The organism is Streptomyces bugieae, from assembly GCF_036352915.1.
GTDB classification, from domain to species: Bacteria; Actinomycetota; Actinomycetes; order Streptomycetales; family Streptomycetaceae; genus Streptomyces; species Streptomyces endophytica.
Genome location: NZ_JAZBJP010000010.1, coordinates 114,558 through 172,228, shown reverse-complemented (window position 1 = coordinate 172,228; position 57,671 = coordinate 114,558). Strand labels below are relative to the sequence as shown.

Here is a 57,671-nt window from a genome sequence, read left to right as displayed (position 1 = left end):
ATGCCCCGCTCGACCGACCCGAGGTCGACCGCGCCGATCTGCGCGACCTGCTGCTGGATTCCCTGCCCGAAGGCGTGGTGCGCTGGGGGCACGCGTTCACCTCCGCCGGCGACGGCCGGCTGCACTTCGCCGACGGCGGCAGTGCCACGTATGACCTGCTGGTCGGCGCGGACGGCGCGAACTCCCGGGTCCGCCCGCTGCTCACCGACGCCCGTCCGGCGCACATCGGCCAGAACGTCGTCGAGGTCGGCATCCCCGACATCGACCGCACGCACCCCGACCTCGCGGCGATGGTCGGGCGCGGGACCTACTGGGTGCTCGGCGACGGGATATCCCTGGCGGCGCAGCGCAACGGCGACGGCCGCGTCCGCATCGGCATCAGCTTCCACCACACCGCCGAGGACTGGTTCGCCACCAGCGGGATCCCGTTCGACGACCCGGCCGCCGCCCGGGCGCGGCTGATCGAACTGCTCCCCGGCTGGGACGCACGGTTCACCGCGCTGATCGCCGCCTGTGACGACACGGTCGTACCGCGGTCGATCACCACTCTGCCGGTCGGCCTGACCTGGCCGTCGGCGCCGGACGTCACACTGCTCGGCGACGCCGCGCACCTGATGCCGCCGGTGGGAGAGGGCGCCAATATGGCGCTGCTCGACGGGGCCCTGCTCGGTCTCGCGCTGGCCGCGCACCCGGACGACTTTCCCGCCGCCGTCAAAGAATACGAACGCGAGATGTTCGAGCGCACCGGTGCCGCCGCCCGGATGTCCGCGGACATACACGCATTGCTGACGTCACCGGACGCCGCCCGGAAAATGCTCGCATTCTTCCAACCTCGCTGAACGCGGCCGAATACAACGGGGCGCGCCCCGGCGCGCTGCGGGTGTTCACGACCGCCTCCCTGAGGCGCTCGACGGCTCGCCGCCGTGTTGCGGCCGATGACGCCGGAGCAGTACGCGGCAGTCGACCGCCTTGGAGAAGTCGCCCGCCCGTTCCGCCGCTGCCGCCGCGCGGAGCAGCTCGGCGCAGGTGGCACAGCCGGCGGCCGGTCCGGTCTGCGGCGCGGTCACGTACGGTCCGCCCTTCCGTGCGGATGCCCGGCGATGACCGCGTTGCAGCTCCGGACGGCCAGGCGGTGCCCGTCCGCACGGGCCTTCTCCCGTTCCTGCGCGAGCGCCCGGCACACATCGCAGGCCGCCACGGGTACGGGTTCGAGCTCGGGCCCTGCCGGGGCCACGGGGGTGGGGACTGTGTACTCCGCCATCCGAATCCTCACTCTGTGTTGCCGTTCGGTCACCAGGATGGGGTGAAGGTGGGTACCGTGGAAGGGATTTCAGCGCCCAACCTGGGTGTTGGTCAGGGAGGGATATGTGCGCGTTAGTGAGCTGTGTGAAGGCCGATGAGCGGGCCATGACCAGGCCCGCGGTCAGGGGGACTCGTGGATGACGAGCAAGACCCCCGGCAGCGCTTCGCGGAGGAGTGCCGCAGTGCCCGTGATCTGTTTCCGGAACGGCGCCTGAACCAGACGGAGTTGGCCCGCATGGTCCGGGTGTCCAAGTCCACGATCAGCCGGGTGGAGATCTGCGAGGGCCCGATCCCGCCGGATCTGCCACCGCTGCTGGACCAGGTCTTCTCGACGGACGGCCTGTTCAAGCGGCTCTACGAGCAGATCGCCGCGGGATCGTTCCCGGCCCACTCACGGCGGCGGATGGTGCTGGAGCCGAGAGCTGTAGCGATTTCAGCCTGGTCGCCGACGGTGGTCCCCGGATTGCTGCAGACGGGAGCCTATGCGCGGGCGCTGTTCAGAGCCGGTGATCCCCGTGCCGGCGAACGAGAGCTGGTGCACAAGGTGGGGGCCCGGCTGGCACGCCAGGACATCCTGCGCGGCAGTTCCCCACCGGACTTCTCCGTCGTCATCTGCGAGTCGGTGCTCCGTCGCAACGTCGGAGGTCCGGAGATCATGCGCAATCAGCTCGCCGCTTTGCTGCTGGACGGCAGTCAGCCGACCACGGTCCTGCAGGTCCTTCCCTTCAGCGCCGAGACGCATGGCCTGATGGATGGCTCCCTGTCGATACTGACGATGCCGGACGGCGGAACTGTCCTCTACACGGAGGGCATCAGGTCGGGAGCCATCATCGAAGAAGCGGCCACAGTACGGCAGTTGTCGCGGGCCTACGATGTGCTCAGGGCGTCAGCGCTCTCCCGTGACGCGTCCGCCGACCTGATCCGCGAGCTAATGGAGGCATCGTGACCCTGCCCGGGCGACACCCATGGGTCAAGTCCAGCTACAGCAGCCAAGACGGCGGTGACTGTCTGGAGTGGTCGCCGGGGTATGCCAGGGCTCAGGGTGGCGTCCCTGTCCGGGACAGCAAGACCCCGGACGGTCCGTCGCTGATGTTCGGGACGGCCGCCTGGGCCGCATTCATCTCCCGTGTGCGGAAAGGGGAGTTGAGCACATGACCACCATCGCCGTCACCGGGCACATGGACCTCAGCGAGGGCACCGTGCCGCAAGTGCGGGAAGCCATCCGGGGGCTGCTGCGGGAGCACGCTCGTGGGGAGCTGGTCGGGGTTTCCTGTCTTGCGCGGGGGGCCGACACGGTGTTCGCCGAGGCGGTCGTCGAGGCCGGGGGGCGGCTGGTGGCCGTCGTTCCTTCGCTGGACTATCGGGAGGCGAAGGTCACGGCCGATCACGCGGCCGCGTTCGATCGGCTGGCGGCGGCCGCGGAGGTGGTGACCATGCCGTACGACGTGGCCGACCGGCAGGCGTACGAGGCGGCCAACGCGGAGTTGCTGAAGCGGGCCGAGCGGCTGGTGGCGGTGTGGGACGGTACGCCGCCCAGCGGCAAGGGGGGCGGCACCGCGGACACCGTGGAGCAGGCGCGGGCGCTCGGGCTGCCCGTGGATGTCGTCTGGCCGGAGGGGGCCGAGCGCGCGTAACGGACGGAACGGAGACGCAGGCCCCGCGGACCGCTGTCCGCGGGGCCTGCGTCGTGACGGGCCCGGCGTTCGTCCCTACGCCGTGCCCGCCTCCACCGGCTCGTTGGGAGCCGGGGTCGGTGCCGCGGCCGCGGCCGGTGCCGGGGTGCGGGACCGGAGCCAGCTGCGGGTGCCCAGGGCCGTGGCCAGGAGGACCAGGACGGCGCAGGCGAGGGTGACGGCGCGGACGTCGAAGGTGTCGATGACCCGGCCGCCGTACCAGGAGCCCAGCGTGGCGCCGACCTGGAGGGCGGAGACGTTCACCGTGACCGCCAGCGTGGGCGCCTCGGCGGCGGCGCTCAGGACGCGGCCCTGGAGGGCCGGCAGGATCGCGAAGGTGGCGACGGCGAAGAGGAAGAAGAACGCCCAGGCGAGGGCCGTCACGGGGGCGACGACCCAGAACAGCGCGCTGGTCACCGTGAGCGCGGCGAGGGTGCCGGCGAGCGTCGGCAGCAGCGCCCGGTCGGCCAGCCGGCCGCCGATCCAGTTGCCGAGGATCGAGCCGATGCCGTAGACGACCAGCATCACCGGGACGGAGGCCGCCGGGAATCCGCCGACCTGGGTGGCCAGCGGCACCATGTACGTCACCACGGTGAAGAAGCCGCCGGTGGCCAGCGCGGTGGTCAGGATGCCGATGCGGATCTCCTTCTTGGTGAAGACCCGCAGTTCGTCGCGGACGGAGGTGGGGGTGCCCTCCGCGCCGCCGGGGATGAGCACCGCGAGCAGCACGACGCAGACCAGGGACAGCGCCGCGGTCGTACGGAACGGGGCCTGCCAGCCGAACTGCTGGCCGATCAGGGTGCCCAGCGGGACGCCGAGGACCGAGGCGAGGTTGAAGCCGAGCAGCACCTTGGAGACGGCCGAACCGGCCTTCTCCGGCGGCACCAGGCTGGCCGCGACGACGAAGCTCGCGGCCGCGAACGTGCCGTGCGAGAGGGCGGCGACGATCCGGCCGACCACCAGCACGGCGTAGTTCGGGGCGAAGGCCGCGATCACGTTGCCGACCGTGGCGGTGACCATCAGGGCGAGCAGCAGGCTGCGGCGGGACATCCGGGTGGTCAGGCCGGTGACCAGGGGGCCACCGAAGACCACCGTCGCGGCATAGGCCGTGATGACCAGACCCGCGGTCGGGATGGACACGCCCAGCCCGGCGGAGAGGTCTTCGATCACCCCGCCGGGCAGCAGCTCGCCGGTGCCGATGACGAAGAGCGACATGGTGAGGGCGAAGAACTTCAGGAACATCAGGGTTCTCTCTCTGGGCGGGGCCCGTGAGGAAGGAGAGCGGGGGGCGGTCAGCCGGCGGGGACCGGCGGGGTGGGCAGGGCGTCGAGGTCGAAGCCGAAGTGCGTGCGGTAGGCGGCGAACACCGCCTCGTCGTCGGCGAGTTCCTCCTTGGTGCGGGTGCCGTCGACGACCTGGACGAGCTTGCGGCCGCTGAGGGTGACCCGGCCCCGCGACGTGGGGCGGGTGCAGAACAGCTGGGTGAGGAACGGGGAGTCGTCGGCGCTGCGGAACCACCACAGGGTGGGCCGGAAGTCGTCCACCGTGCGCGAGCGGGTCTCGAACCGGTACTGGTGGGAGCCGTTGCGGTAGACGTCGAGGTCGCCGTCGGCGGCCTCGCGGAGCTCGAAGGTGCCCTGCGGGTCCTCCTGCGGCGCACGGGAGTCGAGGCGGAGCGGGTGGCGGAAGCCGCGGCCGTAGCCGACGTCGACCAGCCACGGCTCGGGGGAGTCCTCGGCGATCACCCTGAGTATCAAGTGGCCCATGAGCGGGCCGAGTTCGCCGTCCTCCAGGACGCGGCCGGCCATGACGGTGACGTCGTAGCCGAGGGCGCGCAGGACCTCGGAGAACGCGCCGTTGAGCTCGTAGCAGCCGCCGCCGCGCCGCTGTTCGGTGATCTTGGGTAGGGCGTCCGCGCCCATGTTGATGGGCAGCCGGAGGTTGAAGTCGATGTTCTCGAAGGGGATGGAGAGGACGTGCCGCTCGTGCAGTTCGCGCAGGGCGGCGACGGTCGGGCGCTCGGGCCGCTTGGTGCCCATGCGGTGCAGATAGGCGTCGACCGCCTCGGGGGTCAGCATGACGGGGCTCCTCGGGATCGCGAAGGGAGGGGTGGGGCGGCCGGCGGTCCGGGGTGACCGGCCGGGTCGGGCGGATCGGCAGCGATCAGCAGCGGACCAGGGCCAGCCCCGCCGCCATGCCGCCGCCGAAGCCGGCCAGCAGCGCCAGGTCGCCGGGGCGTACCGCGCCGGAGGCGACGGCGGCGTCGAGGGTGACGGGGACGGAGGCGGCACCGGTGTTGCCGTAGTCGGCCACGGTCGTGTGCAGGCGGGCGTTGGGCAGCCCGAGGGCGTCCGTCAGCTCGTCGAGCATGATCGCGTTGGCCTGGTGGGGTACGAGGTGGTCGATCTCGTCCGGCCGGACGCCGGCCCGGCGCAGCATCTCGTGCACGGCCGGCGGGACGTGCTCGGCGACGAACTCGCGCACCGCACGCCCGTTCATCCGGAAGTAGTGGGAGCCGTCGGCGAGGGTCTCCTCCGAGGCCGGGCGGCGGCTGCCGCCGGCGGCCACCTCGATCAGGTCCCGGTAGGCGGGGAAGGTGGCGAGGTGGGTGGCGAGCACGCCGCGGCCGGCGTCGGTGGGTCCCAGCACCGCGGCGCCCGCCCCGTCGCCGAACAGCACCGTCGTCCGGCGGTCGGTGCGGTCCAGGATCCGCGAGTAGACGTCCGCGCCGATCACCAGCGCATGGCCGCCGGAGGCCAGCAGGGTGCGCTGCACCACGGACAGCGCGAAGACGAAACCGCTGCACACGGCGTTGAGGTCGAAGGCGGCGGTGGCCGGGGTCGCCCCGATCAGATCGGCGACGACGGCGGCGGTCGGCGGCTGGGGGGTGTCGGGGGTGGAGGTCGCCACGACGACCAGCGACAGATCGCGGGCGCTGATGCCGGCGTTCTTGAGCGCGGCCCGGCCGGCCGCCGCGGCCAGGTCGCTGGTCGCCTCGTCGGGCTTGGCCCAGCGCCGGGCGCGGATACCGGTCTTGCGCACGATCCAGGCGTCGTCCACGCCCGCGGGCTCGCCGGCCTCGTCGTTGCCGACCACATGGCCCGGGAGATACGAGCCGGTGCCCAGCACGCCGACCGGCGACTGCCCGCCGGGCGGGCGGCCGTGCGCTGTCGTTGCCAATGTCATCTCGCATCCTTCGTCGGGTGAGAAGAACGTGCGGTGATTTCCCGGTCAACGATGGCGAGGCCGCTGAATGAGCGTCAATTTGCGGCGTATTACTTTGTCAACTGGCCGACACTTTGTCATTACCCGGACCGGAAACGGACGCTGTGCGGCAGGACTCACTTGACTGAGTCCCGGAATCTGCATTGGTGTTCGACTATTACGCGCCACAGACTTCCCGGTGCGTGGCTATCTGCTGCCGCTGATTAATCGGGAGGAATGAAGTGCGTAGTCTGGAACGCCTGCATTCGTTGCCGGCGGAACAACAGCCGGATTGGCCGGACACCGGAGCGCTGGAGACCGTGCGCGAGGAACTCGCGCGGGCCGAACCGCTGGTGCGCGCCGCGGACGTGCGCGAACTGCGCGGGCTGCTCGCCCGGGCCGCGGCCGGTGAACTCCAGGTGATACAGACCGGCGACTGTGCCGAGGACCCGGCCGAGAGCACCCCCGGCGACGTCGCGCGCAAGACCGCGCTGCTGGACATGCTCGCCGGCACCATGAAGCTCAACACCGACAAGCCGGTCATCCGGGTCGGCCGGATCGCCGGGCAGTACGGCAAGCCCCGCTCCCGGCCCACCGAGGTCGTCGGCGGCGTCGAACTGCCCGTCTACCGCGGCCACATGGTCAACAGCCCCGAGCCCGACCCGGAGCTGCGCCGCCCGGACCCGGGCCGGATGCTCTCCGGGCTGAGCGCCGCCCGGCAGGTCACCGAGCAGCTCGGCTGGACCGGCGCGGCCCGCCGGCGCGGCGTCGAGGCACCGGTGTGGACCAGCCACGAGGCGCTGCTGCTCGACTACGAACTGGCCATGGTCCGCGCGCAGGAGGACGGCGGACTGCTGCTGACCTCGGCGCACTGGCCGTGGATCGGTGAGCGCACCCGCCAGGTGGACGGCGCCCACGTCGCACTGCTCGCCGCCGTCGAGAACCCGGTGGCCTGCAAGGTCGGCCCGAGCATGACGCCGGACGGGATCCGTCAGCTGTGCGAGCGCCTCGACCCGCACCGCGAGCCGGGCCGGCTCACCCTGATCGCCCGGATGGGCGCCGACGCGGTCCGCGCCGAACTGCCCGGGCTGGTCCGCGCGGTACGCGCGGCCGGACACCCGGTGATCTGGCTGACCGACCCGATGCACGGCAATACCGTCACCGGCCCGGTCGGGCTGAAGACCCGCTGCGTGGAAACCGTCATCCGCGAGGTGACGGAATTCCAGAGCGCGGTGTCCGAAGCGGGCGGAGTGGACGGCGGACTGCATCTGGAAACCACCCCGGACCAGGTCACCGAATGCGGTGTCGGGGCGGACGGGTTCCCCGGAATAGGGGAGAAGTACACGACGCTTTGCGACCCCCGGCTCAATCCGTCCCAGGCGGTCGCGGTGGCCGCTGCCTGGCGTGGCTGACCGGCCCCGGAATTTCGCGTCGCAGCACGCAATGGAGGTAGCGAGAACATGTCAGGTATGGAAGGCAAGGTCGCCCTCGTCACGGGGGCGGCCGGCGGGATAGGCGCGGCGGTCGTACGGTCCCTCGGCGAGCGCGGCGCGGCGGTGGCCGCCGTCGACCGCGACGCGGAGCGGCTGGCCGACGTGGTCGACAAGCTCCGGGCCGACGGCCTTCAGGCGGCGGCGTTCCCCGCGGACGTCACCTCCAGCGCCGAGGTCGAGGCGGTGGTGGACCGCGTCGAATACACCCTCGGCCCGCTGGACTTCCTCGTCAACGCCGCCGGTGTGCTGCGGCTCTCGGAGGCCCGCGCGCTCACCGACGAGGACTGGGCGGTCACCTTCGCGGTCAACACCACCGGCGTCTTCTTCGTCTCCCGCGCCGTGGTCAACCGCATGATCGGCCGCGGTGGCGGCGGCGCCCTGGTCACCGTCGCGTCCAACGCGGCCGGCACCGCGCGGGTGGAGATGGCCGCCTACGCCGCCTCCAAGGCCGCCGCCACCATGTTCACCAAGTGCCTGGGGCTGGAGGTGGCCAAGGAGGGCATCCGCTGCAACCTGGTCGCCCCCGGCTCCACCGAGACCCCGATGCTCAGCTCGATGTGGCACGACGAGTCCGGGCCGCGCGGCACCATCGACGGCCACCCCGACGCCTACCGGGTCGGCATCCCGCTGGGCAAGATCGCCCGCCCCGAGGACGTGGCGGACGCGGTGGCCTTCCTGCTCTCCGACCAGGCCGCCCACATCACCATGCACGACCTCACGGTCGACGGCGGCGCCACGCTCGGCGTCTGACCGTGGGCCCCAGAGCCCCTGGAGGAACCATGGCGGGGATCCCCCCGATCGAGCCCTACCCGATGCCCGGCCCGGGCGACCTGCCCGGCAACACCGTCGACTGGACCGCCGACCCGGACCGGGCCGTGCTGCTCGTCCACGACATGCAGCGCTACTTCCTGCGGCCGCTGCCCGCGACCGTACGCGACGCGCTGGTGAGCAACGCCGCGCTGCTCCGCGACCGCGCCGCCGAACTGGGCATACCGGTCGCCTACACCGCCCAGCCCGGCGGGATGACCGAGGAACAGCGCGGCCTGCTCAAGGACTTCTGGGGCCCGGGCATGACCCCCGGGCCCGAGGACCGCACCGTGGTCGCCCCGCTCGAACCCCGGCCCGGCGACTGGGTGTTCACCAAGTGGCGCTACAGCGCCTTCCACCAGTCCGACCTGCTCGCCCGGATCCGGGAGACGGGTCGCGACCAGCTCCTGATCTGCGGGGTGTACGCGCACGTCGGAGTCCTGATGAGCGCCGTCGAGGCGTTCACCCACGACATCCAGCCGTTCCTCGCCGCCGACGCGGTCGCCGACTTCTCGGCCGCCGACCACCGGATGGCCCTGGACTACGCGGCCCGGCGCTGCGCCGCCGTCGCCACCACCAAGGAACTCCTCACCCACCTCGACGGGGGGCACCGATGACCGACGACCTGCTGGCACGCGTACTGGCCTCGCCACCACCGGCGTTCGCGCTGCTGCACCGCCCCGAGGCGACCGGCCGCGGCCTGCTGGAGGTGATCCGCGGCACCGCGTCCACCGTGGACACCCTCGCCGGCATCCCGCTGCCGGACGGGCCCGCGGCCGGCGGCCGGGACGACGCCGGCGCCCGGCACGAGGTGCTCGCCCTCATCCCCTACCGCCAGCTCGCCGAGCGCGGCTTCGACGCCCCCGACGACGGCGCACCACTGATCACCCTCACCGTCGAGGAACAGGACACGGTGCCGGTCGCCGAGGCGCTGGCCCGCATCCCCGACGTCCCGATCACGCTGTCCGACGGGGCGTTCGACGTCGACGACGACGCCTACGCGGCCACCGTGCGCCGGATCATCGCCGAGGAGATCGGCACCGGCGAGGGCGCCAACTTCGTCATCAAGCGGTCCTTCGTCACCGACATCACCGACTACGGGCCGCACAGCGCGCTGACCTTCTTCCGGCGGCTGCTGGAGCGCGAGGCCGGGGCGTACTGGACGTTCCTGGTGCACACCGGCGGGCGGACGTTCGTCGGCGCCTCGCCGGAGCGGCACATCAGCGTGCACGGCGGCAAGGCCGTGATGAACCCGATCAGCGGCACCTACCGCTACCCGCCCGCCGGGCCCACCCTGCCCGAGGTCATGGACTTCCTCGCCGACCGCAAGGAGGCCGACGAGCTGTACATGGTCGTCGACGAAGAGCTGAAGATGATGGCCCGCATCTGCGAGTCCGGCGGCCGGGTCGTCGGGCCGTACCTGCGGGAGATGGCCCGGCTCGCGCACACCGAGTACTTCATCGAGGGCCACACCACCCGCGACGTGCGGGAGATCCTGCACGAGACGCTGTTCGCGCCCACCGTCACCGGCAGCCCCCTGGAGAGCGCGGCCCGGGTGGTGGCCCGCTACGAGCCGGCCGGCCGCGGCTACTACAGCGGCGTCGCCGCCCTGATCGGACGGGACGCGGCCGGCGGCCGCACGCTCGACTCGGCGATCCTCATCCGGACCGCGGAGCTCGACCCGCGCGGCCGGGTCCGGATCGGCGTCGGCGCCACCCTCGTACGCCACTCCGACCCGCTCTCCGAGGTCGCCGAGACCCGCGCCAAGGCCGCCGGGCTGCTGTCCGCACTGGCGGAACCGGGACGCGGGCGGTTCGGCGGACACGCCACCGTGCAGGCGGCGCTGGCCGAACGCAACGCCACCATCGCCGGGTTCTGGCTCGCCGCCGAGGAGGACCGGACCGGCCGGGCCGTCGCCGGGCTCAGCGGCCGGCGGGTGCTGGTCGTCGACGCCGAGGACACCTTCACCTCGATGATCGACCACCAGCTGCGCTCCATGGGCCTCACGGTGACCGTACGCCGCTTCGACGAGCCGTACTCCTTCGACGGGTACGACCTGGTGGTGATGGGGCCCGGCCCGGGCGATCCGCGGGAGACCGGCCACCCCAAGATCGCCCACCTGCGGACCGCGATCAGCCAACTCCTCGACGAGCGGCGGCCGTTCCTCGCGGTCTGCCTCAGCCACCAGGTGCTCAGCACCCTGCTCGGCCTCGACCTGGTCCGCCGCGCGGTCCCCAACCAGGGCGTCCAGCGGACCGTCGACCTCTTCGGCGACCGGGTGCGGGTCGGGTTCTACAACACCTTCGCCGCGCACAGCACCGAGGACAAGGCGGAGACCCCGGCCGGGGTGGTCGAGATCAGCCGGGACCCGGAATCCGGCGAGGTGCACGCGCTGCGCGGACCCGGATTCGCGTCGATGCAGTTCCATTCGGAATCCGTGCTGACCGAGGACGGCGTCCGCATCGTCAGCGGACTGCTCGCCGAAATCCTGGCGCAGAAGGAGGCGATCGCCCGGTGAAAGCGGTCATCGCCTGGTGGGACCTCGCGGAATCCGACCAGACCCCGCGAACGCTGAGGGAATTCCTGCGGGACGAGGCGGTCGAACGCTTTTCCCGGTGGCCCGGGCTCCGGATGAAATTCTGGATCTCGGACGCCGGGGGCGGCGGCTGGGGCGCGGTCTTCCTGTGGGAATCGGAGGCGGCCGCGAGCCGGCCGCTGCCCACCCGGGCCGCCGAACTCATCGGCTACCCACCCACCGTGGTGCACCGCTTCCACGTCGAGGCGGCCACCGAGGGGGAGCACACCATCCCCGACCTGACCGGGCTGGGACTCGCCTTCGCACGGTGACCGGCCGGGTACCGCCGGAAACCGGAACGCCCCGAATCCAGCACCCACGGAATATCAGCGATCCCGGAAAACCGCCGCGGCGCCGGGCCGGAAGAAACCCTTCCGGGCTGCGCGCCGCGGCCTTTCCGGCCCGGCCACCCGCGGCATCTGACGGAGTACCGGGCTTTTGACGGAGTGCCGTTGCCACCGTTGTCCGAAAAGGCGGCCGGCAACCAGAGTTCATGCCACGGCATCCCGCCGGCTGCCGCCGGCCCAGCGGAAACAGGAGAAGCACAATGCCCGCACGATTCGACGGCAAGGTCGCGCTCGTCGCCGGTGGCGACGACGCCATCGGCCGGGCCGGCGCGCTCGCCTTCGCCCGCCAGGGCGCGACCGTCGTGGTCGCCGGACCGGACGCCCGGACCCTGGACGCCACCGTCGCCACCATCCGCCGGGCCGGCGGCCGCGCCGAGCGGGTGGTGGCCGATGTGACCCGCGGCGGCCCCGAGGCCGCCGAGCGGATGGTCGCGGTCGCGGTGGAGCGCTGCGGCGGACTCGACATCGCCTTCAACAACGTCACCGTCACCGGCCCGGCCCGCCCGGTCGCCGAGACCTGCGAGACCGTCTGGACCGAACTGCTCGCCCACAACCTCACCGGCGTGTGGACGTCCATGAAGCACGAGATCGCCTACATGAAGGAGCACCGCGGCGGGGTCATCGTCAACACCGCCTGCAACCTCCTCAGCAACGGCCTCCGCCCCGGCCTCGGCGCCTACGCCGCCTCCAAGGCCGCCCTGACCACCCTGACCCGCGCGGCCGCCGGCGAGTACATCTCCGAGGGCATCCGCATCAACGCCATCAGCCCCGGCCCGGTCGACGGACCCGCCGCCGGGCCCCGCCCGGCCGGCCCCGGCCACGCCACCGCCGACGAGATCGCCGACTCCGTGGTCTGGCTCTGCTCGGACGAGTCCTCGTACGTCGTCGGCCACGACCTCGTCCTCGACCGGAAGCGAGCCGCCTGATGACCACCGCACCCACCGCCCCCGCCCCCGCGCCCGCCGGCACCACCGCCCCCCTGGAGTGGACCGCCCTCGACCGCCGCGCCGTGGACACCGCCCGCGCGCTCGCCGTCGACGCCGTCGAACGCGCCGGCCACGGCCACCCCGGCACCGCCATGAGCCTGGCCCCGGCCGCCCACCTGCTCTTCCAGCGGCTGCTGCGGCACGACCCCGCCGACCCGCGGTGGGCCGGCCGGGACCGCTTCGTCCTCTCCTGCGGCCACGCCAGCCTCACCCTCTACATCCAGCTCTACCTCTCCGGCTACGGGCTGACGCTGGACGACCTCAAGTCCCTGCGCACCGCCGGCAGTCTGACCCCCGCCCACCCCGAATTCGGTCACACCCCGGGCGTGGAGACCACCACCGGCCCGCTCGGCCAGGGCCTGGGCAACGCCGTCGGCATGGCCATGGCCGCCCGCCGCGAACGCGGCCTGTTCGACCCCGACGCCCCCGAGGGCACCAGCCCCTTCGACCACACCATCTGGGCGTTCGTCTCCGACGGTGACCTCGCCGAGGGCCTCAGCCACGAGGCCGGCTCGCTCGCCGGCCACCAGCGCCTCGGCAACCTCGTCGTCCTCTACGACGACAACCGCATCTCCATCGAGGACGACACCCGCATCGCCCAGTCCGAGGACGCCCTCGCCCGGTTCGCCGCCTACGGCTGGCACGTCCAGCACGTCGACTGGACCAGCGGCGACGGCTACTACGAGGACGTGCCCGCCCTCCACCGGGCGCTCGTCGCCGCCCGCGCGGAGACCGGCCGCCCCTCGCTCGTCGCGCTGCGCACCCTCATCGGCTGGCCCTCACCGGGCAAGCAGAACACCGGCAAAATCCACGGCGCCGCGCTCGGCGCCGACGAGGCGGCCGCCACCAAGGCCGCCATGGGGCTCGACCCCGCGCGCTCCTTCCACGTCCCCGCCGAGGTGCTCGAACGGACCCGCCAGGCCGGCGTCCGCGGCCGGGCCCTGCGCGCGGAGTGGGAACGGCGCCACCAGGACTGGCGGTCCGCATTCCCCCGGCGGGCCGCCGCTCACGACCGGATCGCCGCCCGCACCCTGCCCGACGACTGGCGGGCGGCGCTCCCGGAGTTCGCCCCCGGTCAGGAGATGGCCACCCGCAAGGCGTCCGGCGCGGTGCTCGCCGCGCTCGCCGACACCCTGCCGGAGCTGTGGGGCGGCTCGGCCGACCTCGCCGAGTCCAACAACACCACCATGCCCGGCCAACCCTCCTTCGTGCCCGAGGAGTTCGCCACCGACGCGTTCCCCGGCCACCGCTACGGCCGCACCCTGCACTTCGGCATCCGCGAACACGCCATGGGCGCGGTCCTCAACGGCATCGCCCTGCACGGCGGCACCCGCCCCTACGGCGGCACCTTCCTGGTGTTCTCCGACTACATGCGCCCCGCCGTCCGGCTCGCCGCCATGATGCGGCTGCCCGTCACCTACGTCTGGACCCACGACTCCATCGGGCTCGGCGAGGACGGGCCCACCCACCAGCCCGTGGAACACCTCTGGTCGCTGCGCGGCATCCCCGGCCTCGACGTCGTCCGCCCCGCCGACGCCAACGAGACCGCGATCGCCTGGCGTACCGTCCTCACGCACACCGACCGGCCCGCCGGCCTCTGCCTGACCCGGCAGAACCTGCCCGTCCTCGACCGCTCGCCCGGCACCGGCCTGGCCCCGGCCGACGGCGTGGCCCGGGGCGGCTACGTCCTCGCCGAGGCCCGCAGCCCCGAGGGCACCCCCACCACCCCGGACGTCGTCCTCCTCGGCACCGGCAGCGAGGTGCACATCGCCCTGGAGGCCCAGCGCCTGCTGCACGACGAGGGAATCGCCGCCCGTGTGGTCTCCCTGCCCTGCCTGGAGTGGTTCCGCGCGCAGAGCCAGGAGTACCGCGACCAGGTGCTGCCGCCGGACGTCCCGGCCCGGATCTCCGTCGAGGCCGGCTCGGTCCTCGGCTGGCACGCCCTGGTCGGCGACGCCGGAGCCGCCCTGGGCCTGGACCGGTTCGGTGCGTCGGCGCCCTACCAGGCGCTGTACGAGCAGTACGGACTGACCGCCACCCGGGTCGCCGCGGCCGCCCGCGCCTCGCTCGCCCGGGTCCGCGACCGCCACCGGGAGCACACCCGATGAAGGTCACCGTCCCCGGCTCCAAGAGCATCACCAACCGGGCCCTGCTGCTGGCCGCGGCCGCCGACGGCCGCTCCACCCTGCACGCCCCGCTGGTCAGCGACGACACGGTGGCCTTCCGCGACGCGCTGACCGGCCTCGGCACCACGATCACGGCCGGGCCCGGCGACGCTGCCTGGGAGGTCACCGGCACCGGCCGCGGCCCGGCCGGCGGCCACCGCGTCCGGTGCGCCGACGCCGGCACCGCCGCCCGCTTCCTGCCGCCGTTCGCCGCCACCGGCACCGGCAGTTACGCCTTCGACGGCAGCGACCGGCTGCGGGCCCGCCCGCTGCGCCCGCTGACCGACGCACTGCGCGCGCTCGGCGCCCGGATCACCACCGCGCCCGGCGGCGGCCTCCCGCTGACCGTGGACGCCGCCGGCCTGGACGGCGGCGAACTGACCCTGGACGGCTCGCTCAGCAGCCAGTACCTCAGCGGCCTGCTGCTCGCCGCGCCGCTGCTGCGCACCCCGCTGACGCTGCGCACGGCCGGGCTGGTCAGCCGCCCCTACCTCGACCTGACGCTGGCCCTGATGCGGCACTTCGGCGTCCCCGCCGAGACCGGCCCGGACGGCGCGCTGACCGTACGCCCCGGCCGCTACCGCGCCACCGGCCTGCACATCGAACCGGACGCCTCCACCGCCTCGTACTTCTTCGCGGCGGCCGCCGTCACCGGCAGCCGGATCACCGTCCCCGGCCTCGGCCGGCACAGCCTCCAGGGCGACCTGCGGTTCGTCACGGCGCTGCGCCGCACCGGCGCGGCGGTCGAGATCGGCGAGCACGCCACCACGGTCACCGGCACCGGCCCGCTGCGCGGCGGCTTCGCCCTCGACATGGGCGACATCTCCGACACGTTCATGACGCTGGCCGCGATCGCCCCGCTCGCCGACGCCCCGCTCACCCTGCACGGCATCGGCCACGCCCGGCTCAAGGAGTCCGACCGCATCGACGCGGTCGCCGGCAACCTCCGGGCGCTCGGCATCACCGTCGAGACCGGCCCGGACCGGATCACCGTGCACCCCGGCACCCCGCGCCCGGCCACCGTCGCCTGCCACCGCGACCACCGGATCGCCATGGCCTTCTCCGTGCTGGCCCTGCGCGCCCCCGGCATCACGCTCGACGACCCCGGCTGCGTCAGCAAGACCTTCCCCGGCTTCCACACCGCACTGCGGCGCTGCTTCCCGGCGCACGCGGCGCACGCACCCGCCGTGTGACCACCGCCGCGGCTCTGCAACGCGCGCACAACTACGCAACGAAAGGCATGACATGGCGAAGATACTCATCGCCGGCGGCGGCGTGGGCGGCCTCGCGGCGGCACTGGCCACCGCCCGGCACGGACACCGGGTGACCGTCCTGGAACGCCGGGACTCCTTCACCGAACTCGGCGCCGGCATCCAGCTCGGCCCCAACGCCTTCCACGCCCTGGACCGGCTCGGCGTCGGCGACGCGGTCCGCGAACGGGCCGTCTTCATCGACGAGTTGCGCTTCATGGACGGCACCACCGACCGCCAGGTCCAGTCGATGCCGCTCACCGGCGCCTACCGCACCCGCTTCCGCAACCCCTACGCCGTGGTCCACCGCACCTGCCTGTACGAGCCGCTGCTGGCCGCCTGCCGGGCCACCGAGGGCATCGAACTGCGCACCGACAGCCCGGTCGTCCGCTACGAGCAGGACGCCGGCTCGGTCACCGCCGTGCTCGCCGGCGGCGAACGGCTCACCGGGGACGCGCTCATCGGCGCCGACGGCATCCGCTCCACCGTCCGCGGCCAGCTCCTCGGCGACGGCGACCCCCGGGTCTCCGGCCACACCATCTACCGCTCCGTCATCCCCATGGCCAGGGTCCCCGAGGACCTGCGCTGGAACACCGTCACGCTGTGGGCCGGACCCAAGTGGCACTTCGTCCACTATCCCGTCGGCGGCGGTGAGTTCCTCAACCTCGCCGCGACCCGCGACGACGGCGCGACCGAGGCGGTGGCCGGTGTGCCCGCCGACCGCGACCGGGTGCTCGCCGAATTCCCGGACCTCGGCACCACCGCCCGCCGGCTGCTGGAGCTGGGCGAGAACTGGAAGGCCTGGGTGCTGTGCGACCGCGACCCGGCCGACCGCTGGACCGACGGCCGGGTGGCCCTCCTCGGCGACGCCGCGCACCCGATGCTCCAGTACGCCGCCCAGGGCGCCTGCCAGGCCCTGGAGGACGCGGTGGTGCTCGGCGCACTCCTCGACGGCCCGGCCGCCGACGTCGTCCAGCGCCTGGAGAAGTACCACGCGGTCCGGCACGAACGCACCGCCAGGACCCAGCTGGTGGCCCGGGAGATGGGCCGGCAGCTCTACCACCCGGCCGGCGAGGCGGCCCGCGAGCGCAACGCCATGCTCGCCGCGATGACCGTGGACGACCTGTACGACACCGTCCAATGGCTGCACGGCGAACGGGACTTCGGCGCCGGAGCGGACCGTTGAGCAGGCTGCGCTGGCTGACGGCGGGGGAGTCGCACGGCCCCGCGCTGGTGGCGACGCTGGAGGGCCTTCCGGCCGGCGTCCCGATCACCACCGACGTCGTGGCGGACGCCCTGGCGCGCCGCCGGCTGGGCTACGGCCGCGGCGCGCGCATGGCCTTCGAGCGGGACGAGGTCACGTTCCTGGGCGGCGTGTGGCACGGCCGCTCGCTGGGCTCGCCGGTGGCGATCATGGTCGGCAACACCGAGTGGCCCAAGTGGGAGCGGGTGATGGCGGCCGACCCGGTGGACGAGGCGGAGCTCGCGTCCCTGGCCCGCAACGCCCCGCTGACCCGTCCCCGCCCCGGTCACGCCGACCTGGCCGGCATGCAGAAGTACGGCTTCGACGAGGCCCGCCCGATCCTGGAGCGCGCCTCGGCCCGGGAGACCGCGGCCCGGGTGGCGCTGGGCGCGGTGGCGCGTTCCTTCCTGACGGAGACCGCCGGGATCGAGATCGTCTCGCACGTCGTCGAGCTGGCGGCGGCCATGGCGCCCCACGGCGTCCACCCCAAGCCCTCCGACGCCGGGAAGCTGGACGCGGACCCGGTGCGCTGCCTGGACGCGGACGCCTCGAAGGCGATGGTCGCGGAGATCGACCAGGCCCACAAGGACGGCGACACCCTGGGCGGTGTGGTCGAGGTGCTGGCCTACGGGGTGCCGGTGGGCCTGGGCTCGCACGTCCACTGGGACCGCCGTCTGGACGCCCGGCTCGCCGCCGCGCTCATGGGTATCCAGGCGATCAAGGGCGTGGAGGTCGGTGACGGCTTCGACCTGGCGCGGGTGCCGGGCTCAACGGCGCACGACGAGATCGTCAACACGCCCGAGGGCATCCGGCGCGTCTCCGGCCGTGCCGGCGGTACCGAGGGCGGCCTGACCACTGGTGAACTGCTGCGGGTGCGGGCGGCGATGAAGCCGATCGCGACCGTGCCGCGGGCGCTGGCGACGGTGGACCTGCGCACCGGCGAGGCGGCCCGGGCCCACCACCAGCGCTCCGACGTCTGCGCGGTGCCGGCCGCCGGGATCGTCGCCGAGGCCATGGTCGCCCTCGTCCTCGCCGACGCAATAGTGGAGAAATTCGGGGGCGACAGCGTGGCCGAGACCCGCCGCAACGTCCGGGGCTTCCTCGACGGTCTGGCGAGCACCTGACCCGTCCGCCGAGGTGGCCGGGGCGGTGGTGTCAACCGGCGGCCGCCCCCTGGGGGTGGCCGTGGGACCGGTCCGGGAAGCGTGCGCGGTGTGGCGTGCGTGACATCACGGCCCGGACCGGGCGGTGACCGCCCCGGGACGTCGTGCGCGCCGAGTAGGGTCGGCCAGCACGGGGCGTCAGAGGTGGGGCCTTCGCGGCCACGAACGGAACGGAAGTCCATATGTCGACTGTTCAGTCTGGGGTCAGGTCCGGCGCGCAGGCCGGGCCGGCATCCCTGTACGCCGAGCTGGTGCGGCGGAACCCGGGTGAGGCCGAGTTCCACCAGGCGGCCCTGGAGGTGCTGGAGACGCTGGCGCCCGTACTGGACGCCCGGCCGGAATTCGCCGAGGCGAAGATCCTGGAGCGGATCTGCGAGCCCGAGCGGCAGATCATGTTCCGGGTGCCCTGGCAGGACGACGCCGGCACGGTCCACGTCAACCGCGGCTTCCGGGTGGAGTTCAACAGCGCCCTCGGCCCCTACAAGGGCGGGCTGCGCTTCCACGCGTCGGTGAACCTCGGGATCGTGAAGTTCCTCGGCTTCGAGCAGATCTTCAAGAACGCCCTGACCGGCCTGAACATCGGCGGTGGCAAGGGCGGCAGCGACTTCGACCCGCACGGGAGGTCGGACGCCGAGGTGATGCGGTTCTGCCAGTCGTTCATGACCGAACTGCACCGCCACCTCGGCGAGCACACCGACGTACCGGCCGGTGACATCGGCGTCGGCGGCCGGGAGATCGGTTACCTCTTCGGCCAGTACCGGCGGATCACCAACCGCTGGGAGGCCGGGGTGCTCACCGGCAAGGGCCTGTCCTGGGGCGGCTCCAAGGCCCGTACGGAGGCCACCGGTTACGGCAACGTGCTGTTCACCCAGGAGATGCTCAAGCAGCGCGGGGAGGAGCTGGACGGCCAGCAGGTCGTGGTGTCCGGTTCCGGCAACGTCGCGGTGTACACCATCGAGAAGGCGCAGGCGCTGGGCGCCAACGTGGTGACCGCCTCGGACTCCGGCGGCTACATCGTCGACGAGAAGGGCATCGACCTGGCGCTGCTGCGGCAGATCAAGGAGGTCGAGCGCGGCCGGATCAGCGCGTACGCCGAGCGGCGCGGGGTGTCCGCCCGGTACGTGCCCGGCGGCCGGGTGTGGGACGTCGCCTGCGACGTCGCGCTGCCCTCGGCGACCCAGAACGAGCTGGACGCCGAGGCGGCCCGGATCCTGGTCCGCAACGGCGTCAAGGCGGTGTCCGAGGGCGCGAACATGCCGACCACTCCGGACGCGGTGGCGCTCTTCAAGGAGGCCGGGGTGGCCTTCGGCCCCGGCAAGGCCGCCAACGCGGGCGGCGTGGCGACCAGCGCGCTGGAGATGCGGCAGAACTCCGCGCGGGACACCTGGTCCTTCGAGCGGGCCGAGGGCGAGCTGGCGGCGATCATGCGCGGCATCCACCGCACCTGCTACGAGACCGCCGAACGGTTCGGGCGGCCCGGCGACTACGTCGCGGGCGCCAACATCGCGGGTTTCGAGCGGGTCGCGGACGCGATGCTCGACCAGGGCCTGATCTGACCGCGGGCGGCGGGGCGGGCGCCGGTGCGGCGGCCGCCCCGCCGCCCCCGGCTCGTAAGGTGGCCGGCATGAACATCTGCGTCTTCTGCTCCGCCGCCGACCTCGACGACCGCTACGTCACCCCGGCCCGCCGGTTCGCCGAACTGATCGGCAAGGGCGGGCACGCGCTGGTGTGGGGCGGTTCGGACACCGGGCTGATGAAGGTCATGGCCGACGGGGTGCAGGAGGCCGGCGGGAAGCTGATCGGGATCTCCGTGGAGTTCCTGGCGCACAAGGCGCGCGCGGGCGCCGACGAGATGGTCGTCACCAAGGACCTCGCCGAACGCAAGGCGGAGATGCTGGCCCGCGCCGACGCCATCGTCATCATGGTCGGCGGCACGGGCACCCTCGACGAGGCCACCGAGATCCTGGAGCTGCGCAAGCACGGGCTGCACAGCAAGCCCGTCGTGCTGCTGAACACCGCCGGTTTCTACGACGGCTTGCACCAGCAGTTCCGGCGCATGGAGGACGAGGGTTTCCTGCCGCTTCCCCTCACCGACCTGGTGTTCTTCGCGGCGGACGGGGTCGGCGCGCTGGCCTACCTGGAGGAGAAGGCGGGCTTCAGGGGCTGAGCCGCCGCGCCGCCGTCCCGTAGGAACGGCTCGTTAGGATCGGGCCCATGGGTACGCACTTGATCACGGGCGCAGGGTCGGGCATCGGAGCGGCGGTCGCACGGCGGCTGGCGGAGCGCGGCGAGGAGCTGTGGCTGCTGGCGCGCAACGCGGTCCGCGCGAAGGAGCTGGCCGCGCGGTTCCCCACGGCCCATGTGATCGTGGGCGACCTGGCCAACCCGGAGAAGCTGTCCTTCGCGCTCGGCCAGCAGCCGCTGCCGGACCGGATCGACTCCCTCCAGCACATCGCGGGCGTCATCGAGCTGGGCGCGGTCGGCGACCTGCCGGCCAAGGCGTGGCAGCGGCAGCTCGCCGCCAACCTGGTGGCGCCGGCCGAGCTGACCCGGCTGCTGCTGCCGCTGGTGCGGCTCGCCAAGGGCCATGTGGTCTTCGTCAACTCCGGTGCCGGGCTGAACGCGCACGCCAACTGGAGCGCGTACGCGGCGAGCAAGCACGGCCTGAAGGCGCTGGCCGACTCCCTGCGGGCGGAGGAGCACGGCAACGGTGTGCGGGTGACCTCGGTCTACCCGGGGCGCACGGCCACGCCGATGCAGGAGAGCACCCACCAGCAGGAGGGCAAGGCGTACGACCCGTCCCGGTGGATCGACCCGGAGTCGGTGGCCGCGACGGTCCTCGCCGCCATCGACCTGCCGCGGGACGCGGAGATCAACGACGTCACGGTGCGCCCGGGGCGCTGAGGACCGTGGCCCACGGGCCACCCGGAGGACCGCCGCGGCGACGTACGCTGCAAGAGTGACCACTGAAGCGAAGTCGACCGCGGCGGCGGGGTGCGGGTTCCGGGAGATCCGGGGGCTCGTGACCGAACTGAGCCGCCGGCTGGACGCCCATCAGCGCAGCCGGATCGCCGAGCTGGACCTGACCCCGACGCAGGCCAAGGCGCTGGAGGAGCTCGGCGAGCCGAAGACCGCGCGGGAGCTGGCCGGGGTGCTGTGCTGCGAACCGCCCAATGTCACCTATGTCATCTCCAAGCTGGAGAAACAGGGCATGGTGGTGCGGGAGCCGCATCCGCTGGACGGCCGGGCCAAGCAGCTCGTACTGACCGAGGCGGGGCGGGAGTTGCGGCTCGATCTGCTGCGCCGGATGGGCACGGAGTCGCCGCTGGACCACCTCACGCACGAGGAGCGGGCCGCGTTGCGCGACGACCTGCTGAAGGCCCTGGGGCGGGGCGACTGACACCTGCGCCGTCCGGCGTCGGCGGTTCCGTATGCCTTTCGTAAAGTTATAGCTGTAATCATTGCCTGGGCGACGGTTACAGCTTTAACTTCATTGCATGATCACTGAGAAGGCGACGGCGCGCGGCTCGGCGCGCGAGATGTCCGCGGCACCGGCGGCCCGTGGCGGGCTCCAACTCCTCGTCCTGGCGCTCGGGTTCGTGATGGCCAGCCTGGACACCGGCATCATGAACGTCGCGGCGCACGACCTGCGGGCCCGCCTCGGCCTGACCATGGCCGGCCTCACCTGGGTCGTCGACGGCTACGTCCTCGCCTTCGCCGCGCTGCTGCTGCTCGCCGGCTCGCTGGCCAAGCGGTTCGGCGCCCGCCGGATCTACCTCGTCGGGCTCGCCGCGTTCACCGCCGCCTCCCTGCTCGGCGCCGTGGCACCGGACGGCACCGTCCTGGTGGCGGCCCGCTTCGCCCAGGGTGTCGGCGCCGCGCTGTTCATGCCCAGCTCGCTGTCGCTGCTGATGAACGCGTTCCCCGAACCGGCCCGCCGGGCCAGGATCCTCGGCATCTGGTCGGCGATCGTCTCCACCTCCGTGGGGCTCGCCCCGACCATCGGCGGCCTCCTGGTCGGCACCCTGGGCTGGCGCTCCATCTTCCTGGTCAACCTCCCCATCGGCGCCGCGGGGCTGCTGCTCACCCGCCGGGTGATCGCGGCGACCCCGGCCCGCGGTTCGGCGCTCGGCGGCACCGGTCACGTCCTCGGGCTGCTCGCCCTGGGATCGCTCAGCTACGCCCTGATCGAAGGGCCGGACAAGGGCTGGTCCGCGCCGCTCGTGCTGGGCGCCTTCGCGGTCACCGTGGCCGCGGTGGCCGGGTTCGTCGTCCGGGAGCGGACCGCCCGCACGCCGGTCCTGCCGGTCGCGCTCTTCTCGGACAGCCGGTTCTCCGCGGCCAACGTGGTCGGCTTCCTCTTCAACTTCGCCTTCTACGGCGCCCTGTTCGTCCTCGGGCTGTTCCTCCAGACGGCCCGCGGCGCGAGCGCGGTGACCGCCGGCCTGCAGATGCTCCCGGCCGTGCTGATCCTCCCGTTCGGCAACATGCTCTACGCCCGGATCGGGCACCGCCTCGGCAACCGGACCGCGCTCACCGCCTCGCTGACCCTCTCGGCTGCCGGATATGTCGTGCTCTTCCTGATCGTCCATCCCGGACTGCCGTACTGGGTCCTCGCGGTGGTGCTCGCCGCCACCAACATCGGCAGCGGGATCAGCTCCCCGGCGCTGACCGGCGTCCTGATGGAGGCCGCCGGCCGCGAGCACGCCGACATCGGCAGCGCCACCCTCAACGCCAACCGCCAGATCGGCTCGTTGGTCGGCATCGCCGGGATGGGCGCGGTGCTCACCGCGGCCGGCGGCGGCTACCCGGGCGCGCGGGCCGTCTTCGCCCTCACGGCCGGGGCGCTGGCGGTGGCCGCGGTGACCGGCTGGCTGGGCGTGCGCGGCCGGCGGTGACGGGCCGCAGGTTCCGCGGGCGGGTGCGGCGGGCCCGGGGTACGCACCCCGGGCCCGCCGCCGCATACCCTTCCGGGGTGAGCGAGAACAGCACGTACGAGTGGGCAGCGGGCGCGGCGACCGGGATCGGGTCGATGCCCGGCGGGGACGCGCGGGAGGCGGCCAAGACCGTCACCGGGTCGCTGGAGACCTTCCCGTATCTGCCGGAGCTCCCGGCGCGGGGCCCCGGCGCCGACATGATCGGACGCACCCTGGGGATGCTCGTCGAGGTCTACGGCCATGTGGAGCCCAGTGGCTGGCGGATCAGCGACCGGCCCGGCCGGGACACCCGGCGGGCGCACTCCTGGCTCGGCGAGGATCTCGACGCCCTGGAGGAGTTCACCCAGGGCTACGAAGGCCCGCTGAAGGTCTCCGCGGTCGGGCCCTGGACGCTCGCCACCGCCCTGGAGCTGCGCAACGGCGAGGCCGCCCTCAGCGACCCCGGCGCCTGCCGGGACCTCGCGGCGTCGCTGGCGGAGGGGCTGCGCGGGCATCTCGCGGACGTCCGGCGCCGGGTCCCGGGCGCCGAGGTCGTCCTCCAGCTCGACGAGCCGTCGCTGACCGCGGTGCTCCAGGGGCGGGTGAAGACGGCGAGCGGGTACCGGACGCACCGGGCCGTGGACCGGGCCGTGGTCGAGGGCGCGCTGCGCGATCTCGTGGCGGTGGCGCAGGGCGGACCGGTGGTCGTCCACTCGTGCGCGCCCGGGGTGCCGTTCGGACTGCTGCGGCGGGCCGGCGTCACGGGCATCTCGTTCGATTTCGCACTGCTCACCGAGCGTGAGGAGGAGGCGATCGGAGAGGCGGTCGAGGGCGGTACGGCGCTGTTCGCGGGCGTGGTGCCGGGCGTGGACGGCCGATTGTCAGACCCTGCCGGTAGCGTCATGGGTGTCAGGACGCTCTGGCGCAGGCTGGGGCTGGCACCGGGGACTCTCAGCGGGTCCGTGGTCGTCACCCCGTCGTGCGGGCTCGCGGGTGCTTCGCCCGCTTATGCCCGTTCGGCGCTCGCCCATTGCGTCCGGGCGGCGAGGTCGCTCGCAGACAACCCTGAGTGACCGCACTCAAGGACCACGGGAGGACAAGACGGTGGCTGGCGAACAGCACGCAGCGCAATCCAAGGTGCCCGCAGCGGCGCGGGAGGAGCACGCGCAGCTCGCTGAGCAGATCGAGGAGCACCGCTTCCGCTACTACGTGAAGGACGCTCCGGTCATCAGCGACGCCGAGTTCGACCGGCTGCTGCGCTCCCTGGAGGCCCTGGAGAACGATCACCCCGAGCTGCGCACCCCGGATTCCCCGACCCAGAAGGTCGCCGGTGCGTACGCGACGGAATTCACCGAGGTCGAGCACCGCGAGCGGATGCTCTCGCTGGACAACGCCTTCGACCAGGAGGAGTTGGCGGCCTGGGCGGAGCGGCTCGCCGGCGAGCTGGGCGGCGCCCCCCAGGGCGCGGGCTACCACTTCCTGTGCGAGCTCAAGGTCGACGGCCTCGCCGTCAACCTCACCTACGAGCACGGCCGGCTGACCCGCGCCGCCACCCGTGGCGACGGCCGCACGGGCGAGGACATCACCCCCAATGTCCGGACGATCGCCGACATTCCCAACCGCCTGACGGGTGACCGGATTCCGGCCCTGGTCGAGGTGCGCGGCGAGGTCTACTTCCCCATGGAGAAGTTCCTCCAGCTCAACGAGCGCCTGGTGGCCGACGGCAAGCCGCCGTTCGCCAACCCCCGCAACGCCGCGGCCGGTTCGCTGCGCCAGAAGGACCCCAAGATCACGGCCAGCCGCCCGCTCCACATGGTCGTCCACGGCCTCGGCGCCCGCGACGGCCTGGAGATCGACCGGCTCTCGGAGGCGTACGACCTGCTCAAGGAGTGGGGCCTGCCGACGGCCACGCACAACAGGGTCGTCGACTCCCTCGACGCGGTGCGGGAGTTCATCGCCCACTACGGCGACCCCGAGACCCGCCGCACGGCCGTGGAGCACGAGATCGACGGCGTGGTCGTCAAGCTGGACGAGATCCGGCTCCAGGGGCGGCTGGGCTCGACCTCGCGCGCCCCGCGCTGGGCGATCGCCTGGAAGTACCCCCCGGAGGAGGTCAACACCAAGCTGGTGGACATCCGGGTCGGCGTCGGCCGCACCGGCCGGGTCACGCCGTACGCGGTCGTCGAGCCGGTCACGGTCGCCGGGTCCGAGGTGGAGTTCGCGACCCTGCACAACCAGGACGTGGTCAAGGCCAAGGGGGTGCTGATCGGGGACACCGTCGTGATCCGCAAGGCCGGCGACGTCATCCCCGAGATCCTCGGCCCGGTGGTCGATCTGCGGGACGGCGGCGAGCGGGAGTTCGTGATGCCGGCCGAGTGCCCCGAGTGCGGCACGGCCCTGCAGCCCGCCAAGGAAGGCGACATCGACCTCCGCTGCCCCAACACCCGCTCCTGCCCCGCGCAGATCCGTGAGCGGCTGTTCTATCTCGCCGGGCGCAAATGCCTGGACATCGAGAATTTCGGATATGTCGCGGCCACGGCCCTGAGCCAGCCGCTGGAGCCCGCCGAGGCGCCGCTGAAGGACGAGGGCGATCTGTTCGGCCTCTCCGTCGAGCAGCTGCTGCCCATCAAGTCGTACGTCCTCGACCCCGATTCCGGGCTGCCCAAGCGGGACCCGAAGACCGGCGAGGAGAAGATCGTCACGTTCTTCGCCAACCAGAAGGGCGAGCCGAAGAAGAACACCCTCGCGATGCTGGAGAACATCCAGGCCGCCAAGGAGCGCCCGCTGGCCCGCATCCTGACCGGTCTGTCGATCCGGCACGTGGGCCCGGTGGCGGCCGAGGCGCTGGCGCGGGAGTTCCGCTCGATCGACCGCATCCGGGACGCGGAAGAGGCCGAACTGGCCGCCGTGGACGGCGTCGGACCCACCATCGCCGCGTCGTTGAAGCAGTGGTTCGCCGAGGACTGGCACCGCGAGATCATCGAGAAGTGGCGGGCCGCCGGCGTCCGAATGGAGGAGGAGCAAACGGGTGACGAGGGCCCACGCCCCCTCGAAGGCGTCACCGTCGTCGTAACGGGCACACTTCAGTCACACACAAGAGATGGCGCGAAAGAGGCCCTCCAGAACCTCGGAGCGAAGGTGACCGGTTCCGTTTCGAAGAAGACCGGTTTCGTGGTGGTGGGCGACAACCCCGGTTCGAAGTACGACAAGGCGATGCAGTTGAAGGTCCCGGTCCTGGACGATGACGGCTTCGCGGTGCTGCTGGAACAGGGTCCCGAGGCGGCACGAGCGGTAGCCGTCACTCCGCCTGAGGAGGAGTGAGGTGTCACCCCATCGGCGCATACCAGATTGATCCAGGATGCCGGGTCGCATTCGGGCAACCGTCGCCGATCGCTGCCCGCGGCGGCCTTCCGCGGCCTACTGTTGAGGAGTGCGCCTGCCGTGGCGCGGGCACAGCCGGCTGTGAGAGGGATCGGAATGAAACCGACCGACAGCGCCGCTCCGGCGTCGCGGCTCCGGCAGCTCGTCGTGCCCGCGTTGCCCGCGGCCATCGTCACCGTGGCGAGCCTCGCGCTCGCCACGGGCGTGTTCCGGACTCTGGGCGTAGGTGACGCGCTGTTCCCCGGAGGCTCGGTGGGATGGTCGCTGGCGATCCTGACCGGCGTCATCGTCGGCCACCTCGTCGCCCTCGGCCGCGACCGCTGGTGGGGCGGCACGGGCTCCGGCGCGGCGCTCGCCCTCGCCGTCCTGCTGCTGTACGGCTGGGTCCCGGCCACCCTCGTCAGCCTCTCCGTCGTCGTGCTGGTCGGCGCCGCCCGCCGGAACCGCTGGCGGCAGGCCGTGGTGCACGGCGCCGTCGACGTCCTCGGCATCGGCGCCGCGGCGCTCGGCCTCGCCGCGTTCGGCGTGGTCTCCACCGTCCGCCAGCCGTGGACCCCGCTCGCCTGGGACCTCTCCGTCCTCCCCGAAGTCGTCGTCACCGCGGGCGGCTACCTCTTCGTCAGCCGCGGCCTGCTGTGGCTCAGCCTCACCCCGCGCAGCGGCCAGCTCCCCGCCATCCCGCGCACCGCGGTCGTCCGCCAGGCCCTGGTCGGCATCGCGCTGCTCGGCATCGCCCCGCTGATCGCCGTCTGCGCGGTCAACGCCCCGCTGCTGCTGCCGCTGTTCGCGGTCCCGCTGATCGCGCTGGACTCCACCCTCTGGATAGCCCGGGCCCGCGCCGAGGAGCAGCTGCGCGACCCGCTCACCGGCCTGCCCAACCGCCAGTGGCTGCTGGAGCGCACCTGGACCGCGCTGGACGAGGCCGAGCGGATCGGCGCCCGCTCGGCCCTGGTCCTCATCGACCTGGACCGCTTCCGCTCCGTCAACGACACCCTCGGCCACCTCGCCGGCGACCGCCTGCTGCTGCAGATCGCCGACCGGCTGCGGCACGCCCTCCCGCGCGGCGCCGAGGCGGCCCGGCTCGGCGGCGACGAGTTCGCCGTCCTGCTGCCCACCACCGACTCCCTCACCAGCTCCCAGCGAGTGGCCCGCAATCTCGTCGCCGCCCTCAGTTCGCCGCTCGACCTCGACGGACTGACCCTCGTGCTCGAAGCCAGCGCGGGGGTCGCCGTCTTTCCCGACCACGCCCTGGACGCCGAAGGGCTGCTGCGCCGCGCCGATGTGGCGATGTACCAGGCCAAGCGGGACCGCAGCGGCGTCGAGCTCTACGAGGCCAAGCGCGACGGCAACACCCCCGACCGGCTCGGCCTGCTGGGCGATCTGCGGCGCGCCCTGGACGCCGGCGACGTCGAGCTGCACTACCAGCCCAAGGTGGGATTCGACGGACATGTCGCAGGGCTGGAGGCGCTGGTCCGCTGGGTGCACCCCGACCGCGGCCGGGTGCCGCCCGACGAATTCATCGCGATCGCCGAGTCCTCCGGCCTGATGCCCCGGCTCACCGAATACGTCCTCGAGACCGCGCTCGCCCAGGTGGCGCGCTGGCGCGCGATGGGCCTGGAGGTCCCGGTCGCGGTCAATGTCTCCCCCCGCGACGTGCACTCCCCGGGCTTCGCCGGCGCCGTCGCGGCCCGGCTCGCCCGACATCGCGTCCCACCGGGCGCCCTCCAGCTGGAGATAACCGAGCACGTCCTGCTGGAGGATCCACAGCGGGCCGCCGACACGCTCGCCGGGCTGACCGCCCACGGCGTGAAGATGTCGCTGGACGACTTCGGCACCGGCTACTCCTCCCTCGTCCACCTCCGCCGCCTCCCGGTCAGCGAGCTGAAGATCGACCGCTCGTTCGTGGCCCGGCTGGCCGTCGACACGGAGGACGCCGAGATCGTCCGCTGCACCCTCGACCTGGCCCATTCGCTCGGCCTGCTGGTCGTCGCCGAGGGCGTGGAGGACGACGAGACCTGGGAACGGCTGCGCGACCTCGGCTGCGACGCCGTCCAGGGCTGGCTGGTGGCGGCCGCGATGCCGCCCGACGAGACCACGGCCTGGCTGAGGGCTCGCGGTGAGCACGGCTGGCACCGCGAATCGGAGACGGCCGCCCTGGCGGCGGAGAAGGCCGCCGAGCGCCCTTCGGGACAGGTCCTGAACTGACCCGGCCACCGGCCGTCCCATGTCCCCGCTCCGAACCCAGCGAAGCCGAGAACGAAGCCGAAGCCGAGAACGCCGGCGAAGCCGACGGCCAAGCCGAAGCCGACAGCCAAGCCGAAGCCGGCCCTGACAGCGAAGCCGAACCCGAAGCCGACCCTGACAGCGAAGCCGAAGCCGAAGCCGAACCCGAAGCCGACAGCGCAGCCGAGAACGCGAGCACACCGGAAGCCGACGGCGCGCCCGGACCCGCGGAAAGCGGCGCACCGGAAGCCGACGGCGACCCGTCCGACGGGCCCGATCAGGCCCCCGGGCCCCGCTGACCGGGGCGCGCCCGCCCGCACGGGCCGCGCCCCGGCGAAACGGTTTCGCGGCCGCTGACCCGTACGCCATAGGATTGGGCCGGAAAAGTTCACCGGAGTGCTCGTCGAGATCACTCCACCTGGAACACTCCGCCCAGAACACTCCGCCAAGAACACCAGAGGATCTCTGCATGCCTGGCATCACGCGCGAGGAGGTCGCCCACCTCGCCCGGCTGGCACGTCTGGAGCTGAAGGACGAAGAGCTCGACCACTTCGCCACCCAGCTCGACGACATCATCGGCGCGGTCGCCCGCGTCTCCGAGGTCGCCGACCAAGACGTTCCGCCGACCTCCCACCCGCTGCCCCTGACCAACGTCATGCGGCCGGACGAGGTCCGTCCGTCGCTGACCCCCGAGCAGGCGCTCTCCGGCGCCCCGGCCCAGGAGCAGCAGCGTTTCAAGGTGCCGCAGATCCTGGGGGAGGAGTGACCGACATGGCCGACCTGATCAAGCTCACCGCCGCCGAGATCGCGGACAAGATCGCCTCCGGCGAGCTCACCGCCGTCGAGGTGACCGAGGCCCACCTGGCCCGCATCGAGGCCGTCGACGAGAAGGTGCACGCCTTCCTCCACATCGACCGCGAGGGCGCGCTCGCGCAGGCCCGCGCCGTCGACGAGAAGCGCGCCCGCGGCGAGGAGCTCGGCCCGCTGGCCGGCGTCCCGCTCGCGCTCAAGGACATCTTCACCACCGAGGGCGTCCCGACCACGGTCGGTTCCAAGATCCTCGAAGGCTGGATCCCGCCGTACGACGCCACGGTCACCAAGAAGCTCAAGGCCGCCGACGTCGTCATCCTCGGCAAGACCAACATGGACGAGTTCGCCATGGGGTCCTCCACCGAGAACAGCGCCTACGGCCCGACCGGCAACCCCTGGGACCTGACCAAGATCCCCGGCGGCTCCGGTGGCGGCTCCTCCGCCGCCCTCGCCTCCTTCGAGGCCCCGCTCGCCATCGGCACGGACACCGGCGGCTCCATCCGCCAGCCCGCCGCCGTCACCGGCACGGTCGGCGTCAAGCCCACCTACGGCGGCGTCTCCCGCTACGGCATGGTCGCCTTCTCCTCCTCCCTCGACCAGGGCGGGCCCTGCGCCCGTACGGTCCTGGACGCCGCGCTGCTGCACGAGGTGATCGCCGGGCACGACCCGATGGACTCCACCTCCATCGACGCCCCCGTCCCGCCGGTCGTCGAGGCGGCCCGCAACGGCAGCGTCGAGGGCATGCGGGTCGGCGTCGTCAAGCAGTTCCGCGGCGAGGGCTACCAGGCCGGCGTGCTGCAGCGGTTCGACGAGTCGGTCGCGCTGATGAAGGAGCTGGGCGCCGAGATCGTCGAGCTGGACTGCCCGTCCTTCGACCTCGCGCTCGCCGCGTACTACCTGATCGCGCCGTCCGAGTGCTCCTCCAACCTGGCCCGCTTCGACGCCATGCGCTACGGCCTGCGGGTCGGCGACGACGGCACGAAGTCCGCCGAGGACGTCACCGCCCTGACCCGCGAGGCCGGCTTCGGCCCCGAGGTCAAGCGCCGGATCATGCTCGGCACCTACGCGCTGAGCTCCGGCTACTACGACGCGTACTACGGCTCCGCCCAGAAGGTGCGGACGCTGATCACCCGCGACTTCGAGAAGGCCTTCGAGCAGGTCGACGTGATCGTCTCGCCGACGACGCCGACCACCGCCTTCCCGATCGGCGAGCGTGCCGACGACCCGATGGCGATGTACCTCGCCGACGTGTGCACGCTCCCCGTCAACCTGGCAGGCAACGCAGCCATGTCGCTGCCCTGTGGTCTGGCGCCCGAGGACGGGCTGCCGGTGGGCCTGCAGATCGTCGCCCCCGCCATGAAGGACGACCGGCTCTACAAGGTCGGCGCCGCGGTCGAGGCCGCGTTCACCGCCAAGTGGGGTCACCCGCTGCTTGAGGAGGCACCGTCACTGTGAGTGGAAAGCTCGCCAAGGCCAAGGGCTTCAAGAAGTCCAAGCCCGGTACGTACCTGTCCATCGGCACCACGCTGTTCGGCGCGGTGAGCGTCGTCAAGCAGGCGAAGAAGGCGCGGGTGGAGCAGGACACGCTCCAGCTGGTCGACGCCGTCGTCTCCGCCGCCGCCATCGTCACCGGCGTCGCCCTGCTCATCCGCGAACTGCGCCGTCTGGGCGACGACGACGTCCTCGCGGACTGACCGGCGCCGGACCCTGAGAGGTTAGTTTCACCGTGACTGTCACCGACCTGGTGTCGTACGAGGACGCGCTGGCCGCCTACGACCCCGTCATGGGGCTCGAGGTCCACGTCGAACTCGGCACCAAGACCAAGATGTTCTGCGGGTGTTCCACCGCCCTCGGCGCCGACGCCAACGCGCAGACCTGCCCCACCTGCCTCGGCCTGCCCGGCTCGCTCCCGGTCGTCAACGCGACCGGCGTCGAGTCGGCCATCAAGATCGGCCTGGCGCTCAACTGCACGATCGCGGACTGGTGCCGCTTCGCCCGGAAGAACTACTTCTATCCGGACATGCCGAAGAACTTCCAGACCTCCCAGTACGACGAGCCGATCGCCTTCGACGGCTACCTCGACGTACAGCTGGAGGACGGCGAGGTCTTCCGGGTGCACATCGAGCGCGCCCACATGGAGGAGGACACCGGCAAGTCGACGCACGTCGGCGGTGCCACCGGCCGCATCCACGGCGCCCGGCACTCCCTCCTGGACTACAACCGCGCCGGCATCCCGCTCATTGAGATCGTCACCAAGCCCATCGAGGGCGCGGGCGAGCGGGCCCCCGAGGTCGCCAAGGCGTACGTCGCCGAACTCCGCGAGCTCATCAAGGCGCTCGGCGTCTCCGAGGCCCGCATGGAGCAGGGCCAGATGCGCTGCGACGTGAACCTCTCGCTGCGCCCCAACGGCACCGAGAAGTTCGGCACGCGTTCGGAGACCAAGAACGTCAACTCCCTGCGCTCCGTGGAGCGGGCGGCCCGCTTCGAGATCCAGCGGCACGCCGCGGTGCTCTCCTCCGGCGGCAAGATCGTCCAGGAGACCCGTCACTTCCACGAGGAGGACGGCTCCACGACGCCCGGCCGGATCAAGGAGGAGGCGGAGGACTACCGCTACTTCCCCGAGCCGGACCTGGTCCCGGTGGCCCCCTCCCGCGAGTGGGTCGAGGAACTGCGCGCGACCCTGCCCGAGCTGCCGCGCGTGCGCCGCAACCGCCTGCGCGAGGAGTGGGGCGTCAGCGAGCACGACATGCAGTCGATCCTCAACGCGGGTGCGGTCGACCTGATCGTCGCCACCGTCGAGGCGGGTGCGGACGCCGCCGCGGCCCGTAAGTGGTGGATGGGCGAACTGGCCCGCCGCGCCAACGAGGACGGCGTGGAGCTCGCGGCCCTGCCGATCACTCCCGTGCAGGTCGCCCGGGTCGCCGAGCTGGTCGCCAAGGGAGACCTGAACGACAAGCTGGCCCGTCAGGTCATCGAGGGCGTGCTCGCGGGCGAGGGTGACCCGGACACCGTCGTCGAGAAGCGCGGCCTGAAGGTCGTCTCCGACGAGGGCGCCCTGGGCACCGCCGTCGACGAGGCGATCGCCGCCAACGCCGCCATCGCCGACAAGATCCGCGGCGGCAAGGTGGCCGCGGCGGGCGCCCTGGTCGGCGCGGTCATGAAGGCCACCCGCGGCCAGGCCGACGCGGCGCGCGTGCGCGAGCTGATCCTGGAGAAGCTGGGCGTCGAGGGCTGATCCCGCTCTCCGTGGTTGCCTGCTTCAGCGGCCGTCCTTCTACGGAGGGGCGGCCGCTTCGCGTACCTACCACCGGGGCGTGCGGGCCAAGGAAGCGTTCAGCCACGCCGGACGGCTCCTTGCCGCCACCGACCGCCTCACCGTCGCCACCCGTACTTCGCGCCCACGGAGCACACCGCCCGCGCCCCGGCCCGCGAGATCCTCGGCGATGGCCCGCTGCTCGCCCCCGAACAGGCCGTCCTGCGGGAAACCGACCCGGCCAAGGCTCGCGCCCCGGCCCGCGAGCAGCACCACACCCGCTGCTACCTGGAACTCCCCAACTACGTGCGGATTTCCGCCGGTTCGGCTTCGACGGCGACGACTTCGCGGACGGCGGCAGCGACCGCCTGGTCGACGCGATCGTGGCCCGGGGCGACGAGGACGCCGTACGGCGCCGGGGCCGGGACCACCTCGCCGCGGGCGCCGACCACGTCGCCGTCCAGCCCGGCGCCGCCAACCGCGGCCCGGGCCCGGACCAACTCCGGGAACTGGCCCCGGCGTTGATCGAGGACTGAGCACGGGAGGGCGGTCGGCACCCGTCGCGCCAGGGCAGGGGCAGGGCCAGGGGCAGGGGCCGGACGCGGCTCGTACCCCCCGTCAGACGGCGTGGCGTGCGCCGCTCTGCTCGGGCGGCGTGTCCTTGTGGCTGATCGCCAGGTAGCCCACGAGCAGCACGATCGGCACCGTGAGCGCGAGCGTGGCCGGCCCCGTGCCCCAGCCGAGGCCACCGCGAGCGGTGGAGACGCCCATCCAGTCGGCGAAGGAGGCCCCGAGCGGGCGGGTCAGCACATACGCCCCCCAGAAGGCGGCGACGGCGTTCAGCCCGAGGAACCGCCCGGACAGCGCGGGCCCCGCGATGAGCGCGGCGAACAGCACGCCGGAGGGGAGGTATCCCAGGTGGAAGGTGCCCGCGGTGAGGTCGCCCACCGCGGTACCGAGCGCGAAGGTGGCGAGCACCGTCGCCCAGTAGAACGTTTCACGGCGGCGGGTGCGGACGCTGTGGATCGAGAGCGTCCCCTCGGCCCGGTACCAGGCCGCGAGGAGGGCCGCCAGCGCGACGGTGAAGGCGACCGCCGAGACCGTGTAGGGGATGCCGGCCACGACGTGCACGACGTCGGCGGCCATCGTGCCGAACACGCTGACCATGACGATCGCGGACCAGTACGTCCACGGCCGGTAGCGGGTGGCCCGGAACTGGAGAACCAGGAACAGCAGGAAACCGGCCAGTCCGAGGCAGCCCGCCGGTATCGGCCCGAGCGTCCGGCCGAGGTAGTCCGAAGCCGTCTCGCCCATGCCGGTGGTGAGGACCTTCACTCCCCAGAACAGGGCCGTGACCTGCGGCACCTTGCTCCAGCCGGGGCTCTCTCCCGTGTGGGGCAGGGGCTCATGACCCCGCCCTCCCCCCGTGGTGGGCAGGGTCGTTGCCCCACCGGTCGACTGCGCCATCGTCCGTCCGCCCTCCCGGCGCGGTACGTCGCGCCTCGGCAACCAACTGCATTTCGGGCGCTGTTCAGCGAACCACGCGCGGTCGGTGGTCGCTGCCCAGCGGTCTATCGTCTACAGGACTGTAGACGATAGCCGGTGCACGTCACGCACGGCGGTGGCGGGTGGGCTGCCACGTACCCGGCCCACCGGCCCGGGCGCTTGGTGCCCGGGCCGGCGATGGGTGCGATGGCGGGGCCGAGGCCGGTGGTGGGCTGCCGCTCGTGGCCGCGCTCGACGACGCGTGGGGCGCCGGCGAGCGCGTACCCGGGAAGGGCGTGTGGTGCGAGTTCCGTGGCGAGGGCGAGGGCGAGGGTGAGTGCCGGATCCCGCGCTACGGCAGGCCGTGAACGTGCGGCCCGACCGCGTTCGACCACGCATTACCGCTCGCCGCGTCCCAGTTCGTGGACCAGGTCATGGCGCCCCGTACGCCCGGATACGTCCGGGACGGCCTGAACGATCCGCAGCTCGTCCCCTTGGCGAGGCAGTCGAGGGCGGCGTTCACGACGCTCGGGGCGACGTAACCGCTGCCCGCGCCCCGGGTGGAGGCGGGCAGGCCCAGGCCCACCTGGGACGGGTCGAGGCCGCCTTCGAGCTGGATGCAGGCCAGCGCGGTGAGGAAATCGACGCTGCCCTGGGAGTAGACCTTCCCGTCGCATCCCAGCATCGAACCGCTGTTGTAGTACTGCATGTTGACGACGGTGAGGATGTCCTTCACGTTCAGCGCCGTCTGGAAGTAGCCGCCGGACGTCGACTGCATGTCGATGGTCTGCGGCGCCATGGTGAGCACCAGTTTCCCGCCCGCCTTCTGGGAGAGCGAGCGCAACGCCTGCGTCATGTACGTCGGATTGAGGCCGTTTTCGAGGTCGATGTCGACGCCGTTGAAGCCGTACTGCTGCATCAGCGCGTACACGCTGTTGGCGAAGTTGGCCGCCGAGGCGGAGTCGCTGACGGAGACCGTCCCCTTCTCGCCGCCGACGGAGATGATGACGGACTTGCCGGCCGCCTGCTTGGCCTTGATGTCGGCCTTGAACTGGTCGACGGTGTAGCCGCCGAGGCCCGCCGAGTCCAGGTTGAAGGTGACCGCGCCGGGCGTGGTCGTCGCGTCGGCGAAGGCGACCGCGATGATGTCGTACTGGTTCGGCACATCGCTGATCTTCTGGACCGTCGCGCCGTTGTTGAAGTTCTGCCAGTAGCCGGTGACCGCGTGCTTGGGGACGGACGGGTCGGTGCCGCCACCGGAGGGGGAGGTCGTGGCGGTGACCTCGGCCGAACGGGGCGACTCACCGGCGGCGTTGGTGGCCGTGACCTGGAACCGGTAGGTGGTGGAGGGGGAGAGGCCGGTCACCGTCGCCGAACTGCCGCCTGTAGTCGTCGACTTCACTCCGTCGCGATAAACGGTGTAGCCCGTGGCACCGGAGACCGGGTTCCAGGAGAGCGTGACCGAGGAGGACGTCACGGAGCCTGCCGTCAGACCACCGGGCGCCGCCGGAACCTGGGGCCCGGGATCGGTACCGCCCCCGCCGTCCGGCCCCAGCACGCTGAAGTCATCGGCGTAGTAGGCCGGTTGCCCGTACCACCCATGGGTGTACACGGTGACGGAGGTGGTACTGGGCCCCGTGGTGAAGCTGGTCGCGAGCTGCTGCCACCCGGTGGCCGACGGTGTCCAGGTGGAGACGTCCGTCGTTCCGGTGCCGGACGCGCCCAGGTAGACGTACGAACCCTGGACGTACGCGCTCAGCCGGTACGTCGCGTTGGGCTTGACGGCCACGGTCTGGGAGCAGGTCGCGTTGTCCGAGGCGGTGGGGGTCGCCTTGAGCGCCGCGCCGCCGCCGTGCACGGGCGAGCTGACGGAGACCCCGCTCCCCGCCGAGCAACTCCAATTGCTCAGCCCGGACTCGTAGCCGGCGTTCTTGGCGACGTTGACGTCGGCGGCGGAAGCGGGGGCAGTGGCGGTCAGGGCGGCTGCCGCGGTGGCGAAGACCGTCAGTACGGACGCGATCGGGCGTCTGTGGCGGGAGGGTCTGGTGCGGGCGCGTGCTGCGATGCGGGGCATACCTGTCTCCTGTGCCGAAGGGGGAAACCCGAGGACTGCACGAGACGGTGGCCACCGCTGACGAGGGGCCGTTCCCGGCCCTCGCCCAGAATGGTTCAGACCAATGCGCCGGTCAAGGGGTGTGGCACGGACGAACGGGCCCGCGCGGCGCAGCCACAGCCGGCGCGGAGGGGGCGGAGTGGAGTGCGAGGCGGCCGCCAGTTATGCGGGTCGAATCCCCTCCCCGCCCAAACGGCCAGGTAATTGAAGCTGAAAAGAACCGCGGTCCGGTTTCCTCGGCCCGGCCTTTCACTCGCCCTGCCGCCCCCGTGTCCAACACCCCGTTGTCAGTGCCGTATGCCAAAGTATGTTCGGCAGTTGAGCAGGGAATCGGGGGAGGGGCTCGGTCCGTTATGTCTTTGATCGATGAGGTGGCAGCGATTCATGCCGGTCAACCAGATCCGGCCGCGCTCGTGGGCGAATTCCGGCGCACGCATGTCTTGATTCCGACGGTCAATGACACGCTTCTCTCCACTGAGTTGGACGGCATCCGCTGGCTGTACGCCTTCACCGACGAGGAGGCGCTGTGCCGCTTCGCGCTGGGTCGCGGCACGGAGCCCGGCACGGAGTGGCGGTACCTGACCGTGTCCGGCGCTCGCGTCCTTGACGTGCTGATTCCCGCCATCGAGGGCCCTACGGGGGTGGCCCTGGACGCGGGCAGCGAGCAGGGTGCGCTCTTCCCGCCGGTGGCCGGAATCGTGCCCGACCAGGCAGCCATCGATATCCCGGCCACATCGGATAGCGACATACCTGACGGCATATCTGACGGTATATCGGACGTTTCGCGCGAGGGGGAGCGTAAATGGGCCTGATGAGCGGAGATGGCTATCAGCTGGAGCCCGAGGCATTCGAGCAACTCACCAAGGGCATCAGGGCCGCAACAGCCGAGCTCAAAGAACTCGGCTTCGACGTGGAGGCCCAACTGGGCCGCGGTTTCGACCGATTGTCCCTGGACAACATGGAATGCGGCGATGACGGCCTGGCTGCGGCCCTGGACTCCTTCTGCGACCGCTGGGGCTGGGGCGTACGCACCCTGATGCAGGACGCCAACGAATTCTCCAAGAAGCTGGGTATCACGGCTGGTCTTTACTACGAGCAGGAGCAGTACTTCTCGGACGCCCTGAAGCAGACCGTGAACGCCGCGATGGGCGATCCGAACCTGACCGCGGAGCAGCTGCACAAGAGGTCCTGGGACAAGGTCATCGGGGACAACCCGATCTCCCAGGTGGCCAACGCCGACTTCGACCCGAACTCCAAGGCGTCGCGGGACTCGCGCGAACAGATGCTGGAAGCGGGCGACCGGTTGCTTCAGGACGCGCAGTCGGTCCCGGACCGCATCAAGTACGGCGGGGAGGACGTGGAGGTCACGACGGACTTCCACGAGGCGGAGAAGCCGCAGGGCCAGCAGGGACACGGGGGGAACGGCAAGTGAGCATCTTCGGTGATGCCATCGACGCGGTCGGCGAGGGCGCGAGCAAGATCACGGGTGCCATTGAGCGCGGGGCGGGGGAGGTGGTCGAGAAGGGCGCTGAGCTGACCGGTGACGCGCTGGAGACGGTCGGCCTGGACGGCGCGGCGCATGCGGTCCGTAGTGGCGGCGCGAAGGTGGCCGGCGCCCTCGGGGCACACGTCGACGAACGCGAGCTCGGCGAGACCGAGGATCCCAAGGAACTCATCCACGGCGACCCGGGCAAGATCGCCGAGACCGCGTCCCACCTCAAGGACTTCTCCGCCGCGTTCGACCGGGTGGCGAACGGCATGCGCAAGCTGGGTTCGGGCCAGCACTGGAGCGGCAAGGCGGCCGATGCCTTCCGCGAGGCCTTCGACATGCATCCCAAGCAGTGGATGCACGCCGCCGACGCTTGCGACGACGCCTCCAAGGCACTGACGTCGTACGTGGAGACGGTGATCTGGGCCCAGCACAAGGCCGCCGAGGCGATCGAGAAGTACCACAACGCCCAGGAAGCCACCCGCCGTTCCTTCGAGGCGTACAAGGCGAAGGTCGACAGGTACAACTCCCAGGCCGACGCCTACAACGCCGCCGTCGAGCAGGGCCAGGACCCCGGTCCCATGCCGCAGGAGCCGACCGTCGAGGTCGACCCGGGCGCCGAGGGCCGCGAGGCGGCCCAGGACCTGCTCAAGGAGGCCCGCAGCCAGCGCAACGAGGCCGCCGAACACGCCCGCAACGCCATCAAGGCCGCCTTGGCGCACGCGCCCGAGAAGCCCGCCCTCACCCAACTCGCGGGCGCTGCCCTCAAGGACGGCAGCCAGGCGGTCGTCCTCGAGCACCTGCACATAGCCGGCGGTGCCCTGAAGGCCGGTGCCGACACCCTCAAGCTGGGCCGCAAGATCAATCCGCTGGACCCGTACAACGTCACGCACCCCTTCCAGTTCGCCGACAACACCGCCATGACCCTCATGGGCCTGGCCCAGGCACCGCTCCACCCGGTGGAGACGGCCAAGGGGATGCTGGGGTCGGGCTGGGGCAGCGATCCGGGCGACGCTTGGGGTTCCATGTGGGTGAACATCCTGGGAGGGAAGGGCGGGGGCGGCCTGGCCAAGGGAGCGGCTCGGGCCGGTGCCAAGGACATCGCCGAGAGCTGGGCGCGGCATGCTGCCCGCAACGGCGGCAAGATCACCGTTCGCGACCGGGCCCGGATCGCCGCCTGCAAGATCTTCGGCAGCGACCCCATCGACATGGCCACCGGCCGCATGCACCTGCCGCAAACGGACATCACCCTCCCCGGCAGCCTCCCCCTCACCTTCACCCGCACCTTCGAGTCGTCCTACCGCACCGGCCGCTGGTTCGGCCCGACCTGGATGTCCACGGTCGATCAGCGCCTGGAGATCGACTCCGAGGGCGTCATCCTCATCGGCGAAGAGGGCAACTTCCTCCTCTACCCGCACCCGGCCGTCGGCGTCCCCAGCCGCCCGATAGAGGGCGACGGCGCCCCCCTGGAACTCACCCCCGACGGCGACTACGTCCTGACCGACCCGGTGACGGGCCTACGCCGCTACTTCACCACCTACACCGACCACCTCGCCGTCCTCGACGAGATCGCCGACCGCCACGGCAACCACCACACCTTCGACTACACCGAAGACGGCACACCGCTCGCCATCACCCACAGCGCCGGCTACCGCCTCCTCCTCACCACGGAGGAGCGCCGCATCACCGCCCTCCACCTGGCCGGCGCCGCCCCCGACGGCAGCGACCAACTCCTGGTCACCTACGGCTACGACGAACTCGGCAACCTCACCACCGTCACCAACTCCTCCAACCTCCCCCTCCGCTTCACCTACGACGACGCCGGCCGCATCACCTCCTGGACCGACACCAACAGCAGCAGCTACCACTACGTCTACGACGACCAGGACCGCTGCATCACCCAGGGCGGCATCGAAGGCCACCTCCGCGGCGACTTCACCTGGGGCGACCCCGACCCGAAAACCGGCCTGCGCACCAATTACCACCGCAACTCCCTCGGCCAGGTCACGACTTACCAGGTCAACGAGCACCACCACATCGTCGCCACCACCGACCCGACGGGCGCCACCACCCGGACGGTGCGGGATGCCGGGCACCGAATCCTGTCCACCACCGACCCGCTGGGCCGCACCACCACCATCGACTACGACGCCGCCGGCCGCCCGGTGACCGTCACCCTCCCCGACGGCTCCACGTCCACCACCACGTACGACGCCAACGGCAATCCGCTGACGATCACCGGTCCCGACGGCGCCACCTGGACCCACACCTACGACGCCACCGGCAACCGAATAGCGTCCACGGACCCCACCGGCGCCACGACCACCTACACCCACGACGCCCGCGGCCACGTGGCTTCCATTACCGATGCCCTTGGTAACACCACCCACCTCTACTGCAACGCTGCCGGCCTCCCGCTCTCCGTCACCGACCCCCTCGGCGCGGTGACCCACTACCGCCGCGACGCCTTCGGCCGCACCACCTCCATCACGGACCCGCTGGGCGAAACCACCCACATGTTGTGGTCCGTCGAAGGAAAGTTGCTGGCCCGGATAGACCCCACCGGCGCCACCGAGGAATGGACCTACGACGGCGAAGGCAACCGCACTTCCCACACCGACGCCATCGGCCAGACGACCCACTTCGAATACGGCCACTTCGACCTCCTCACGGCCCGCACCGACCCCGACGGCGTCCGCTACAACTTCCTCCACGACACCGAACTACGCCTCACGCAGGTCACCAATCCCCAGGGCCTGACCTGGAATTACGCGTATGACCCCGCCGGTCGCCTCGCCTCCGAAACGGACTTCGACGACCGCACCCTCACCTACACCCACGACCCCGCCGGCCAGCTCACCACCCGCACCAACGCCCTCGGCGAGGTCACCACCTACACCCGCGACACCCTCGGCCGCATCACGCACAAGGACGCCGCGGGTCTGCTGACGACCTACCTCCACGACGCCTCCGGCAACCTCCACCAGGCCGCCAACCCCGACGCGACAGTCACCTACACCCGCGACATCCTCGGCCGCATCACCGCCGAAACAGTCAACGGCCGCACCATGACGTTCACCTACGACGCCCTGGGCCGCCGCACCAGCCGCACCACCCCCACCGGCCACACCACCACCTACACCTACGACGCCGCCGGCAACCGCACCGCCATGGACATCGCCGGCCACGTCCTCACCTTCGACCACGACGCCGCCGGCCAAGAACTCACCCGCACCATCGGCGAGAACCTCACCCTCTCCCACACCTGGGACCCCACCGGCCGCCTCACCTCCCAGTCCCTCACCACCCTCGGAACCGGCACCGCCCAAGCCCCCCACACCGCCGCCGCAGAGATAGACCAGGTCCTCTCCCGCTCCTACACCTACCGCCCCGACGGCCACCTCACCGCGATCGACGACTCCCACACCGGCCGCCGCACCTTCGACCTCGACCGCGCCGGCCGCGTCACCGCCGTCCACGCCACCGACTGGACCGAGACCTACGCCTACGACGCCGCCGGCAACCAAACCCACGCCACCTGGCCCGACCGCCACCCCAACCCCTCAGCCCGAGGCGAAAGGACCTACGAGGGCACCAACATCACCCACGCCGGCCGCATCCGTTATGAACACGATGAGCTGGGTCGCGTCACCCTCCGCCAAAAAACTCGCGTCTCGCGTAAGCCGGACACCTGGCGCTACACCTGGAATGCCGAAGACCGCCTCACATCCGTGGTCACTCCGGAAGGCGCGACGTGGCGTTACCTCTACGATCCCTCCGGACGTCGAATAGCCAAACAACGGCTCGCAAATAACGCGATCACAGTCGTCGAGCAAGTAGATTTCACCTGGGACGGCCCCACGCTCACGGAACAAGCCACCCGCACGTCACACGGTCAGGAAGTTGTATCCGTTACCTGGGACCACCGCGATCATGCCCCCCTCACGCAGACCGAACGTAAAATGATCGCCCTGATAGACGCGCCTCAACAGGAAATAGATCAGCGCTTCTTTGTCATTGCCACCGACTTGGTCGGCAGCCCCGCCGAACTTTTTGACACGTGCGGCTCCATCGCCTGGCGCGCTCGCACCACTCTCTGGGGAACTACCACCTGGAACCGCGATGCTGCGGTCTACATGCCCCTAAGGTTCCCAGGCCAGTACTTCGACGTCGAAACGGGACTTCACTACAACTTCCATCGAATATACGACGCCGTCAACGCTCGATACCTCTCAGCGGATCCCCTCGGTCTAACGCCTGGCCCCAACCCCACCATCTATGTCCACAATCCGCACACTTGGGCAGATGTCCTGGGTCTGTCACCGTGCGAAATGAACCGTCTTCTGTATGGAGGGCGACCTGGGGAAGGACTGCCAGGAAGCGAGGGGATCGCGATCCCTCGGCGCCCGACAATTCAAGAGATGGAGAATCTTTCCGTGAAACACGGTGTTGAGTTTGCCGTGACCTACAAATATGGTCCCGGGGTAAGTGGTAGAGGTGGACAATACCACCTGTACTCGGGTGTGGAGGCGTCCGTTCAAATTCCTCTTGAGGCGGACCGCATGTTCATCTATCACACGCATCCCGGGGGGACGCCGCGTCCCAGCACGGCAGATAAAGCCCTGATGGGGCTTCTCGAAGACATGGGCTCGCCTCAGCGCATCTCGAAGGTGATTCCAGTTGGGGGAGGCAAGGCGATATCATACGGAAGTGGACCATTCTACGGAGATCTGCCAAATGAGCACTGATATGAAATCGTACGACTACCTTTGGACCACGGAACGTGCGGATTGGGTACTCGTCAAGACGCCTAGAGCGATAGCGCCTGTCATCTATAACCGTTCCAGTCGGCGGGTATTGCTCATCGAGGATAATGATTTGTACGCTGCTGTCGTGACTGAGATGAAAAATGCAGGAATTGAGGTATTTGACTCCATTCCTCAATGAAATGCGTGTGCCGGGAAAGGTCTCAGGGCGCACGGTCGTTCAAGCGCTGGTGACATTGCTGAGGGCCTGATCGGTGATGACCCGCCTGGCTCTCTCCAGACGGGTCATGGGTTCCCCACCCCACGCCTTTGTGGGGAACCCCACAAAAAGGTCAAAGGATCTTTTCCGGGTGTCACCCTGCTCCGATGGGGCCCCGGCGGCGTGCCAAACAGGCGCGGGGCCCTATGTCCCTGTTCATAGCGCTCGGCACCACCCGTACCCGGGAGTTCTCGACGCACAACCCGGGAAGCGATCGACGTCGTGACCGCTCTTGCTCGGTGGTGTCTCAGGCGCCGCATCGTGGTGATCGTTCTTTGGCTTGCCGTGTTTGTGGGCGTGGGTGTGGCCGCGGGGGTGAGTGGGGCCGCGTACTCCACTGACTACGAGGTGCCGGGGACCGAGTCCGGGCGGGCGACCGCGTTGATGGAGAAGGCGTTTCCGGGGGAGACCGGGGACAGCGACACCATCGTGTGGCATACCGATCACGGGACGGTGCGGGCCGGTGCGGTGGAGAAGACCATGCGGCAGACCCTGGAGAGGGTTGACGGGCTGCCCGGGGTTGCCGAGGTGCACGGTCCGTACGGCCCCAAGCCCGCCCGGGGAGCGCACGAATCCTCCGACGCGCGGCAGATCAGTCAGGACGGGCGGACCGCCTACGCCTCGCTCCAGTTCGCGCGGCCGACCGATGAGCTGGATGCGACCCAGGTCCGGAAGGTCGTCGAGGTCGCGCGGTCCGCTGGTGGGGACGGGCTGCAGGTCGAGTTGGGTGGGGCCGGGATCGCGGTGACCGAGGCGCCGCGGGCGCAGTTGCCGGAGGTCATCGGGCTGGGGGCGGCGGCCGTGGTGCTGTTCCTCGCGTTCGGGTCGCTGGCCGCGACCTTGCTGCCGATCGTCACCGCGGTCGCGGCCGTCGGCACCGCCTCGGCCGGGATCGCGCTGCTCAGTCATGCCATGACCGTCGCCGACTTCGCGCCGATGCTCGGGAGCCTGATCGGGCTCGGGGTGGGGATCGATTACGCGTTGTTCATCGTGACCAGGCATCGGAAGGGGCTGAGGGCGGGGCTCGGTGTCGAAGAGGCCGCCGAGCGGGCGGTGGCGGTGTCCGGGCGGGCGGTCGTGTTCGCCGGGGCGACCGTGTGTATCGCGTTGCTGGGCATGTTCATCCTGCGTCTCAGCTTCCTCAACGGGGTGGCGCTGGCCGCTTCGCTCACGGTCGTGCTGACCGTCGCCGCGTCCGTGACCCTGTTGCCGGCGCTGCTCGGCCTGATCGGGATGCGGGCGCTCGGGCTGCGGGAGCGGCGGAGGCTCGCCGCGGACGGGCCGCGGGAGGAGCGGCGCGCCGGGATCGCCGCGCGCTGGTCCGACTTCGTCGAGCGGCGCCCCAAGCTGCTGGGCGTCCTCGCGGCCGCCGTCATGCTCACCCTCGCGCTGCCCACGTTCGGGCTCCACCTCGGGACCTCCGACCAGGGCAACGATCCGGCCACCTCGACGACCCGTAAGGCGTACGACCTGATGGCGCGGGGCGGGCCCGGCGACGGGCGGGGCGGCGGCTTCGGGCCCGGGGCGAACGGGCCGTTGACGCTGGTCGGCACGTTGGACGGCGCCAAGGACCGGATCGCCTTCGACAAGCTGCCGCGCCAATTGCGGACCACCCCCGGGGTGGCCACGGTCAGTGGGCCGGAATTCGACGGGGGTCGTAGCACCGGGGTGCTGACCGTCATCCCGGACAGTTCACCGCAATCCCGGCAGACTTCCGATCTGGTCGCCAGGCTGCGCGCCGACGTCCTGCCGAAGGCCGAGCGCGGCACCACCATGCGGGTGGCGGTCGGCGGGGTCACCGCGAGTTATGACGACTTCGCGTCGGTCATCGTCGGCAAGCTGCCGCTGTTCGTCGGCGTGGTCATCGGGCTCGGGTCGGTGCTGTTGCTGCTGGCCTTCCGGTCGCTCGCGGTGCCGCTCAAGGCGGCGCTGATGAACGTCGCGGCCGTCGCCGCCTCGTTCGGGGTCGTGGTCGCGATCTTCCAGTGGGGCTGGGGGAGCGAGCAGCTGGGGCTGGGCAGCGCCGGGCCGATCGAACCGTTCCTCCCGGTGATCATGGTGTCGGTGCTCTTCGGGCTGTCCATGGACTACCAGGTGTTCCTGGTGTCGCGGATGTACGAGGAGTGGCAGCTGACCGGGGACAACCGCCGGGCGGTGCGGGTCGGCCTGGCCGAGACCAGCCGGGTGATCAACTCGGCGGCGGTCATCATGATCGCGGTCTTCGCGGCCTTCATCCTGAGCGGCGACCGCACCATCGCGATGTTCGGCATCGGGCTGGCCTCCGCGGTCGCCCTGGACGCGTTCGTGCTGCGTACGCTGCTGGTCCCGGCGCTGATGCACATGCTGGGCGGCGCGAACTGGTGGCTGCCCTCCTGGCTGGAGCGGTGGCTGCCCCGGATCGGCATCGAACCGCCGCCGGAGAAGGTGGGCGGGGCGCCGGAGCGGTCCGATACGGCGGGGCCGCCCGGGCCCAGGGACGGCGAGCGACCGCTGGTGGGGGCGTAGAAAGCGCTCACAGGGCCCCCGGTCGAGCCCGCTCCCCGCCGTTCTCATCTCACTCTCAGACACGGCCCCTACGGTCGCGCCCATGGGTACGACCAGGACGACCGACACGACCGACAGCACCGCCACCACCGAGAAGCGGACCGACGATGAGACCGTGCCGGCGCAGGCCGTCGCCACGGAGAAGGAGACGGATGCCGCGGCGGTCCCCGAGGACGCCGAGGACATCGAGGGCGCTGACCAGGGTCAGGAGCTGGACCAGGACGCGCCCGCACCGCCCGGCACCGCCGGCGTGGCCGCCGGTGCCGGTGCCGTTGTCGCCGCCGGGCTCGGGCTCGCCTCCGTCACCGGGACCTGGCTCGGCACGCTGATGGCCGAGCGGCAGACGCTGATGGGGCAGATCAACCTCCAGGCCGGTAAGGCCACCGACCAGATCTCCGCCATGTACGGGACGCCCTGGCACACCACGGCCCTCGTCAACGGGGTCTTCGCCGTATTGGCGGCGCTGGTCGCCGCGGTGGTTCTCACCCGGCCGCGAGCCACCTGGGTGCGGGCCGTCGCCTGGGGCGGGCTTGCCCTCGGCGTGCTCGGGCTGCTGATCTCCGCGGGCATGTACCTCGACCTGTTCGGGAGCATGCCCACCATCCCTAAGGGCACCCGGCCCGGCGCCTAAGGCAGCGGGGCCTCATCGGGGTCCCCGTAGGAACTCATTCGTGTCCGGGATACGTACGGGCGGTGCCGCGCGCGCCGCCCGTACGGCCTTTCCCGGGCGCCGCCCGTATTTCCTAAGCACCCCCGCACCCGAAGATCGGGCACTCTCCCGATGTGGCGGACCCCCTGGGACGCGAGGCTTGAGCACGTCACAGCACGTCGACAAGTCCGCACCACCGGGCGTCGACGAGCCCGCACCGGTGGGCGTCAACCCGCCCACGCCACAAGGGAGAACGAGATGTACCAGTTCGAACTGGAGCTCCGGGTCCGGCAGGACGAGCTGCGCCGCGAGGCCGCCCGGCAGCGTCTGGCGCGCGAGGCGATCGACGGCCGGCGCGCCGTGCGCCAGGCCGCCGCCCGCTCCGGCAGCGACGAACCCGAGGGGCGGGTGAGTACCGGACGGGCCCGGCGGTGGCGGGTACGCCGTGCCACCGCCTGACCGGGCCCGGCCGGTCCCGCACGAGGGAAGCCGTGGAGGGAAGCGGTGGAGGGAAGCCGTGGAGGAAACCCCGTGGACGAAACCCCGTGATGAAGCCCCCGGTATCAAGCCCCCTGCCGGAATGTCGGACCCCTGTGCGATGCTCAAGCGCGTGGAGACCAGGTCCGTCAGTCCCGTGTTCGTCGGTCGAGCGCCCGAGCTCGCCGCGCTCGATGACGCGCTCGCCCGCGTCGCGGCGTCCGGCGAGCCGCAGGCCCTGCTGATCGGGGGCGAGGCCGGGGTCGGAAAGACCCGGCTGATCGAGGAGTTCGGCGAGGCAGCGCGGGCCCGGGGCGCGCTGGTCGCGCTCGGCGGCTGTATCGAGATCGGCTCGGAGGGGCTGCCCTTCGCGCCGTTCTCCGCGATCCTGCGCACCCTCAACTGGCATCTGCGGGACGAGCTCGCCGCCGCGGTCGCCGGTCAGGAGGGCGAACTCTCCCGCATCCTGCCGGAATTGGGGGAAACGCCCGGCGAGAATCACGGGGAGGAGATCGGCCGGGCCCGGCTCTTCGAGCTGACCGCCCGCCTCCTGGAGCGCCTCGCCGCGGAGCGCACGCTCGTCATCGTCATCGAGGACCTCCACTGGGCCGACCGCTCCACCCGCGAACTCCTCGCCTACCTCCTGCGGGCCCTGCACGACGCCGGCGTCCTGCTGGTGGCGACGTACCGCTCCGACGACATCCACCGCCGCCACCCGCTGCGCCCGTTCCTCGCCGAGATCGACCGGATGCGCACGGTCCGGCGGGTCGAGCTGGACCGCTTCAACCGCGAGGAGGTCCGCTCCCAGCTCGCCGGCATCAACGGCAGCGCACCGGAGGAGGGCACCCTCGACCGGGTCTTCCGGCGTTCCGAGGGCAACGCCTTCTTCGTCGAGGAGCTGGCCCGCAGCCTCGCCGACGGCTGTCTGCACGGCCTCAGCGACCCGCTGCGCGATCTGCTGCTGGTGCGCGTCGAGGCGCTGCCCGAGGACACCCAGCGGGTGGTCCGTACGGCCGCCGAGGGCGGCTCCACGGTCGAACACGAACTCCTCTCCGCCGTCTGCCAGATGCCCGAGGACGACCTCATCGAGGCGCTGCGGGCCGCCGTCGGCAGCAACACCCTCGTCCCCACCGGCGACGGCACGGGCTACCGCTTCCGGCACGCCCTGGTCCGCGAGGCCGTCGTCGACGACCTGCTGCCCGGCGAGCGCACCCGCCTCAACCGCCGCTACGCCCAGGCGCTGGAGGCCAACCCCTCCCTGGTCCGCGCCGATGCCTGCGCGACCCGGCTGGCCAGCTATTGGTACAAGGCCCATGACGCGGCCAAGGCGCTGCCCGCCGTCCTCGCCGCCTCCGTGCAGGCCCGGCGCCGCCATGCCTACGCCGAGCAACTGCGGCTGCTGGACCGGGCCCTGGAGCTGTGGGACGACGCCCCGCCCGAGGTCCGCCAGGGAGTGCGCCCGGTCGACTACACCGAGGCGTACCCGGCCTGTGGCTGCGACGACGATTCCCTCCGCTTCCTGGACCTGCTCGCCGAGATCGCGGTGGCCGCCCGGCTGTCCGGCGACAGCGAGCGCGCCTTCACGATCACCAAGCGCGCCCTGCGCTCCCTCCGCGACGAGAACGATCCCCTTCGCACTGCCTGGTTCCTGGTGCAGCGCTCCCGGCTCTGCCAGGGCACCGGCCGCGGCAACGGCTGGGAGGACCTCGGCAGGGCCCAGGAGCTGATGCGCGGCCTGCCGCCGTCATCCGTGCACGCCGAGGTGACGGCCGCCGTCGCCAGCTGGGCGGTGCTGCACGAACCGGGCCCGGGCACCTTCGCCACCGCCGAACGCGCCGTGGAACTCGCCCAGTTGGTCGGCGACGAAGAGGCCGAGCTGAACTCCCGGCTCACCCTGGCCGGGCTGCGGACCGACTCCGGCGAGGTCGACGAGGGCCTCGCCGACCTCCGGGCCGCCCTCGACCGCGCCGTCGAGCGCGGCTACTTCACCGCCATCGGCCGCGGCCATGTCAACCTCCCGTCCTTCCTGGAGGGCGTCGGCCGCTCCCGGGAGGCCGTCGAGGTCACCGAGCAGGGCATCGAACTCACCACCCGCTACGGCCTCAAGGACAAGACCTGCTGGGTGATGGCCAACCGCGCCGAATCGCTCCAGTCGCTGGGCCGCTGGGAGGAGGCGCTCCAGGCCGCGGCCGACTCCCGCCGGCTCGCCCAGAGCGCCCGCTCGATCGCCCTGGCCGCCAACCGCCGCACGGACCTCGCCCTCGGAATGGGCGACTTCGACGCCGCCGAGCGCGAACTGGCCGTCGCCCGCGAGCACTACGGCACCCACGACCCCCAGCCGCAGCACGCCATCCCGCTGGCCCAGCACGCCCTGCGGATCGCCGCCCACCAGGGCCGCATCCTGGACGCCCGGACCATCCTCGGGGAAACCCTGGACGCCGGACTGCCGCCCGGTATCCAGCGCTACGCCTGGCCGTTGCTGTGGTGGGCCACCGCCGCCGAGTCGGACGCCCGCGGGCTGCCGGCCGCCGGGCCCGGCCGGGCCGCCGTCCTCGCCCGCATCCGCGACGCCGCCAAGAAGCTGGCCCGGGCCTGCCCGATATGGGAGGCGTACGCGGTCGCCGTCGAGGCCGAGCTCCGCCGCGCCGAGGGCCGTGAGACCCCGGACCACTGGGCGGCGGCGGTCGCCGCCTTCAAGCCGCTGGAGCGCCCGTACGAGCTCGCCCGGGCCTGCTACCGCTGGGCGGAGTCACTGCTGCACGGCACCGAGCGGGCCACCGCCGGGCTGGACGGCCGCACCCCGCGCGAGGCCGCCGTCCTGCTGCTCGGCCAGGCGCACACCGCCGCCACGGCCATGGGCGCCCGCCCGCTCGCCGAGGAACTCGCCCTGCTCGCCCAGCGCGCCCGCATCCCGCTGCCCGGACTGATACCGGCCACCGCGGACGCAGCGGGCGCAGCGGCCGCCGGCGCCGGCAGGGACGGCGGCACCACCGGGGAGACCCAGCACGCCGAAACCCCCGCCGCCTCCCTCGGGCTGACCCCGCGCGAGCGCGACGTCCTGCGCCTGGTCGCCGACGGCCGCAGCAACCGCCAGATAGCCGACGCCCTGTTCATCTCGCCCAAGACAGCCAGCGTCCACGTCTCCAACATCCTCGCCAAACTGGGCGTCTCCGGCCGCGGCGAGGCCGGCGCGGTGGCCCACCGGCTGCGCCTGTTCGGCGAACCGGCGGCGTCCTGACCCGGCCGGCAGCCCTGCCCGGCCCCTCGTCGCGGGCCCGGTGACCCGCTGGGATGCTCCGGGTGCGGATGCCGGCAGGCGGCGGCGCGTTCGGGATACGGGGACGGTATGGGGACGTCACGCGCCGTGCTGCGGCGGGGGCTGTGGTTCGGGCTGCGGGCCGGGGCCATCCCGGCGGGCGTCTGCGCGGTGCTGTGGGCGGTCACCATGGTGACGTGGTACCTCTACGACCCGGGTGACAGCACGCTGGAGGATCCGGCACTGGCCGCGGTCGCCGTGCTGGGTTCGCTTGCCGTGGGCGTCCTGATCGGCGCGGCCATCGGCCTCGTACTCGCCTACGCCCCGCTCCGTCTGGTCGCCTCCGGGCCGCTGCGGGCGCTGGTGTGCTTCGCGCTCGGCGGCACGCTGTCCTCCGGAGAGGTCGTGGTGATGGCCGAGGCGACCGACGGCGGCTACGGGCCGATATTCGTGGCCCTGCTCGCCATGCCGGTGGTCGGTGCGGTCGCCGCAGCCCGCAGCCGGGACATCGCCGCGGCGCGGATCGGCGCCGCGGCCAGCCCCCTTACGTAGCGCGGCCGCCGGCCCCTCCCGCCCGGATGACGACGGTCCCCGAGGAGAGGTCTATCGGGCCCTTCCCCGGGTCGCCGTCACCGATGTCGTCGACGACCAGCGACATCTTCTGCCGCTCCTCGTCGGTGTGCTTGCGGCCCGGCGCGAACAGTTCTTCCACGATGTTGAACACGGTGCCTGCCCCCTCTTCGGCGTGACGCGCACCCGTCCCCTGCCACCCGAGTCTAGGCAGGACACACGAAAAGGGGACCAGAAGGATCAGCTCACCTTGAGGCGGAGAATCCGGTCATCTCCCTTACGGGGCGTGCCGCGGCCGTCGGTGTTGCTGGTGACCAGCCACAACGTGCCGTCACCGGCCGCCACGACCGTCCGCAGCCGCCCGTAGGTGCCCTTGAGGAACGCCTGCGGGGCGGCCACCGGCTTCGTCCCGTTCAGCGGGATGCGCCACAGCCGCTCACCGCGCAGCGACGCCATCCAGATGGAGCCCTTGGCGTACGCGATGCCGCTGGGCGAGGCGTCGTCGGTCTTCCACACCTCGACCGGATCGACGTAATCCGGGCCGCCCTGACCGGACTTGGCCTTGCCCTCGATCTCCGGCCAGCCGTAGTTCTTCCCCGGCTCGATGAGATTGAGCTCGTCCCAGGTGTGCTGCCCGAACTCCGAGGCCCACAGCCGGTGGTCGGAATCCCAGGCCAGTCCCTGCACATTGCGGTGGCCGTAGTCGTACACCACCGAATCGGCCGAGGGGTTGCCGTGCGCCGGCTCGCCGTCCGGCGTCATCCGCAGGACCTTGCCGCCCAGCGAGCTCTTGTCCTGCGCCAGCCCGGTGTCGCCGGTCTCGCCGGTGCCGGCGTAGAGCATCTTGTCCGGGCCGAACGCGATCCGCCCGCCGTTGTGGATCTCGCCCTTGGGGATCCCCCGCAGGATGGTGTCGGGCGCGCCCAACTGGTCGCCCGGCGGGCGCTTGTCGTCGTAGATCATGCGGGCGATGCGGTTGTCGGACGCGGTGGTGAAGTACGCGTACACCTGGTGGTCGGTGCCGAAGTCCGAGGAGACCGCGAGGCCGAGCAGGCCGCCCTCGCCGCCCGGGGCCACGCCCGGCACCGAGCCCAGCTCGGTGGTCTTCCCGCTGTCCGCGGCGATCCGGACGATCTTGCCGGTGTCCCGCGAGCCGACGAGCAGGTCCCCGCCCGGCAGCACCGCCACGCCCCACGGCGATTTCAGCCCGGTGGCCAGCGTCTTCGTCACCTTCACCGAGCCCTTGGCGGGCGGCGCGGCGGGTGACGGGGTGGCGCCCGGCGAGGCGGCACCGGCCGAGGCACCGGGGCTCTTCGCCGTGGCGGAGCCACCCCCGCCGGGGGGCTGCGCGCCACCGTTCGAGCAGCCCGCTGCCAGGAGCAGCGAAGCGGCGGCCAACACGGCGGTCTGGGAACGGCGTTGCACGGCAGGGGTCCTCTCGTCGTCCGGGCGAGCACAAGAACACCACATCGGGCCGCCGGACGCGGCGAACCGGCCCGCACGCCCGGCGGACCGGCCCGCACGCCCGGCGGACCGGACCTGCCGGCGGGCTACCAGGACTGCCGGGCCGGCGGCAGCGCGGCGATCTCCGCCAGGTCCTCGCCGCTGAGCACCAGATCGGCCGCCTTGGCGTTCTGCGCGGCCCAGCGCTCCTTCTTCGTACCGGGTACGGGGACGACATGCCGGCCCTGGGCCAGCACCCACGCCAGCGCCACCTGCCCCGGCGTCGCGCCGTACCGGGCGCCGACCCGCCGCAGCCCGGCCACCAGCGGCTGGTTCGCCGCCATCATCTCCGCCGTGAAGCGCGGATGGCGGGCCCGCAGGTCCTCCCGTTCGAAGCCCTGCCCCGGGGTGAGCGTGCCGGTCAGATAGCCGTTGCCCAGCGGCATCGCCGCCAGGAAGCCCACCCCGCGCGACTCGCACCACGGCAGCAGCGCCTCCAGCGCCTGGCGCGACCACACCGACAGCTCGGCCTGCACGCTGCTGACCGGGAACACCTGCTGGATGCGCTCCAGTTGGGCCAGCGTGCCGTCGTGCGTCCGGGACCGCGACCGGGCCCCGGCCGGCCGCCGCTCCGCCCGCGCCGTGCGGGGCTGCCGCACCGCCCGGGCGCCCACCGCGCACAGCCCCAGCGACCGCACCTTCCCGGCCGCCACCAGCTCCGCCATCGCCCCCCAGGTCTCCTCGACGGGTACCTCGGGGTCGGCCCGGTGCAGCTGGTAGAGGTCGATCCGGTCCGTCTGCAGCCGGCGCAGCGAGGCGTCACAGGCCCGTTTGACGTAACCGGGCCGCCCGTTGGCGACGATGTGCTGCTCGCCGACCAGCAGCCCGACCTTGGTCGAGACGAACGCGTCCTGGCGGCGCTCCTTCAACGCCCGTCCCACCAACAGCTCGTTGGTGAACGGCCCGTACATGTCGGCGGTGTCCAGCAGGCTGCAGCCACGGTCCAGCGCGGTGTGCACGGCCCGCAAGGACCCCTCCCCGTTGCGCTGCGACTCGGTGTACCCCCAGCTCATCGGCATACAGCCGAGACCCACGGCGCCCACTTCCAGAGCCGCCGCACCGATTGTCCTGCGCTCCACCTGGTTGTGCCTCCGTCCCCTCGCCCCCGATCAAGGGCACGGACCAAACTAACGTCTGAGCAGAACATCCCTTCGCATAGCCTCGGGCCATGGCAACCGCAGACCAGCGCACCGAACCGAACGACGTCTGGCTCCCGATCCCGCCCGACGAGATCGAGGGCCTGCCCGGCGGCCTCCACTACGTCCACTGGGACGCCGGCCCCGAGTACCCGGCCGATCCGGCCCGGTGCGTCTTCTACGCCGTCCCCTACATGAAGGGCACGGAGGTCAGCCTGCGGCCGCTGGCCGGCATGAACCGGGTGCGGGTGGTGCAGACCCTCACCGCAGGGATCGAGCACATGCTGCCCGGGCTGCCGCAGATGCCGGCCGGGGCCCAGCTGTGCAACGCCCGCGGACTGCACGACGCCAGCACCGCCGAACTCGCGCTCACCCTGATTCTGGCCGCGCTGCGCGACGTCCCCGGCTTCGTCCGGGCGCAGGACGCGGGGGAGTGGCGGCCGGACTTCCGGCCCGCCCTCGCCGACAAGTCGGTCCTCATTGTGGGCTATGGTTCGATCGGCAGTGCCATCGAGGACCGGCTCACGCCTTTCGAATGTGCGCGGGTGGTGCGCGTCGCACGCACCGCGCGTGACACTGTGCGCGGCCCCGTGCACCCACTCTCCGACCTGACCGCCCTCCTGCCCGAAGCGGACGTCGTCGTCCTCGCCACTCCGCTCACCGACGAGACCCGTGGCCTGGTCGGACGCGATTTCCTGGCGCGGATGAAGGAGGGCGCACTCCTCGTGAACATCGCGCGCGGGGCCATCGTCGACACCGAGGCACTGCTCGCCGAGCTCGAATCCGGGCGGCTGCGCGCGGCGCTCGACGTCACCGAGCCCGAACCCCTGCCCGCCGGGCATCCGCTGTGGCACGCTCCGGGCGTGCTCATCACTCCACACGTCGGTGGCCCCAGCTCTGCTTTCCTGCCTCGTGCGAAGCGGCTGCTGCGGGACCAGTTGGCGCTTTTCGCGGCCGGCGAACCCCTGCGGAACGTCGTCGCGACCGCCGGCTGACCGGGGCGCGGATGGCGCTACGGGGCCGTACGACTGCGGTGGGTATTCACCACCCCGCACGCCGTCACGCTCCGTAGATACCCTATGTCGCTGAGTGACGGAACTGGTGTATCGTCCGAGCGGGGATCGCGCCGGGACAGCCGCGGCGCGATGCGAGATCCGGAACGCGAGGGGGGCGACGGGCGATGTACGGCCGATGGACGATCCGCGAGATGCGGGATCCACGAGCGCCCGCGGAGAAGCGGCGGGACCACCGGGCGCCCCGTGCGAGGCGCCGGACGACACGGGACCACGGGAGAGTGCGGTGAGCGCCCCCGGGGCGATGCTCTCCAGGCCACCGACGCCGGCCGGCAGTCCGCCGAGCCCGGTGCCACAGGTCGTCCTGGCCGTGGTCTGCGGCGGCTATGCCCTCGGTGCCGCCTTCGGCTGGGGGTCCACCGAAGTCGCCCTGTTCATGGGGGACTTCGGCCTCAGCTTCGCGGCCCTGGTCGCGGCCTTCTCCTGTGGTCTGTACGCCCGCCGGCACCGCAGCCGGTTCCGGCCGGCCTGGATGCTGTTCGCCGCCTCCTCGGGGATGGCCGGCATCGGCAACGGCGTATGGGGCTGGTACGAGGTCATCCTGGGCGAGACCGTGCCCAGCCCCTCGCCGGCCGACTTCTGCTTCCTGCTGTTCGCGCCGCCGGCCATCGTCGGCCTGCTGGTGCTCGCCAAGCGCCCGGTGAGCCGGGCCGGCTGGGTCTGCCTGGGCCTGGACTCCTGGCTGATCGCCGGCTCGCTCCTCACCCTCTCCTGGAGCCTCGCGCTCGCGCACACCGCCCACTTCCAGGGCCGCAGCGTGGCGCAGAGCGCCCTGTCACTGGCCTATCCGCTGCTGGACATCGTGCTCGTCAGCATGGTCCTGGTCCTGCACTTCCGGCGCTCCTCGGTGCACCGCTCGGCCGTCAACACCGCCATCGCCGCGCTCGCGCTGACGGTGCTGTGCGACGCCCTGTTCAGCTCCCCGCTGCTGCGCGAGCACTACCGCTCCGGGCAGATCCTGGACGCCGGGTGGTTCGCCGGTTCGATGCTGCTCGCGTACGCGCCGTGGGTCGCCCGCCGGGCCGAGGAGGAGGAGCCGGAGGAGCTCGCCGAGCCCGCCGCCGTCCGCGTCCCGCACGGCAGCCGTCCACTCGCCGGCTCGCTCGCCGCGCTCACCCCGTATCTGGCCGCCGCGGTCTGCACCCTGGGCATCCTCACCAACGTTCTCGACGGGCGGCGGATCGACCGCGTGGTCCTCTTCACCGGCTGCACGGTCGTGCTCGCCCTGGTCGTCCGCCAGGGGATCATGCTGCTCGACAACATCACCCTGACCCACGAACTCGCCCAGAAGGAGAACCACTTCCGCTCCCTGGTGCAGGGCTCCAGCGACGTCATCATGATCGCCGCGCCCTCCGGCGTGCTGCGCTACGTCAGCCCGGCCGCCGCCGGCGTCTACGGCCGCGACGCGGAGGAGCTGATCGGCTCCGAACTCGCCACGCTGATCCACCCCGAGGACCTCGGCCGGGTGGTGCACGAGGTCCGCCGGTTCCTCGCCGCCGATCCGCAGGACGAGCCGACCACCCGCATCGAATGCCGCTTCCGCGCCGGCGGACAGCGCTCCGGCGTCGACGGCTGGCTGAACGTCGAGTCCACGGTCAACCGCCACCACGGCGGCCTGATCTTCAACTCCCGCGACGTCACCGAACGCGTCCGGCTCCAGGCCCAGCTCCAGCACAACGCCTCGCACGACGCGCTCACCGACCTGCCCAACCGCGCGCTGTTCACCGAACGCGTCACCCAGGCCGTCACCGGCCGGCGGGCCAGTGACCACGACACCGCCGTGCTCTACATCGACCTCGACGGCTTCAAGCAGGTCAACGACACCATCGGCCACCAGGCCGGCGACGAACTGCTGATCCAGGCCGCCCGCCGGCTCGCCGACTCGGTCCGCGCCGGCGACATAGCGGCCCGGCTGGGCGGCGACGAATTCGCCGCGCTGATCACCGGCGACGGCACCCGCGACCGCGCGGCCCGCGAGTTCCGCATCCACGAGATCGCCGACCGGCTGCGCATCAAGCTCTCCGAGCCGTACCGCATCGACGGCCGGGACGTCCGCGTGGCGGCCAGCATCGGCGTCGCCTTCGCCGAACCGGGCGTCACCCCCGCCGGCCTGCTCCGCAACGCCGACCTCGCGATGTACCGCGCCAAGCAGGCCGGCAAGGGCCGGGTCGAGCTCTACGCCCCCCAGATGCAGGACGAGGTCGCGCACCGCGCCGAGCTCGCCTCCAAGCTCCGCACGGCCCTCAACGAGGGCGAATTCGCGCTGCTGCACCAGCCCGTCGTCGACCTGGCCACCGGGCGGGTCACCGCGGTCGCCGCGCACGCCCGCTGGCGCTCCGCCGAGGGCATCCTGTTCACCCCCGCCGAATTCCTCCGGGTCGGGGACCGCGGCCGGTACACCGACGGCGGCGACCGCGCCGCGGAGCTCGACCGCTGGCAGCTGGAGGAGGCCGTCCGGCAGGCCGCCGCGCGCCACCGCGCCGGCCATCAGATCCCGGTCGCGGTCCGGCTCTCCGCCCGCCGGCTGCTGGACCGCGCGCTGTCCCCCAAGGGCGTCGAAGCGCTCCTCACCCGGCACGGACTGCCCGCCCGGGAGCTCGTCCTGGAACTGTCCGAAAGTGACTCCCGGATCCCGCTGGACGACCTGGAGCGCCGACTGGTCGCCCTGCGCCGGCTCGGCGTACGGATCGCCCTCGACGGCTTCGGCAGCGGGTACGCCGCGATCACCGCGCTGCGCCGGCTGCCCGTCGACGTCCTGCGGCTGGACCGCGGCCTGGTCGACGGCGTGGTGGAGTCCTCCCGGCTGCACAAGATCACCGCCGGACTGCTGCGGATCGCCGGCGACCTGGGCATGCAGACCGTCGCGGACGGCGTCGACCTGCCCGAACAGGTCCTCGCGCTGCGCTCCATGGGCTGCACGCACGGCATGGGCCTGGCCTTCTCCGGCCCGCTCGACGAGCACCGGCTGCGCCGGGCGCTGACCCGTACCGGTTACCCCGTTCCCGACCACGCGGGACAGGGGCGCGCGGTGGTGCTCAGCGGCAGCGGAGTGCCCGCCCGACGTGGGGGTCTGGCCGGTCCGGAGGCCATGGTGCATCCCCCATTGCGCTCAAATAGTGAGACCTCCGTCCCACCCACTTGACACTCGGTGCACGAGAGGGGGAGGGTCAGTGCCATGCGCACCCGAATTCTCGTACTTGGAAAGCGCGTCGGCTGAAGCTGGGCCCCTTACGCCGCCCAGCAGACCGCACCGACGCGCTCCCCTCGCTTGCCACCCGGCACGAGGGGTTTTTTGTTGCACAGCAACCTCACAAATCCCGTCAAAACCCTCAGCTTCGAGAAGAGACGCAGATGACCGAGCAGGCCTCCGGGGCCCACCATCCGCAGCCGCGGGCCCGTAACGCCGGCGGACCGCAGCCGACCGCCACCGTCGAGCACGTCACGGGCGCGCAGTCCCTCATCCGTGCGCTGGAGGAGGTCGGGGCCGACACCGTGTTCGGCATCCCCGGCGGTGCGATCCTGCCGGCGTACGACCCGATGATGGACTCCTCGAAGGTCCG

Annotated in this window: 48 protein-coding genes (2 of these 48 cut by a window edge); 39 read left to right on the top strand and 9 right to left on the bottom strand. The window is 71.9% G+C overall.

What is annotated here, in order from left to right; all coding sequences use genetic code 11:
* Nucleotides 1–839: the 3' portion of an FAD-dependent oxidoreductase gene (locus V2J85_RS19090; RefSeq protein WP_330822280.1), read on the top strand. The gene continues 271 nt to the left of window position 1, outside the view; only the last 839 of its 1,110 coding nucleotides appear in the window; its start codon lies off the left edge, out of view; it ends in the stop codon at nucleotides 837–839.
* Between the two features lie 224 nt (nucleotides 840–1,063).
* Here V2J85_RS19090 and V2J85_RS19085 read toward each other — a convergent pair whose 3' ends face one another.
* The gene (locus tag V2J85_RS19085; protein ID WP_330822279.1) at nucleotides 1,064–1,261 is read right to left on the bottom strand and encodes a hypothetical protein; all 198 of its coding nucleotides are present in this window, start codon (nucleotides 1,259–1,261) and stop codon (nucleotides 1,064–1,066) included.
* Nucleotides 1,262–1,435: 174 nt separating this feature from the next.
* Here V2J85_RS19085 and V2J85_RS19080 point away from each other — a divergent pair, with 174 nt between their 5' ends.
* Genes V2J85_RS19080 through V2J85_RS19070 form a run of 3 tightly spaced genes read left to right on the top strand, consistent with a single transcriptional unit; the run spans nucleotide 1,436 to nucleotide 2,936 of the window.
* A complete protein-coding gene (locus V2J85_RS19080; RefSeq protein ID WP_261955554.1) occupies nucleotides 1,436–2,248 on the top strand; it encodes a DUF5753 domain-containing protein in 813 nt (270 codons plus the stop codon).
* Nucleotides 2,245–2,457, top strand: a complete 213-nt coding sequence (locus tag V2J85_RS19075; RefSeq protein ID WP_315975448.1) for a DUF397 domain-containing protein — start codon at nucleotides 2,245–2,247, stop codon at nucleotides 2,455–2,457. Before V2J85_RS19080 ends, V2J85_RS19075 begins: the two co-directional genes overlap by 4 nt.
* A complete protein-coding gene (locus tag V2J85_RS19070) occupies nucleotides 2,454–2,936 on the top strand; it encodes a hypothetical protein (RefSeq protein WP_330822278.1) in 483 nt (160 codons plus the stop codon). Before V2J85_RS19075 ends, V2J85_RS19070 begins: the two co-directional genes overlap by 4 nt.
* A gap of 75 nt (nucleotides 2,937–3,011) precedes the next feature.
* Here V2J85_RS19070 and V2J85_RS19065 read toward each other — a convergent pair whose 3' ends face one another.
* The 3 genes from V2J85_RS19065 to V2J85_RS19055 all read right to left on the bottom strand — a co-directional run bounded on the left by V2J85_RS19065 (nucleotide 3,012) and on the right by V2J85_RS19055 (nucleotide 6,161).
* Entirely contained in the window at nucleotides 3,012–4,217 is a 1,206-nt protein-coding gene (locus tag V2J85_RS19065) for an MFS transporter (RefSeq protein WP_330822277.1), read from the bottom strand.
* Nucleotides 4,218–4,267: 50 nt separating this feature from the next.
* The gene (locus tag V2J85_RS19060; protein ID WP_261955551.1) at nucleotides 4,268–5,053 is read right to left on the bottom strand and encodes an arylamine N-acetyltransferase family protein; all 786 of its coding nucleotides are present in this window, start codon (nucleotides 5,051–5,053) and stop codon (nucleotides 4,268–4,270) included.
* Between the two features lie 85 nt (nucleotides 5,054–5,138).
* Nucleotides 5,139–6,161: a 3-oxoacyl-ACP synthase III family protein gene (locus V2J85_RS19055; RefSeq protein WP_261955550.1), complete on the bottom strand. Its 1,023-nt coding sequence runs from the start codon at nucleotides 6,159–6,161 to the stop codon at nucleotides 5,139–5,141.
* Nucleotides 6,162–6,421: 260 nt separating this feature from the next.
* On the opposite strand from V2J85_RS19055, the gene V2J85_RS19050 reads away from it, so the two are divergent.
* The 23 genes from V2J85_RS19050 to V2J85_RS18940 all read left to right on the top strand — a co-directional run bounded on the left by V2J85_RS19050 (nucleotide 6,422) and on the right by V2J85_RS18940 (nucleotide 33,327).
* Entirely contained in the window at nucleotides 6,422–7,591 is a 1,170-nt protein-coding gene (locus V2J85_RS19050; RefSeq protein ID WP_330822276.1) for a 3-deoxy-7-phosphoheptulonate synthase, read from the top strand.
* A 57-nt stretch (nucleotides 7,592–7,648) separates the two neighbouring features.
* Nucleotides 7,649–8,422: a 2,3-dihydro-2,3-dihydroxybenzoate dehydrogenase gene (locus V2J85_RS19045; RefSeq protein WP_261957418.1), complete on the top strand. Its 774-nt coding sequence runs from the start codon at nucleotides 7,649–7,651 to the stop codon at nucleotides 8,420–8,422.
* A gap of 29 nt (nucleotides 8,423–8,451) precedes the next feature.
* Complete coding sequence (locus tag V2J85_RS19040; RefSeq protein WP_261955548.1) at nucleotides 8,452–9,096, top strand: isochorismatase family protein; 645 nt, start codon at nucleotides 8,452–8,454, stop codon at nucleotides 9,094–9,096.
* The gene (locus V2J85_RS19035; RefSeq protein WP_330822275.1) at nucleotides 9,093–10,997 is read left to right on the top strand and encodes an anthranilate synthase family protein; all 1,905 of its coding nucleotides are present in this window, start codon (nucleotides 9,093–9,095) and stop codon (nucleotides 10,995–10,997) included. The genes V2J85_RS19040 and V2J85_RS19035 overlap by 4 nt, the downstream gene beginning before the upstream one ends.
* The gene (locus tag V2J85_RS19030; protein ID WP_261955546.1) at nucleotides 10,994–11,326 is read left to right on the top strand and encodes a YdhR family protein; all 333 of its coding nucleotides are present in this window, start codon (nucleotides 10,994–10,996) and stop codon (nucleotides 11,324–11,326) included. The genes V2J85_RS19035 and V2J85_RS19030 overlap by 4 nt, the downstream gene beginning before the upstream one ends.
* Nucleotides 11,327–11,601: 275 nt before the next feature.
* Nucleotides 11,602–12,327, top strand: coding sequence for an SDR family NAD(P)-dependent oxidoreductase (locus V2J85_RS19025; protein WP_261955545.1), 726 nt, complete (start codon nucleotides 11,602–11,604; stop codon nucleotides 12,325–12,327).
* The gene (gene tkt / locus V2J85_RS19020; protein WP_330822274.1) at nucleotides 12,327–14,495 is read left to right on the top strand and encodes a transketolase; all 2,169 of its coding nucleotides are present in this window, start codon (nucleotides 12,327–12,329) and stop codon (nucleotides 14,493–14,495) included. The genes V2J85_RS19025 and tkt overlap by 1 nt, the downstream gene beginning before the upstream one ends.
* Nucleotides 14,492–15,745, top strand: coding sequence for a 3-phosphoshikimate 1-carboxyvinyltransferase (gene aroA / locus V2J85_RS19015; RefSeq protein ID WP_330822273.1), 1,254 nt, complete (start codon nucleotides 14,492–14,494; stop codon nucleotides 15,743–15,745). Before tkt ends, aroA begins: the two co-directional genes overlap by 4 nt.
* A gap of 52 nt (nucleotides 15,746–15,797) precedes the next feature.
* On the top strand, nucleotides 15,798–16,988 hold the full coding sequence (locus tag V2J85_RS19010; protein ID WP_330822272.1) for a 3-hydroxybenzoate 6-monooxygenase: 1,191 nt from the start codon (nucleotides 15,798–15,800) through the stop codon (nucleotides 16,986–16,988).
* Nucleotides 16,985–18,169, top strand: a complete 1,185-nt coding sequence (aroC, locus tag V2J85_RS19005; protein WP_330822271.1) for a chorismate synthase — start codon at nucleotides 16,985–16,987, stop codon at nucleotides 18,167–18,169. Before V2J85_RS19010 ends, aroC begins: the two co-directional genes overlap by 4 nt.
* Nucleotides 18,170–18,390: 221 nt before the next feature.
* Nucleotides 18,391–19,764, top strand: a complete 1,374-nt coding sequence (gene gdhA, locus V2J85_RS19000) for an NADP-specific glutamate dehydrogenase (RefSeq protein WP_330822270.1) — start codon at nucleotides 18,391–18,393, stop codon at nucleotides 19,762–19,764.
* A 68-nt stretch (nucleotides 19,765–19,832) separates the two neighbouring features.
* Nucleotides 19,833–20,375 (top strand): LOG family protein, encoded by a 543-nt coding sequence (locus V2J85_RS18995; protein WP_261955539.1) that lies wholly within the window; start codon nucleotides 19,833–19,835, stop codon nucleotides 20,373–20,375.
* A 47-nt stretch (nucleotides 20,376–20,422) separates the two neighbouring features.
* The gene (locus tag V2J85_RS18990; RefSeq protein ID WP_330822269.1) at nucleotides 20,423–21,112 is read left to right on the top strand and encodes an SDR family oxidoreductase; all 690 of its coding nucleotides are present in this window, start codon (nucleotides 20,423–20,425) and stop codon (nucleotides 21,110–21,112) included.
* 55 nt (nucleotides 21,113–21,167) lie between these two features.
* Nucleotides 21,168–21,608 (top strand): MarR family winged helix-turn-helix transcriptional regulator, encoded by a 441-nt coding sequence (locus V2J85_RS18985; RefSeq protein WP_261955537.1) that lies wholly within the window; start codon nucleotides 21,168–21,170, stop codon nucleotides 21,606–21,608.
* 97 nt (nucleotides 21,609–21,705) lie between these two features.
* Nucleotides 21,706–23,106 carry an MFS transporter gene (locus V2J85_RS18980; RefSeq protein WP_330822268.1) on the top strand — a complete coding sequence of 467 codons (1,401 nt, stop codon included), beginning with the start codon at nucleotides 21,706–21,708 and terminating at the stop codon, nucleotides 23,104–23,106.
* A gap of 134 nt (nucleotides 23,107–23,240) precedes the next feature.
* Entirely contained in the window at nucleotides 23,241–24,197 is a 957-nt protein-coding gene (locus V2J85_RS18975; RefSeq protein ID WP_410011358.1) for a methionine synthase, read from the top strand.
* 31 nt (nucleotides 24,198–24,228) lie between these two features.
* Nucleotides 24,229–26,445, top strand: coding sequence for an NAD-dependent DNA ligase LigA (gene ligA, locus V2J85_RS18970; protein ID WP_330822267.1), 2,217 nt, complete (start codon nucleotides 24,229–24,231; stop codon nucleotides 26,443–26,445).
* 156 nt (nucleotides 26,446–26,601) lie between these two features.
* Nucleotides 26,602–28,710 carry a putative bifunctional diguanylate cyclase/phosphodiesterase gene (locus V2J85_RS18965; RefSeq protein WP_261955533.1) on the top strand — a complete coding sequence of 703 codons (2,109 nt, stop codon included), beginning with the start codon at nucleotides 26,602–26,604 and terminating at the stop codon, nucleotides 28,708–28,710.
* A 487-nt stretch (nucleotides 28,711–29,197) separates the two neighbouring features.
* Nucleotides 29,198–29,494, top strand: coding sequence for an Asp-tRNA(Asn)/Glu-tRNA(Gln) amidotransferase subunit GatC (gatC, locus tag V2J85_RS18960; RefSeq protein WP_030799488.1), 297 nt, complete (start codon nucleotides 29,198–29,200; stop codon nucleotides 29,492–29,494).
* Nucleotides 29,495–29,499: 5 nt separating this feature from the next.
* A complete protein-coding gene (gene gatA / locus V2J85_RS18955) occupies nucleotides 29,500–30,993 on the top strand; it encodes an Asp-tRNA(Asn)/Glu-tRNA(Gln) amidotransferase subunit GatA (protein ID WP_410011264.1) in 1,494 nt (497 codons plus the stop codon).
* A complete protein-coding gene (locus V2J85_RS18950; protein WP_030412837.1) occupies nucleotides 30,990–31,232 on the top strand; it encodes a hypothetical protein in 243 nt (80 codons plus the stop codon). Before gatA ends, V2J85_RS18950 begins: the two co-directional genes overlap by 4 nt.
* Nucleotides 31,233–31,264: 32 nt before the next feature.
* Nucleotides 31,265–32,773, top strand: a complete 1,509-nt coding sequence (gene gatB / locus V2J85_RS18945) for an Asp-tRNA(Asn)/Glu-tRNA(Gln) amidotransferase subunit GatB (protein WP_261955531.1) — start codon at nucleotides 31,265–31,267, stop codon at nucleotides 32,771–32,773.
* Between the two features lie 401 nt (nucleotides 32,774–33,174).
* Entirely contained in the window at nucleotides 33,175–33,327 is a 153-nt protein-coding gene (locus V2J85_RS18940) for a hypothetical protein (protein WP_315975447.1), read from the top strand.
* A gap of 82 nt (nucleotides 33,328–33,409) precedes the next feature.
* Here the strand turns inward: V2J85_RS18940 and V2J85_RS18935 are convergent, their stop codons facing one another.
* Both V2J85_RS18935 and V2J85_RS18925 read right to left on the bottom strand, forming a co-directional pair.
* Entirely contained in the window at nucleotides 33,410–34,258 is an 849-nt protein-coding gene (locus tag V2J85_RS18935) for a COG4705 family protein (RefSeq protein WP_330822266.1), read from the bottom strand.
* 370 nt (nucleotides 34,259–34,628) lie between these two features.
* Nucleotides 34,629–36,350 carry a chitinase gene (locus tag V2J85_RS18925; RefSeq protein WP_330822265.1) on the bottom strand — a complete coding sequence of 574 codons (1,722 nt, stop codon included), beginning with the start codon at nucleotides 36,348–36,350 and terminating at the stop codon, nucleotides 34,629–34,631.
* A 392-nt stretch (nucleotides 36,351–36,742) separates the two neighbouring features.
* Here V2J85_RS18925 and V2J85_RS18920 point away from each other — a divergent pair, with 392 nt between their 5' ends.
* The 9 genes from V2J85_RS18920 to V2J85_RS18880 all read left to right on the top strand — a co-directional run bounded on the left by V2J85_RS18920 (nucleotide 36,743) and on the right by V2J85_RS18880 (nucleotide 50,381).
* Nucleotides 36,743–37,201 (top strand): SseB family protein, encoded by a 459-nt coding sequence (locus V2J85_RS18920; protein WP_330822264.1) that lies wholly within the window; start codon nucleotides 36,743–36,745, stop codon nucleotides 37,199–37,201.
* Nucleotides 37,192–37,821, top strand: a complete 630-nt coding sequence (locus tag V2J85_RS18915; protein ID WP_330822263.1) for a hypothetical protein — start codon at nucleotides 37,192–37,194, stop codon at nucleotides 37,819–37,821. Before V2J85_RS18920 ends, V2J85_RS18915 begins: the two co-directional genes overlap by 10 nt.
* A complete protein-coding gene (locus V2J85_RS18910) occupies nucleotides 37,818–42,626 on the top strand; it encodes a putative T7SS-secreted protein (protein WP_330822262.1) in 4,809 nt (1,602 codons plus the stop codon). Before V2J85_RS18915 ends, V2J85_RS18910 begins: the two co-directional genes overlap by 4 nt.
* Nucleotides 42,616–42,825 carry a hypothetical protein gene (locus tag V2J85_RS18905; RefSeq protein ID WP_330822261.1) on the top strand — a complete coding sequence of 70 codons (210 nt, stop codon included), beginning with the start codon at nucleotides 42,616–42,618 and terminating at the stop codon, nucleotides 42,823–42,825. Before V2J85_RS18910 ends, V2J85_RS18905 begins: the two co-directional genes overlap by 11 nt.
* 300 nt (nucleotides 42,826–43,125) lie before the next feature.
* Nucleotides 43,126–45,408, top strand: coding sequence for an MMPL family transporter (locus V2J85_RS18900; protein ID WP_330822260.1), 2,283 nt, complete (start codon nucleotides 43,126–43,128; stop codon nucleotides 45,406–45,408).
* Between the two features lie 82 nt (nucleotides 45,409–45,490).
* Nucleotides 45,491–46,078 (top strand): hypothetical protein, encoded by a 588-nt coding sequence (locus tag V2J85_RS18895; protein WP_330822259.1) that lies wholly within the window; start codon nucleotides 45,491–45,493, stop codon nucleotides 46,076–46,078.
* Nucleotides 46,079–46,354: 276 nt separating this feature from the next.
* Nucleotides 46,355–46,555, top strand: coding sequence for a hypothetical protein (locus V2J85_RS18890; RefSeq protein ID WP_261955522.1), 201 nt, complete (start codon nucleotides 46,355–46,357; stop codon nucleotides 46,553–46,555).
* Nucleotides 46,556–46,694: 139 nt separating this feature from the next.
* Entirely contained in the window at nucleotides 46,695–49,811 is a 3,117-nt protein-coding gene (locus V2J85_RS18885; protein WP_261957417.1) for a helix-turn-helix transcriptional regulator, read from the top strand.
* Nucleotides 49,812–49,919: 108 nt separating this feature from the next.
* Nucleotides 49,920–50,381, top strand: coding sequence for a hypothetical protein (locus V2J85_RS18880; RefSeq protein ID WP_330822258.1), 462 nt, complete (start codon nucleotides 49,920–49,922; stop codon nucleotides 50,379–50,381).
* Here V2J85_RS18880 and V2J85_RS18875 read toward each other — a convergent pair.
* The 3 genes from V2J85_RS18875 to V2J85_RS18865 all read right to left on the bottom strand — a co-directional run bounded on the left by V2J85_RS18875 (nucleotide 50,374) and on the right by V2J85_RS18865 (nucleotide 52,981).
* Nucleotides 50,374–50,553 (bottom strand): DUF6191 domain-containing protein, encoded by a 180-nt coding sequence (locus V2J85_RS18875; RefSeq protein ID WP_261955520.1) that lies wholly within the window; start codon nucleotides 50,551–50,553, stop codon nucleotides 50,374–50,376. The two genes, V2J85_RS18880 and V2J85_RS18875, sit on opposite strands and share 8 nt — an antisense overlap.
* A gap of 86 nt (nucleotides 50,554–50,639) precedes the next feature.
* The gene (locus tag V2J85_RS18870; protein ID WP_330822257.1) at nucleotides 50,640–51,824 is read right to left on the bottom strand and encodes a PQQ-dependent sugar dehydrogenase; all 1,185 of its coding nucleotides are present in this window, start codon (nucleotides 51,822–51,824) and stop codon (nucleotides 50,640–50,642) included.
* A gap of 125 nt (nucleotides 51,825–51,949) precedes the next feature.
* A complete protein-coding gene (locus tag V2J85_RS18865) occupies nucleotides 51,950–52,981 on the bottom strand; it encodes an aldo/keto reductase (protein WP_261955518.1) in 1,032 nt (343 codons plus the stop codon).
* A gap of 89 nt (nucleotides 52,982–53,070) precedes the next feature.
* Here V2J85_RS18865 and V2J85_RS18860 point away from each other — a divergent pair, with 89 nt between their 5' ends.
* The 3 genes from V2J85_RS18860 to V2J85_RS18850 all read left to right on the top strand — a co-directional run.
* Entirely contained in the window at nucleotides 53,071–54,033 is a 963-nt protein-coding gene (locus V2J85_RS18860) for a 2-hydroxyacid dehydrogenase (protein ID WP_330822256.1), read from the top strand.
* Between the two features lie 304 nt (nucleotides 54,034–54,337).
* Nucleotides 54,338–57,253, top strand: coding sequence for a putative bifunctional diguanylate cyclase/phosphodiesterase (locus tag V2J85_RS18855; protein WP_410011263.1), 2,916 nt, complete (start codon nucleotides 54,338–54,340; stop codon nucleotides 57,251–57,253).
* 209 nt (nucleotides 57,254–57,462) lie between these two features.
* Nucleotides 57,463–57,671 carry the 5' portion of an acetolactate synthase large subunit gene (locus V2J85_RS18850; RefSeq protein ID WP_261955516.1) on the top strand. It continues 1,651 nt past the right edge of the window, so 209 of the gene's 1,860 nt are visible here — the first part of the coding sequence; it begins with the start codon at nucleotides 57,463–57,465; its stop codon lies beyond the right edge, outside the window.

Bases quoted from the DNA above. Each gene is read 5' to 3' on its own strand.
- aroA (WP_330822273.1), top strand. From the start codon at position 14,492: ATGAAGGTCACCGTCCCCGGCTCCAAGAGCATCACCAACCGGGCCCTG.
- V2J85_RS19060 (WP_261955551.1), bottom strand. From the start codon at position 5,053: ATGCTGACCCCCGAGGCGGTCGACGCCTATCTGCACCGCATGGGCACC.
- V2J85_RS19045 (WP_261957418.1), top strand. From the start codon at position 7,649: ATGGAAGGCAAGGTCGCCCTCGTCACGGGGGCGGCCGGCGGGATAGGC.
- V2J85_RS18885 (WP_261957417.1), top strand. From the start codon at position 46,695: ATGCTCAAGCGCGTGGAGACCAGGTCCGTCAGTCCCGTGTTCGTCGGT.
- V2J85_RS18925 (WP_330822265.1), bottom strand. From the start codon at position 36,350: ATGCCCCGCATCGCAGCACGCGCCCGCACCAGACCCTCCCGCCACAGA.
- V2J85_RS19035 (WP_330822275.1), top strand. From the start codon at position 9,093: ATGACCGACGACCTGCTGGCACGCGTACTGGCCTCGCCACCACCGGCG.
- V2J85_RS18965 (WP_261955533.1), top strand. From the start codon at position 26,602: ATGAAACCGACCGACAGCGCCGCTCCGGCGTCGCGGCTCCGGCAGCTC.
- V2J85_RS18935 (WP_330822266.1), bottom strand. From the start codon at position 34,258: ATGGCGCAGTCGACCGGTGGGGCAACGACCCTGCCCACCACGGGGGGA.
- V2J85_RS18995 (WP_261955539.1), top strand. From the start codon at position 19,833: ATGAACATCTGCGTCTTCTGCTCCGCCGCCGACCTCGACGACCGCTAC.
- gatC (WP_030799488.1), top strand. From the start codon at position 29,198: ATGCCTGGCATCACGCGCGAGGAGGTCGCCCACCTCGCCCGGCTGGCA.
- gatA (WP_410011264.1), top strand. From the start codon at position 29,500: ATGGCCGACCTGATCAAGCTCACCGCCGCCGAGATCGCGGACAAGATC.
- V2J85_RS19040 (WP_261955548.1), top strand. From the start codon at position 8,452: ATGGCGGGGATCCCCCCGATCGAGCCCTACCCGATGCCCGGCCCGGGC.
- V2J85_RS19065 (WP_330822277.1), bottom strand. From the start codon at position 4,217: ATGTTCCTGAAGTTCTTCGCCCTCACCATGTCGCTCTTCGTCATCGGC.
- V2J85_RS18905 (WP_330822261.1), top strand. From the start codon at position 42,616: ATGAGCACTGATATGAAATCGTACGACTACCTTTGGACCACGGAACGT.
- V2J85_RS18980 (WP_330822268.1), top strand. From the start codon at position 21,706: ATGATCACTGAGAAGGCGACGGCGCGCGGCTCGGCGCGCGAGATGTCC.
- V2J85_RS19085 (WP_330822279.1), bottom strand. From the start codon at position 1,261: ATGGCGGAGTACACAGTCCCCACCCCCGTGGCCCCGGCAGGGCCCGAG.
- gdhA (WP_330822270.1), top strand. From the start codon at position 18,391: ATGTCGACTGTTCAGTCTGGGGTCAGGTCCGGCGCGCAGGCCGGGCCG.
- V2J85_RS18860 (WP_330822256.1), top strand. From the start codon at position 53,071: ATGGCAACCGCAGACCAGCGCACCGAACCGAACGACGTCTGGCTCCCG.
- tkt (WP_330822274.1), top strand. From the start codon at position 12,327: ATGACCACCGCACCCACCGCCCCCGCCCCCGCGCCCGCCGGCACCACC.
- V2J85_RS19055 (WP_261955550.1), bottom strand. From the start codon at position 6,161: ATGACATTGGCAACGACAGCGCACGGCCGCCCGCCCGGCGGGCAGTCG.
- V2J85_RS18990 (WP_330822269.1), top strand. From the start codon at position 20,423: ATGGGTACGCACTTGATCACGGGCGCAGGGTCGGGCATCGGAGCGGCG.
- V2J85_RS18975 (WP_410011358.1), top strand. From the start codon at position 23,241: ATGCCCGGCGGGGACGCGCGGGAGGCGGCCAAGACCGTCACCGGGTCG.
- V2J85_RS18915 (WP_330822263.1), top strand. From the start codon at position 37,192: ATGGGCCTGATGAGCGGAGATGGCTATCAGCTGGAGCCCGAGGCATTC.
- V2J85_RS18880 (WP_330822258.1), top strand. From the start codon at position 49,920: ATGGGGACGTCACGCGCCGTGCTGCGGCGGGGGCTGTGGTTCGGGCTG.
- V2J85_RS19025 (WP_261955545.1), top strand. From the start codon at position 11,602: ATGCCCGCACGATTCGACGGCAAGGTCGCGCTCGTCGCCGGTGGCGAC.
- V2J85_RS19070 (WP_330822278.1), top strand. From the start codon at position 2,454: ATGACCACCATCGCCGTCACCGGGCACATGGACCTCAGCGAGGGCACC.
- V2J85_RS19010 (WP_330822272.1), top strand. From the start codon at position 15,798: ATGGCGAAGATACTCATCGCCGGCGGCGGCGTGGGCGGCCTCGCGGCG.
- V2J85_RS18895 (WP_330822259.1), top strand. From the start codon at position 45,491: ATGGGTACGACCAGGACGACCGACACGACCGACAGCACCGCCACCACC.
- V2J85_RS18920 (WP_330822264.1), top strand. From the start codon at position 36,743: ATGTCTTTGATCGATGAGGTGGCAGCGATTCATGCCGGTCAACCAGAT.
- V2J85_RS18890 (WP_261955522.1), top strand. From the start codon at position 46,355: ATGTACCAGTTCGAACTGGAGCTCCGGGTCCGGCAGGACGAGCTGCGC.